This window comes from Micromonospora lupini (genome assembly GCF_026342015.1).
GTDB classification, from domain to species: Bacteria; Actinomycetota; Actinomycetes; order Mycobacteriales; family Micromonosporaceae; genus Micromonospora; species Micromonospora lupini_B.
In genome coordinates this window covers 1,249,348-1,305,089 of the sequence record NZ_JAPENL010000002.1, presented here as the reverse complement: position 1 = coordinate 1,305,089, position 55,742 = coordinate 1,249,348, and the positions used below count along the sequence as shown (strand labels likewise).

Annotated in this window: 57 protein-coding genes and 1 pseudogene (2 of these 58 only partly in view); 15 read left to right on the top strand and 43 right to left on the bottom strand. The window is 71.8% G+C overall.

What is annotated here, in order from left to right:
- Window positions 1-569: the 3' portion of an NADP-dependent oxidoreductase gene (locus OOJ91_RS20935; RefSeq protein ID WP_266247357.1), read on the top strand. 382 nt of this gene lie to the left of the window's left edge; only the last 569 of its 951 coding nucleotides appear in the window; its start codon lies beyond the left edge, outside the window; the stop codon is at window positions 567-569.
- A gap of 75 nt (window positions 570-644) precedes the next feature.
- Here OOJ91_RS20935 and fdhD read toward each other — a convergent pair whose 3' ends face one another.
- Window positions 645-1,499, bottom strand: coding sequence for a formate dehydrogenase accessory sulfurtransferase FdhD (gene fdhD / locus OOJ91_RS20930; protein ID WP_266247356.1), 855 nt, complete (start codon window positions 1,497-1,499; stop codon window positions 645-647).
- A 265-nt stretch (window positions 1,500-1,764) separates the two neighbouring features.
- Between fdhD and OOJ91_RS20925 the strand changes: the two genes are divergently transcribed.
- From OOJ91_RS20925 to OOJ91_RS20915, 3 genes are all read left to right on the top strand, one after another.
- The gene (locus OOJ91_RS20925) at window positions 1,765-2,562 is read left to right on the top strand and encodes a molybdenum cofactor guanylyltransferase (protein ID WP_266247353.1); all 798 of its coding nucleotides are present in this window, start codon (window positions 1,765-1,767) and stop codon (window positions 2,560-2,562) included.
- Window positions 2,559-2,843: a DUF6457 domain-containing protein gene (locus OOJ91_RS20920; protein ID WP_007453777.1), complete on the top strand. Its 285-nt coding sequence runs from the start codon at window positions 2,559-2,561 to the stop codon at window positions 2,841-2,843. The genes OOJ91_RS20925 and OOJ91_RS20920 overlap by 4 nt, the downstream gene beginning before the upstream one ends.
- 155 nt (window positions 2,844-2,998) lie before the next feature.
- Window positions 2,999-4,102, top strand: a complete 1,104-nt coding sequence (locus tag OOJ91_RS20915) for a T3SS (YopN, CesT) and YbjN peptide-binding chaperone 1 (protein ID WP_266247349.1) — start codon at window positions 2,999-3,001, stop codon at window positions 4,100-4,102.
- Between the two features lie 5 nt (window positions 4,103-4,107).
- Here the strand turns inward: OOJ91_RS20915 and OOJ91_RS20910 are convergent, their stop codons facing one another.
- Window positions 4,108-5,064: a zinc-binding dehydrogenase gene (locus OOJ91_RS20910; RefSeq protein WP_266247347.1), complete on the bottom strand. Its 957-nt coding sequence runs from the start codon at window positions 5,062-5,064 to the stop codon at window positions 4,108-4,110.
- 60 nt (window positions 5,065-5,124) lie between these two features.
- Window positions 5,125-5,586 carry an Lrp/AsnC family transcriptional regulator gene (locus OOJ91_RS20905; protein ID WP_266247345.1) on the bottom strand — a complete coding sequence of 154 codons (462 nt, stop codon included), beginning with the start codon at window positions 5,584-5,586 and terminating at the stop codon, window positions 5,125-5,127.
- Between the two features lie 59 nt (window positions 5,587-5,645).
- On the opposite strand from OOJ91_RS20905, the gene ddaH reads away from it, so the two are divergent.
- Window positions 5,646-6,479, top strand: coding sequence for a dimethylargininase (ddaH, locus tag OOJ91_RS20900; protein ID WP_266247343.1), 834 nt, complete (start codon window positions 5,646-5,648; stop codon window positions 6,477-6,479).
- Between the two features lie 76 nt (window positions 6,480-6,555).
- Here ddaH and OOJ91_RS20895 read toward each other — a convergent pair whose 3' ends face one another.
- Window positions 6,556-7,743, bottom strand: coding sequence for an ABC transporter substrate-binding protein (locus OOJ91_RS20895; protein WP_266247342.1), 1,188 nt, complete (start codon window positions 7,741-7,743; stop codon window positions 6,556-6,558).
- A gap of 80 nt (window positions 7,744-7,823) precedes the next feature.
- Window positions 7,824-8,621: an alpha/beta hydrolase family protein gene (locus tag OOJ91_RS20890; protein WP_266247340.1), complete on the bottom strand. Its 798-nt coding sequence runs from the start codon at window positions 8,619-8,621 to the stop codon at window positions 7,824-7,826.
- Window positions 8,622-8,705: 84 nt separating this feature from the next.
- On the opposite strand from OOJ91_RS20890, the gene OOJ91_RS20885 reads away from it, so the two are divergent.
- Window positions 8,706-9,308: a bacterial proteasome activator family protein gene (locus OOJ91_RS20885; RefSeq protein ID WP_266247338.1), complete on the top strand. Its 603-nt coding sequence runs from the start codon at window positions 8,706-8,708 to the stop codon at window positions 9,306-9,308.
- Window positions 9,309-9,316: 8 nt separating this feature from the next.
- Here OOJ91_RS20885 and OOJ91_RS20880 read toward each other — a convergent pair whose 3' ends face one another.
- From OOJ91_RS20880 to OOJ91_RS20870, 3 genes are all read right to left on the bottom strand, one after another.
- The gene (locus OOJ91_RS20880) at window positions 9,317-10,129 is read right to left on the bottom strand and encodes an HAD family hydrolase (protein ID WP_266247335.1); all 813 of its coding nucleotides are present in this window, start codon (window positions 10,127-10,129) and stop codon (window positions 9,317-9,319) included.
- Window positions 10,129-10,950 carry an HAD family hydrolase gene (locus tag OOJ91_RS20875; protein WP_266247334.1) on the bottom strand — a complete coding sequence of 274 codons (822 nt, stop codon included), beginning with the start codon at window positions 10,948-10,950 and terminating at the stop codon, window positions 10,129-10,131. The genes OOJ91_RS20880 and OOJ91_RS20875 overlap by 1 nt, the downstream gene beginning before the upstream one ends.
- Window positions 10,951-11,194: 244 nt before the next feature.
- A complete protein-coding gene (locus OOJ91_RS20870; RefSeq protein WP_266247333.1) occupies window positions 11,195-11,914 on the bottom strand; it encodes a hypothetical protein in 720 nt (239 codons plus the stop codon).
- A gap of 174 nt (window positions 11,915-12,088) precedes the next feature.
- Between OOJ91_RS20870 and OOJ91_RS20865 the strand changes: the two genes are divergently transcribed.
- The 3 genes from OOJ91_RS20865 (at window position 12,089) to OOJ91_RS20855 (ending at window position 13,936) form a co-directional block, all read left to right on the top strand.
- On the top strand, window positions 12,089-12,520 hold the full coding sequence (locus OOJ91_RS20865; RefSeq protein ID WP_266247332.1) for an OsmC family protein: 432 nt from the start codon (window positions 12,089-12,091) through the stop codon (window positions 12,518-12,520).
- Window positions 12,521-12,748: 228 nt separating this feature from the next.
- Entirely contained in the window at window positions 12,749-13,096 is a 348-nt protein-coding gene (locus OOJ91_RS20860; protein WP_193376559.1) for a metallopeptidase family protein, read from the top strand.
- Window positions 13,097-13,213: 117 nt separating this feature from the next.
- Window positions 13,214-13,936, top strand: a complete 723-nt coding sequence (locus OOJ91_RS20855; protein WP_234582643.1) for an AIM24 family protein — start codon at window positions 13,214-13,216, stop codon at window positions 13,934-13,936.
- Between the two features lie 46 nt (window positions 13,937-13,982).
- On the opposite strand, the gene pheA is transcribed toward OOJ91_RS20855, so the two are convergent.
- The 5 genes from pheA to OOJ91_RS20830 form a co-directional block, all read right to left on the bottom strand.
- On the bottom strand, window positions 13,983-14,939 hold the full coding sequence (pheA, locus tag OOJ91_RS20850; RefSeq protein ID WP_266247328.1) for a prephenate dehydratase: 957 nt from the start codon (window positions 14,937-14,939) through the stop codon (window positions 13,983-13,985).
- 10 nt (window positions 14,940-14,949) lie between these two features.
- Window positions 14,950-15,555 carry a hypothetical protein gene (locus tag OOJ91_RS20845; RefSeq protein WP_266247326.1) on the bottom strand — a complete coding sequence of 202 codons (606 nt, stop codon included), beginning with the start codon at window positions 15,553-15,555 and terminating at the stop codon, window positions 14,950-14,952.
- Window positions 15,556-15,638: 83 nt separating this feature from the next.
- Window positions 15,639-16,028, bottom strand: a complete 390-nt coding sequence (locus OOJ91_RS20840; RefSeq protein WP_266247324.1) for an ACT domain-containing protein — start codon at window positions 16,026-16,028, stop codon at window positions 15,639-15,641.
- Window positions 16,029-16,103: 75 nt separating this feature from the next.
- On the bottom strand, window positions 16,104-16,562 hold the full coding sequence (locus tag OOJ91_RS20835) for a hypothetical protein (RefSeq protein ID WP_266247323.1): 459 nt from the start codon (window positions 16,560-16,562) through the stop codon (window positions 16,104-16,106).
- A gap of 168 nt (window positions 16,563-16,730) precedes the next feature.
- Complete coding sequence (locus OOJ91_RS20830; protein ID WP_266247322.1) at window positions 16,731-17,471, bottom strand: hypothetical protein; 741 nt, start codon at window positions 17,469-17,471, stop codon at window positions 16,731-16,733.
- Window positions 17,472-17,638: 167 nt separating this feature from the next.
- On the opposite strand from OOJ91_RS20830, the gene OOJ91_RS20825 reads away from it, so the two are divergent.
- On the top strand, window positions 17,639-18,856 hold the full coding sequence (locus tag OOJ91_RS20825; RefSeq protein ID WP_266247320.1) for an arginine deiminase: 1,218 nt from the start codon (window positions 17,639-17,641) through the stop codon (window positions 18,854-18,856).
- Between the two features lie 18 nt (window positions 18,857-18,874).
- On the opposite strand, the gene OOJ91_RS20820 is transcribed toward OOJ91_RS20825, so the two are convergent.
- The 6 genes from OOJ91_RS20820 to OOJ91_RS20795 all read right to left on the bottom strand — a co-directional run bounded on the left by OOJ91_RS20820 (window position 18,875) and on the right by OOJ91_RS20795 (window position 23,937).
- The gene (locus OOJ91_RS20820; protein ID WP_266247319.1) at window positions 18,875-19,759 is read right to left on the bottom strand and encodes a DUF5926 family protein; all 885 of its coding nucleotides are present in this window, start codon (window positions 19,757-19,759) and stop codon (window positions 18,875-18,877) included.
- A gap of 127 nt (window positions 19,760-19,886) precedes the next feature.
- Window positions 19,887-20,297: an ATP-binding protein gene (locus OOJ91_RS20815; protein ID WP_266249784.1), complete on the bottom strand. Its 411-nt coding sequence runs from the start codon at window positions 20,295-20,297 to the stop codon at window positions 19,887-19,889.
- 61 nt (window positions 20,298-20,358) lie between these two features.
- Entirely contained in the window at window positions 20,359-21,813 is a 1,455-nt protein-coding gene (locus OOJ91_RS20810) for a PAS domain-containing sensor histidine kinase (RefSeq protein WP_266247318.1), read from the bottom strand.
- A 55-nt stretch (window positions 21,814-21,868) separates the two neighbouring features.
- A complete protein-coding gene (locus OOJ91_RS20805; RefSeq protein ID WP_266247317.1) occupies window positions 21,869-22,657 on the bottom strand; it encodes a glycerophosphodiester phosphodiesterase in 789 nt (262 codons plus the stop codon).
- Window positions 22,658-22,667: 10 nt separating this feature from the next.
- Window positions 22,668-23,003, bottom strand: coding sequence for a rhodanese-like domain-containing protein (locus OOJ91_RS20800; RefSeq protein ID WP_039905019.1), 336 nt, complete (start codon window positions 23,001-23,003; stop codon window positions 22,668-22,670).
- Between the two features lie 58 nt (window positions 23,004-23,061).
- Window positions 23,062-23,937 (bottom strand): LCP family protein, encoded by an 876-nt coding sequence (locus tag OOJ91_RS20795; protein WP_439117087.1) that lies wholly within the window; start codon window positions 23,935-23,937, stop codon window positions 23,062-23,064.
- Between the two features lie 15 nt (window positions 23,938-23,952).
- Here OOJ91_RS20795 and OOJ91_RS20790 point away from each other — a divergent pair, with 15 nt between their 5' ends.
- Complete coding sequence (locus tag OOJ91_RS20790) at window positions 23,953-24,126, top strand: hypothetical protein (RefSeq protein WP_266247314.1); 174 nt, start codon at window positions 23,953-23,955, stop codon at window positions 24,124-24,126.
- Window positions 24,127-24,234: 108 nt separating this feature from the next.
- On the opposite strand, the gene OOJ91_RS20785 is transcribed toward OOJ91_RS20790, so the two are convergent.
- The 11 genes and pseudogenes from OOJ91_RS20785 to OOJ91_RS20735 all read right to left on the bottom strand — a co-directional run.
- Complete coding sequence (locus tag OOJ91_RS20785; RefSeq protein ID WP_266247312.1) at window positions 24,235-25,494, bottom strand: LCP family protein; 1,260 nt, start codon at window positions 25,492-25,494, stop codon at window positions 24,235-24,237.
- Window positions 25,495-25,676: 182 nt separating this feature from the next.
- Window positions 25,677-26,900, bottom strand: a complete 1,224-nt coding sequence (locus tag OOJ91_RS20780; RefSeq protein ID WP_266247310.1) for an LCP family protein — start codon at window positions 26,898-26,900, stop codon at window positions 25,677-25,679.
- Between the two features lie 75 nt (window positions 26,901-26,975).
- Complete coding sequence (locus OOJ91_RS20775; RefSeq protein ID WP_266247308.1) at window positions 26,976-27,953, bottom strand: NAD-dependent epimerase/dehydratase family protein; 978 nt, start codon at window positions 27,951-27,953, stop codon at window positions 26,976-26,978.
- Window positions 27,954-28,032: 79 nt separating this feature from the next.
- On the bottom strand, window positions 28,033-29,706 hold the full coding sequence (locus OOJ91_RS20770) for a solute symporter family protein (RefSeq protein WP_266247306.1): 1,674 nt from the start codon (window positions 29,704-29,706) through the stop codon (window positions 28,033-28,035).
- Window positions 29,684-30,049 (bottom strand): DUF485 domain-containing protein, encoded by a 366-nt coding sequence (locus OOJ91_RS20765; protein WP_266247304.1) that lies wholly within the window; start codon window positions 30,047-30,049, stop codon window positions 29,684-29,686. Before OOJ91_RS20765 ends, OOJ91_RS20770 begins: the two co-directional genes overlap by 23 nt.
- A 194-nt stretch (window positions 30,050-30,243) precedes the next feature.
- Window positions 30,244-30,885, bottom strand: a complete 642-nt coding sequence (locus tag OOJ91_RS20760) for a flavin reductase family protein (RefSeq protein ID WP_439117086.1) — start codon at window positions 30,883-30,885, stop codon at window positions 30,244-30,246.
- A 419-nt stretch (window positions 30,886-31,304) separates the two neighbouring features.
- Entirely contained in the window at window positions 31,305-33,005 is a 1,701-nt protein-coding gene (locus tag OOJ91_RS20755) for an ABC transporter permease (protein ID WP_266247302.1), read from the bottom strand.
- Window positions 32,990-33,754, bottom strand: a complete 765-nt coding sequence (locus OOJ91_RS20750) for an ABC transporter ATP-binding protein (RefSeq protein ID WP_266247300.1) — start codon at window positions 33,752-33,754, stop codon at window positions 32,990-32,992. Before OOJ91_RS20750 ends, OOJ91_RS20755 begins: the two co-directional genes overlap by 16 nt.
- A 160-nt stretch (window positions 33,755-33,914) precedes the next feature.
- Window positions 33,915-35,555: a sodium/solute symporter gene (locus OOJ91_RS20745; RefSeq protein ID WP_266247299.1), complete on the bottom strand. Its 1,641-nt coding sequence runs from the start codon at window positions 35,553-35,555 to the stop codon at window positions 33,915-33,917.
- 1 nt (window position 35,556) lies between these two features.
- Window positions 35,557-35,970, bottom strand: a complete 414-nt coding sequence (locus OOJ91_RS20740) for a hypothetical protein (RefSeq protein ID WP_266247297.1) — start codon at window positions 35,968-35,970, stop codon at window positions 35,557-35,559.
- A 44-nt stretch (window positions 35,971-36,014) separates the two neighbouring features.
- Window positions 36,015-37,241, bottom strand: a pseudogene (locus tag OOJ91_RS20735) (DUF4153 domain-containing protein); the annotation flags it as partial.
- 52 nt (window positions 37,242-37,293) lie between these two features.
- Between OOJ91_RS20735 and OOJ91_RS20730 the strand changes: the two are divergent.
- Window positions 37,294-38,061 (top strand): hypothetical protein, encoded by a 768-nt coding sequence (locus OOJ91_RS20730; RefSeq protein ID WP_266247293.1) that lies wholly within the window; start codon window positions 37,294-37,296, stop codon window positions 38,059-38,061.
- A gap of 175 nt (window positions 38,062-38,236) precedes the next feature.
- Here the strand turns inward: OOJ91_RS20730 and OOJ91_RS20725 are convergent, their stop codons facing one another.
- From OOJ91_RS20725 to OOJ91_RS20690, 8 genes are all read right to left on the bottom strand, one after another.
- Entirely contained in the window at window positions 38,237-39,313 is a 1,077-nt protein-coding gene (locus tag OOJ91_RS20725; RefSeq protein ID WP_266247292.1) for a HAMP domain-containing sensor histidine kinase, read from the bottom strand.
- Window positions 39,310-39,987 carry a response regulator transcription factor gene (locus OOJ91_RS20720; protein ID WP_266247291.1) on the bottom strand — a complete coding sequence of 226 codons (678 nt, stop codon included), beginning with the start codon at window positions 39,985-39,987 and terminating at the stop codon, window positions 39,310-39,312. The genes OOJ91_RS20725 and OOJ91_RS20720 overlap by 4 nt, the downstream gene beginning before the upstream one ends.
- A 182-nt stretch (window positions 39,988-40,169) precedes the next feature.
- Window positions 40,170-42,242: a carboxypeptidase regulatory-like domain-containing protein gene (locus OOJ91_RS20715; protein WP_266247290.1), complete on the bottom strand. Its 2,073-nt coding sequence runs from the start codon at window positions 42,240-42,242 to the stop codon at window positions 40,170-40,172.
- 154 nt (window positions 42,243-42,396) lie between these two features.
- A complete protein-coding gene (locus tag OOJ91_RS20710) occupies window positions 42,397-43,059 on the bottom strand; it encodes a DUF5701 family protein (protein WP_266247288.1) in 663 nt (220 codons plus the stop codon).
- A 65-nt stretch (window positions 43,060-43,124) separates the two neighbouring features.
- On the bottom strand, window positions 43,125-43,883 hold the full coding sequence (locus OOJ91_RS20705) for a LytR/AlgR family response regulator transcription factor (RefSeq protein WP_266247287.1): 759 nt from the start codon (window positions 43,881-43,883) through the stop codon (window positions 43,125-43,127).
- The gene (locus OOJ91_RS20700; protein ID WP_266247286.1) at window positions 43,880-45,106 is read right to left on the bottom strand and encodes a sensor histidine kinase; all 1,227 of its coding nucleotides are present in this window, start codon (window positions 45,104-45,106) and stop codon (window positions 43,880-43,882) included. The genes OOJ91_RS20705 and OOJ91_RS20700 overlap by 4 nt, the downstream gene beginning before the upstream one ends.
- A 33-nt stretch (window positions 45,107-45,139) precedes the next feature.
- A complete protein-coding gene (locus OOJ91_RS20695; RefSeq protein WP_266249781.1) occupies window positions 45,140-46,711 on the bottom strand; it encodes a sugar transferase in 1,572 nt (523 codons plus the stop codon).
- Window positions 46,712-46,975: 264 nt separating this feature from the next.
- The gene (locus OOJ91_RS20690) at window positions 46,976-47,836 is read right to left on the bottom strand and encodes an Fpg/Nei family DNA glycosylase (protein ID WP_266247285.1); all 861 of its coding nucleotides are present in this window, start codon (window positions 47,834-47,836) and stop codon (window positions 46,976-46,978) included.
- Between the two features lie 24 nt (window positions 47,837-47,860).
- Here OOJ91_RS20690 and OOJ91_RS20685 point away from each other — a divergent pair, with 24 nt between their 5' ends.
- On the top strand, window positions 47,861-49,168 hold the full coding sequence (locus OOJ91_RS20685; RefSeq protein WP_266247284.1) for a glycosyltransferase: 1,308 nt from the start codon (window positions 47,861-47,863) through the stop codon (window positions 49,166-49,168).
- A gap of 205 nt (window positions 49,169-49,373) precedes the next feature.
- Here the strand turns inward: OOJ91_RS20685 and OOJ91_RS20680 are convergent, their stop codons facing one another.
- The 5 genes from OOJ91_RS20680 to OOJ91_RS20660 all read right to left on the bottom strand — a co-directional run bounded on the left by OOJ91_RS20680 (window position 49,374) and on the right by OOJ91_RS20660 (window position 53,159).
- Window positions 49,374-50,096 (bottom strand): CDP-alcohol phosphatidyltransferase family protein, encoded by a 723-nt coding sequence (locus tag OOJ91_RS20680; RefSeq protein WP_266247283.1) that lies wholly within the window; start codon window positions 50,094-50,096, stop codon window positions 49,374-49,376.
- On the bottom strand, window positions 50,071-51,138 hold the full coding sequence (locus OOJ91_RS20675; RefSeq protein ID WP_266247282.1) for an iron-containing alcohol dehydrogenase family protein: 1,068 nt from the start codon (window positions 51,136-51,138) through the stop codon (window positions 50,071-50,073). Before OOJ91_RS20675 ends, OOJ91_RS20680 begins: the two co-directional genes overlap by 26 nt.
- Complete coding sequence (locus OOJ91_RS20670) at window positions 51,126-51,857, bottom strand: phosphocholine cytidylyltransferase family protein (RefSeq protein WP_266247281.1); 732 nt, start codon at window positions 51,855-51,857, stop codon at window positions 51,126-51,128. Before OOJ91_RS20670 ends, OOJ91_RS20675 begins: the two co-directional genes overlap by 13 nt.
- A gap of 88 nt (window positions 51,858-51,945) precedes the next feature.
- Window positions 51,946-52,713: a hypothetical protein gene (locus tag OOJ91_RS20665; RefSeq protein ID WP_266247280.1), complete on the bottom strand. Its 768-nt coding sequence runs from the start codon at window positions 52,711-52,713 to the stop codon at window positions 51,946-51,948.
- Window positions 52,710-53,159 (bottom strand): NUDIX domain-containing protein, encoded by a 450-nt coding sequence (locus tag OOJ91_RS20660; protein ID WP_266247279.1) that lies wholly within the window; start codon window positions 53,157-53,159, stop codon window positions 52,710-52,712. Before OOJ91_RS20660 ends, OOJ91_RS20665 begins: the two co-directional genes overlap by 4 nt.
- Before the next feature lie 114 nt (window positions 53,160-53,273).
- Between OOJ91_RS20660 and OOJ91_RS20655 the strand changes: the two genes are divergently transcribed.
- A complete protein-coding gene (locus OOJ91_RS20655; RefSeq protein WP_266247278.1) occupies window positions 53,274-53,666 on the top strand; it encodes a CBS domain-containing protein in 393 nt (130 codons plus the stop codon).
- Window positions 53,667-53,763: 97 nt separating this feature from the next.
- Window positions 53,764-55,742 carry the 5' portion of an NACHT N-terminal Helical domain 1-containing protein gene (locus tag OOJ91_RS20650; RefSeq protein WP_266247276.1) on the top strand. It continues 1,564 nt past the right edge of the window, so 1,979 of the gene's 3,543 nt are visible here — the first part of the coding sequence; its start codon is at window positions 53,764-53,766; the stop codon falls past the right edge of the window.

Sequence of the window (55,742 nt, the reverse complement as noted above, 5' to 3'; positions counted from 1 at the left end):
AGACGGCCACTCGCGTTCTCGACCGGCTCGGGGTCGCGGCGGGGCACGCTGTGCTGGTGCACGGCGCGGCTGGCGCGGTCGGCAGCGTCGCAGTTCAGGTCGCAGCCGCCCGTGGCGCAGTTGTCATCGGCACGGCAAGTGAGCGCAATCATGATTTCCTGCGCTCTCTCGGCGCGGTGCCGACGACGTACGGCCCCGGGTTGCCCGCCCGCATCCGAGGGTTGGCGCCGGACGGGGTCGACGCGGTGTTCGACTGCGCCGGAGGAGCGCTGCCCGACTTGATCGCCATCGCCGGAGACGCGGCACGCGTGGTGACGATCGCCGACTTCGCGGCTGCCGCCCACGGCGTCCACCTGTCGCATGGCGCACCCGCCGACCGGACCGGCAAGGCAGTGGGGTCCGGTGCCGACCCGCTCGCGGTACACGGCCTCGACATCGCGGTGGGCCTCGCCGAATCCGGTCGGTTGCACATTCCCGTCGCCGCCACGTTCCCGCTGACCGAGGCTGCGGCGGCACACGAGTTGAGCGAGGCACGCCATGCGCCAGGAAGGATCGTTCTGGTCAACTGACGCTGTCGCGCGCTGCGGAGATCGCCGCCTGCGCCACGCACCGCCGGCGACCATCGGATCCGTCGGTGACGGAGATCAGGTGGTGACCCGTTCGGGGCGGGTGTAGACATTCATGGTTCGGCCGCGCAGGAAGCCGACAAGCGTCATGCCCGCCTCCTCGGCCAACTCGACGGCGAGGGTGCTCGGCGCGGACACCGCGGCCAGCAGCGGCAGGCCGGCCATCCACGCCTTCTGGGTCAGCTCGAAGCTGGCCCGACCGGACACCAGCAGCACGTGCCCGGTCAGCGGCAGACGGCGTTCCCGCACCGCCCAGCCGATCACCTTGTCCACGGCGTTGTGCCGGCCCACGTCCTCCCGGAGCACCACCAGCTCTCCGGCCGGGCTGAACAGGCCCGCCGCGTGCAGCCCGCCGGTGCGGTCGAAGGCGCGCTGGGCGGCGCGCAACCGGTCGGGCAGCTCGGCGAGGAGGGCGGCCGCCACGGTGAGCGGGTCCGTCCTGACGTCGAACAGCGACCGCGTCCGGATCGCGTCGATGCTCGCCTTGCCGCACACCCCACAGGAACTGGTCGTGTAGAAGTTCCGGGACGGGTCGGTGGTGGGTTCCGGCGCCCCGGGGGCGAGCACCACGTCCACCACGTTGTACGTGTTCGGAGTCTCCGCGCCCGCGCAGAGCTGGGCGGTCAGCACGTCGTCGGTCGACCGGATCAGTCCCTCGGTCAGCAGGAACCCGATCGCCAGGTCCAGATCGTCACCGGGGGTGCGCATGGTGACCGCGAGGGGCTTGCGGCGGCCGGGGCCGGCCGCGCCGACCCGGATCTCCAGCGGCTCCTCCACCGCCAGGGTGTCCGGCCGTCGGACGGCTACGCGTCCGTCGGCCGCCGCGTCCAGGTCGATCCGCAGTACGCCCCGTCGGTCAGTCGCCCGTCCCATCCCGCCATCCTGCACCCCACCCCGGCCCACCCGCACGGCCGCCGGTCATCCGGCACCCGCCAGCGCAGGCCGCCAAGGCATTCGTCGGCGCAGGCCGACCCGGGGTCTCCGGCAGGGCAGGCCGACGCCGGGGCTTTCGGCAGCCAGGCCACCGCCGGGTTCTCCGGCAGCGCAAGCCGGCGCCGCAGGCATCGGGCAGCGTAGGCCGTCGTCGGGCACCCGGCGGCGCGCGCCGCACGGCCGCCGGGACGGCTACCGTGACCGGGTGGGGACGTACGCGGCAGTGGTGCTCGCGGGTGGGGCCGCCCGACGGATGGGCGGGGTGGACAAGCCCGCGCGTCCGGTCGGTGGCCTGTCGATGCGTGACCGGGTGCTGGCCGCCGTGGGCGATGCTGCCCCGCGCGTGCTGGTCGGCCCGGGTGACGGTGTCGCGGACGGTGTGCGGGTCACCCGCGAGGATCCTCCCGGCGGCGGGCCGGTCGCCGCGATGGCGGCCGGGCTGGCACTGCTCGATCCCGACACGACGCTTGTCGCGGTGCTCGCCGCCGACCTCCCACTGCTCACCCGCGCCGCGATCGGCGACCTGCTGACCCACCTCGCCCCGGCCGGCAGCTCGTCACCCGTCACAACGGGAGGCGGCCCTTCGCAGGCCGGCACCGGCCCTTCGCAGGCCGGCACTGGCCCTTCGCAGGCCGGCACTGGCCCTTCGCAGGCCGGCACTGGCCCTTCGCAGGCCGGCACTGGCCCTTCGCAGGCCGGCACTGGCCCTTCGCAGGCCGGCACCGGCCCTGTCGGCCTGGAGCGGCGAATCGACGGGGTGTGCTTCGTCGACGCGGACGGCCGGCGGCAGTCGCTGTGCGGGGTGTGGCGGGTCGCCGCGCTGCGGACCGGGCTGGCCCGGCTGGCCGCCGAGCGGGGCGGCAGCCTGGCCGGTGCTCCGGTACGGGGGCTGTGGGCCGGTCTCGCCGTCCGGGAGGTGCCGTGGGTCGGTGACGGTCCGCCGCCCTGGTTCGACTGCGACACTGACGAGGACGTACGCCGGGCGGAGGAGTGGGTGCGATGACGGTGCTTGACGACTGGGTCACGGCAGCCTGCGCCGAGGTGGGTCTGGATCCGACCGAGGTGCCCGTGTCGGCGGTGCTGGACCTGGCTCGCGATGTCGCCCACCAGGTGCTGCGGCCCGGGGCGCCGGTCACCGCGTACCTCCTCGGGCTGGCCGTCGGCAGGGGTGCCGACCCGGCGGACGCCGCGGCCCGGCTGAGCGCTCTCGCCGCCGACTGGCCGGTCCGGCTGGGCGCTGACCCCGACGATCCCACCGCCCCGTCCGACGATCCCACCGCCTGACCTGCCCCGCCGCGGTCCCCGTGACCCAGCCGTCCCCATCCAGCCGTCCCCACAGCGAGGGGACGGCTGCCGGCCGGCCGGTGTCCGATCCCGGTCCGGGCTGATTCGACGCCCGGACGGCGTGAGTAGGGTGATCGTGACGGACGGAGGCGATCATGACGGCTGACCACCCCTCGGCGCCGGACGGTGAGCCCGACGGCACATCCGAGCCGGCGGAGTCGATCCTGCTCGACGAGCCCAGCACCACCGACCTGCGCGCCAAGGTGACGGAGGCGTGGCGGGAGTTCGCCCGGATGCTCGCCCTGCGGCTGCGAGAGCTGCCCGCCGGCGCGCACCTCGAACTGACCCTCGACCCCACCGCCTCCGGTACGGGGGATGCCGTCTACTCGATAAGCGTCGACGTGACAGGCGACGGCGGGCTCTCCGCTCGGGCCGTCGGCAACGCCGCCCTGCCGCAGGGCTACCGGTTGGACCGTGCCGCGGTGGCGGACATGGTGGCGCTGGGCTGGTCCCCGCCCGGTGTGGTGGCCGGCTCCGGCGGCTCGTTCGGGCTTGACGGTACGACGGCGGAGGCCGCCCGGATCGCCCCGCTGCTGTCCCGCACGCTGCGCGACGTGTACGGCGCCCCGCACCCGGCCTTCCTCGTGTACGTGGTCAACGACGCCGAGGGCGAGCCGTTGACTGTGGAGCCGTTGGGCACCGCGCGCAGCGAGTTCGGGCCGGACTCCGACGTCGAGGGCGACCTGGAGGAGGCGCTGGCCGAGGCGGCCGCCGCGCAGACCGAGCGGGATGACGTGCTTGATCTGGCGGACCGCGTCCGCACTGTGGTGTCCACGATGTTGAAGTCCGACGCCGAGCGGTTGCAGATCGACTCGGACGGGGACATCACCATCCGGGCCGGTTCGGCGATGGTCTTCGTGCGGGTGCGCGACAATCCGCCACTGGTGGACGTCTTCTCCCCGGTGCTCACCGAGGTCGAGCCGACCGAACGGCTCTACGTCAAGCTGTCGGAGCTGACCAACCGGATGCCGATCGGTCGCCTCTACTGCGCCGACGACACGGTCTGGGCGTCCATCCCGGTCTTCGGCCGCAACTTCCAGGCCACCCACCTCATGCTGGCGGTGCAGGTGATGACCGGCCTCGCCGACGAGCTGGACGACCGGCTGCACGGCGAGTTCGGCGGCAAGCGGTTCTTCGGTGAGGGTGACAAGCCGGCCCGGAGCGACGAGTCGGAGCACCGCACCGGCATGTACCTGTAGGGCCGCTAGTCAACGTCCAGCAGGGTCTTGCCGACGGTCGCGCGCGCCTCGATGGCGGCGTGCGCGTCGGCGGCGTGTTCCAGTGGGAAGCGCTGGCCGATCAGCGGCCGGAGTTGGCCGGCCGCCGCGTCCGCCAGCGCCTGGATGGTGTACGCCCGCAGCCGCGCGGGTGGCACGTCCGGCCGGACCAGCGTGACCTGCCGTTCGGCGGCGGCTTCCGGTGCCACCGGGGACCACTCGCCGCTGGCCAGACCGAAGCTGACCATGCGGCCGCCCGGGTCCAGCAGTTCGAACGCCGTCCGGGCGATCGACCCGCCGACGCCGTCGAGGACGACGTCGACCCCACCCGGCGTGTCCCGGATCCGGTCGGCCCAGCCGGGCAGCAGGTAGTCGACAGCCACCTCGGCGCCCAGGTCGGGCAGCAGGTCCACCTTCCGCGGCCCGCCTGCCGCGCCGATCACCCGTGCGCCGGCCCGCGCCGCGAGCTGGACGAGCAGGCTGCCCACGCCACCCGCCGCGGCTTCGACGAGCACGCGGTCACCGGGGCGGACGCCTACCGCGTCGACGAGCATCGCGGCGGTACGTCCGTCGGCCATCATGGCCACTGCCGCGTCAAGGGCCAGCCCGGCCGGCACCTCGATCGGCGCGGACGCGTCCACCACGGCGCGTTCGGCGTACCCGCCGGAGCCGCCGGTGGCGCTGACCACCCGTTGCCCGATGCCGGCGGGGTCGACGTCCGGCCCGACGGCGGCGATCACCCCGCCGACGCCGTTGCCGGGGATCAGCGGTGGAGTGACCCGGAACGGCCCGGGACGCCCGGAGCGCTGCTGCGTCTCGATGAAGGTGATGTTGGCGTGCGCCACGTCGATGAGCACCTGGCCCGGGCCGGGCGTCGGGTCGGGCGCCGGGCCGGGCACCAGCGCCTCGGGACCGCCGAACTCACGTAACCAGATCGCCCGCATGGAGTCCCCCTCGTGTCGTTCCAGGCCGCCATGAGTCCAACACCTGAACCGTGCTTGAGGTCAAGCCCTGGTGGACGGCCCGACGCCGGGCGACTCGACAAGCCGGGACAGCACGATTGTGCTGCGGGTGGACGTCACGAAGGACTCGGCGCGCAGCCGTTCCAGCGCCGCCTCCAGGTGGGCGATGTCGGCGGCCCGCAGATGCACGAGCGCGTCCGCCTCGCCGGAGACGGTGTACGCGCCGACCACCTCGGGGTGCCGGCGGGCGGCCACGCCGATCTGCGCCGGGGTGGTGCGGCCGGCGCAGAACAGCTCGACGAACGCCTCAGTGGTCCAGCCGACGGCCGCCGGGTCCACGACGGCGGTGAATCCCCTGATCACGCCTGTGGAGCGCAATCGGTCCACCCGGCGCTTCACCGCCGGGGCGGAGAGTGACACCCGGGTGCCGATGTCGGCGTACGACGCGCGGGCGTCAGCGACGAGCAACGCAATGATCCGCTGGTCAACGGCGTCTATCTGCAACGTTCCGCCTCTGGGAAGCAATGGTTGTGGCTGTTACCAAAGTTCAACGGTACCTACTGTTGGTGACCGTGAACCAGCAGCGAGTCTCGCGAAAGCGGACATATCTCTTGTGCTCGCCCGAGCACTTCGCGGTCGAGTACGCGATCAATCCGTGGATGGACGTGACCACTCCCGTGGACCGGGAACTGGCCGTCAAGCAGTGGGACCGCCTGCGCGAGACGCTTGTCGGCCTCGGCCACGAGGTGCACCTGCTCACGCCGGAGCCCGGCCTTCCCGACATGGTGTACGCCGCGAACGGTGCCTTCGTGGTCGACGGCAGCGTCTACGGCGCACGCTTCAAGCACGAGCAGCGGGCCGGCGAGGCCGCCGCGCACCACGCGTTCTACGCGGAGCAGGGCTGGCGGTTCGTCGCGCCGAGCGAGACCAACGAGGGTGAGGGTGACTTCGCGTACGTGCCGGAGGCGCACGGCGGGCTCATCCTGGCCGGGCACGGCTTCCGTACCGAGATCGCGGCGCACGCCGAGGCGCAGGAGGTGCTGGGCCGGCCAGTGGTGTCGCTGCGGCTGATCGACCCCCGCTTCTACCACCTGGACGTGGCGCTCGCCGCGCTCGACGACGCGAACGTCGTCTACTTTCCTGGCGCGTTCTCGGCGGCCAGCCAGCGGGTGCTCACCCAACTCTTCCCGGACGCGGTGATCGCCGACGACGAGGATGCGATGGCCTTCGGGCTGAACCTGGTCAGTGACGGCGCGAACGTGGTGCTCAACAGCGAGGCCACCCGACTGGCCGGCAAGCTCAAGGCCGCCGGCTACAACCCGGTGCCGGTCGAGCTGGCCGAGTTGAAGAAGGGCGGCGGCAGCGTGAAGTGCTGCATCGCCGAACTGCGGCACTGACCCGAACACTGCCGCGTACGGCAGGGGCCGGCCTCCCGCGGGAAACCGGCCCCTGCTGCTGCTTCTGGTCGGCGGTTCAGCCGAGCGTGGCCAGCTCGTTGATCAGCACGTTCGACATGACCTGACCGTCGCGTTGGACCTCACGCAGGTACCACTTCTGCTGGGGCGTACGCGGCTGGTTGAACTGCCAGATGCCGCGCGGGCTGTCGATCTGGCCGATCCGGCCGAGCGCCAGGTTGACATCCTGCGGCTTGGGCGACCCACCGCTGAGCTGGATCGCCTGGTCGAGCACCTGCGCCGCGTCGTACGACGCCATGGCGTAGGTCGTCGGCGTGGTCTGGTGCTTCTTGCGGTAGGCGGAGGCGAACACCCGGTTCGACGTGTTGTTGAGGTCTGCCGAGTAGTTCAGCGCGGTCTGGATGCCCAGCGCGTCCCGGTCCAGGCTCTCCAGCACGGTGCCCTCGGTGAGGAAGCCGGGCGCGTAGACGGGGCCGGTGAACTGGTCACGCAGTTGCTTGATGAACTCCACGGCGGCCGAGCCGGCGAAGAAGCAGAAGACGGCTGTCGGCTTCTTGCGCAGCGCCTTCTCGATGTCCGCCACGTAGGTGGCCTTACCCGGGGTCGTGGTCGGGTTGGTGTTGGTCACCGGGTCGGCGATGCGCGGGTCGGAGGTGCCGAACTCCTGTCGGAAGCCCCGCACCACGTCCGGGCTGCCCACGTTCTCCGGCACGATGATCGCGATCCGGCCGTTCGCCGGTAGCTGGTCGCGCAGGTAGCGGCCCAGCGCCCGACCGGCCTCGTCCAGCACGTACGACGTACGCCAGATGTAGACGACGCTCTGCAGGCTGCTCGGCGAGGCGTTCGAGCCGATGAGCGGGACCCGGGCCTCCTCCACGGTGTCGCGGATGCCGACCATCACCGCCGAGTTGACGACGCCGGTGAGCGCCAGCACGTTCTGCTTGAGCAGTTGGTCGACGGCGGCCTTGCCGGTCTTGGCGGTGTCACCCTCGTCGGCGGTCAGCAGCTCGACCGGATGCCCGCCCAGTTGCTGGCCGTGCAGGTCGAGGAAGAGCTGGAAGCCGTTGGTGATGTCGTCACCGATGGACTTGAAGCCGCCGGACTTCGGCGCGATCAGACCGATCTTGATCGGGCTCTTGGGGGCGGCCGGCTTGTCCTCGCTGTCGGAGCCGCACCCGGCGGCGAACCCGGTCGTTCCGAGCGCGGCCAACAGTTGGAGCGCCCGCCTGCGATTCATCTGCGACACCGAGTTCCTTCCAGGAGCGTTGCAGGGCAGGAACACCGCCCCTCCGGCGTTCTACCTGCTTCGCGACGCTGCGTCAATGGCTAGTGATCATCGTGCAGGGACCGCAACACACCGAGGACCCGGGGCCACGTCGAAGACTCCGGGTCGATCAGCCCGAAATGCTCACATCCGGGCAGCTCGACAAGGGAAATATCGGATCCTGCGGCACGAGCCGCCCCGACGAATTCCCGGCTCATCGCCACCGGCACCTGCTGATCCATAGAGCCGTGCACGACTACTGTCCGTGTTCGCATCGGTACCAACGATCGTGGATCGGTCGCCGCGTACCGGTCCGGGAAGTCCAGTGGGCCACCGCCGAGCAGCGCGGCCACCGCACCCGAGTCCAGATCCAGCCGGTACGCCGCCGCGAGATCGGCCACCGGGGCCAGGGCCAGCACCCCGCCCACAGTCGACGGCGCGGTGGCCGCCGCGTACAGCGCCAGATGGCCGCCGGCGGAGTGACCGACGAGGATCGGCGGGGCCCCGCTCACCCGACCGGGCAGCGCCTCGGCGGCCAGCTTGGGCAGCGCCGCGATCCCGGCCAGCGCGTCGGTAAGTGTGCCCGGCCAGCCACCGCCCGGCTGCCCCGTACGCCGGTACTCCACCTGCGCCACCGGGTAGCCCTCGGCGGCGAGCGCGGCGGCCAGCGGCCCCGTGTGCCGGCGGTCGTACTCGGCCCGCCAGAAACCGCCGTGCACCACGACGACGAGCGGCCTGGCCGGGCCGACACCGGCCGGGCGGCGCAGGTCGGCAACCTGTTCCGGGTCGACGCCGTAGGCCACGGTCAGGTCCGGCGCCGGCGCGGGCCGGGTCAGCACGGCACGTGGGTCGGCAGGCATGGCGCGACGGTAGCGCGCCCCGCCCGGGTGGTTCGGCCCAGGGAGTCGGTCCCGGGCAGCATGTGTCGCGCCCACTGGGTAAAGATGGACCCCATGACCGAAGCGCGCTCCGCTGAGCAGAACGACCAGCCCGGCCCCGACGACTCCGGCCACTCCGGCACCGTGGTGGTGGTCGGTCCGGACGGCCGGCCGATGGGCACCATGCAGACCGATGAGGGGCAGGGTGAGGACCCGACCCGCCTGGTCGAGCAGCCGGCCAAGGTGATGCGGATCGGCAGCATGATCAAGCAGTTACTGGAGGAGGTCAAGGCCGCCCCGCTGGACGACGCCAGCCGCAACCGGATGCGCGAGATCCACGAGCGCTCGATCGTCGAGCTCAAGGAGGGCCTCGCCCCTGAGCTGCGCGACGAACTGGAGCGGATCTCGTTGCCCTTCGCGGAGGACAAGGCCCCGAGCGAAGGCGAGCTACGCATCGCGCACGCCCAGCTCGTCGGCTGGCTGGAGGGCCTGTTCCACGGCATCCAGGCGGCCCTGGTCGCCCAGCAGATGGCCGCGCGGGTCCAGTTGGAGCAGATGCGCGGCGGCCGGCAGGCGCTGCCCAGCGGCCCCGGCGGGGTCGTGCCCGGCATGCCGGGTGTCGGCCAGCCGGGCGGCGGTGAGGGCCACAACACCGGTCAGTATCTGTAACCGGCCGGTCAGTCGACCCCGAAGACCTTTTCCAGGTACGCCGCCACGCCGTCCTCGGAGTTCGCCCCGGTCACCTCGTCGGCGACCGCGAGGACGGCGGGGTGCGCGTTTGCCACCGCCACGCCGCGCCCGGCCCAACTCAGCATCGGCACGTCGTTGGGCATGTCGCCGAAGGCCAGCACGTCCGCGGCGGCCACACCGACCCGATCGCAGTACCAGTCGAGCCCGGCCGCCTTGGTCACCCCGGCCGCGGAGATCTCTACCAGCCCCGAGGACGACGAGTGCGTCGCCTCGGCCAACCCCGCCACCGCCGCGCCGATCAGCGCGACGAACGCGTCCGGGTCCTGCTCGCCGGCGCGGGCGAGCAACTTCACCGCGGGAAGCGAGAGCAGCTCCTCCGGCGTCTCGACCGGGCGGATGAGGTCGTGGTCGGCGTCCCAGCGCAGCGGGTAGTGCGCCTCGTGCCGCATCTCCCGGCTGTCCAGGATCTCCACCGCGAAGCTGATCCCGGGCACCTCGGCCCGCAGCCGCTCGGCCACCTCGGCCAGGTGCTGCGGGGCGAGCGGATCGGCCCGCAGCACCTCGTCCCGCACCGGGTCGTAGACCACTGCCCCGTTCGCGCAGACCGCCGGCAGTGGCTCGGCGAGCTGGTCGTACACCATCTGCAGCCAGCGGACCGGACGGCCGGTGACCAGGACGACAGGCGTGCCTCGCGCGGTCAACCGCGCGAGCACGTCTGCGGTGCGTGGGCTGAGCGTGCGGTCGTCGCGGATCAGGGTGCCGTCGATGTCGGTGGCGACCAGCCGAGGGGTGTCTCCCATCACCGGGACAGTAGCCGGTCCAGGTACACCGCCACCCCGTCGTCGTCGTTGCGCAGGGTCACCTCGTCAGCGGCGGCCCGGACGTCGGGGTGCGCGTTGGCCACCGCGACCCGGGACCAGCCGGCCCACTCGAACATCGGAAGGTCGTTGGGCATGTCGCCGAAGACCAGGACGTCGGCGGGGTCGACACCCAGGCTCTGCGCCACCACGGCCAGCCCGGTCGCCTTGTCCACTCCGGGCGGGCAGATCTCGATGAACCCGAGCCCGGCCTGGGTCAGCGTCGCGACCTGCGGCGAGACGATCCGACGGGCCACCGCCAGCAACTCGTCGACGTGGTGGTCGGCGGTCCGGGCGAACGCCTTGATCACGTCGCAGGCGAGGCACTCGGCGCGGCTGCGCGCCTCGAACCGGTCCTGGTAGGGCCAGCTCTCGTGGTAGTCACCCCAGAGCGGGGCGTCGTGCTCGTCGGACGCCTCGACCATCACGGTCAGGGGGCCTACCTCGGCCTCCAGGTCGGCGAGCAGCCGGGCCAGCACCTCGGCGGGCAGCCGCTCGTCGCGGAGCACCACCGGGCCGGTCGGGTCACTCTGGTCGACCACGCGCCCACCGCCGGCCATCACCAGGAAGTCGGCGGCCCGGATGTCGTTGCGGGTCAGCTCGGTCAGTCGGGGGCCCCGGCCGGTCGCGCCGACCACCGGAATTCCGGCGGCCCGCACTCGGTCGAGCACCCCATGGGTGTACGCGGAGACGGTGTCATCGCTGCGGACCAGCGTTCCGTCGAGGTCGGTCGCGATCAGTTTGGGCAGTCCCGGGCGGGTCATCGTTCCTCCTTCGCCCGCCGCCGTCGCACCTGCCAGGTCCCGGCGTGACGGCGGGCAGCAACCGTACCTCGGGAAACAGCCCCCCACCATGGCTTCCAGGCGAATCGAACACCAACTCGCGGGGCGTTCCCCCACCCCCGCGGTCGTGCATTTTCCGGCACCGAGGTGCGGCGGAATGCACCCTTTGTTGGTGCAGAAGGTGCAAGATCGACGCGGTCGACGGGTCGGGGCGGGTCTGCCTGGCTCAGGCGGGGTGCTCGGGGCGGGCGAACGGGGCCGCCGACGTCACGGTCAGGTCAGCCGGCGCGGGCGGCGCGTCCTTCTCGACCGGGTCGAGGTGCCGACGGCGCCAGCCCTGCCCCGTCGCGGCCTCGGGCGGGTCGTCCCTCGTCGGCGTGTTCGGGGCCAGCCGCAGGGCCGCGGCGAACAGCACGCAGGCCACGTACGCCATCACCAGGCCGCGACCGTACTCGACCCGGAGGTTGTCCTCCGACCCGTAGAAGTAGTTGCGCTGACCGGCGTCGTCGAGCGTCGCCGTCGCCGCCACCAGCAGTGCCAGCAGCGCCCCGCTCAGGGTGAACCCGACCAGCCGGGCGTTCGGCCGGACGGCCGGCGTGCCCCGCAGCGCCAGTGCCACGATGCAGACCAGTCCGAGCAGGCCGACCAGCCAGCCGACGCCGAAGCCGCCGGTGTCGGACACTCCGGCGGGCACGTCGACCGAGGTGGAACCGGCCGGGCCGCCGTTCGGCAGGGTCATCACCAGCCACTCGCCGAGCAGCGAGGCCACCCCCGCCACCGCGCCGAGACCGGCGAGCAGCACGGGCAGGCGGGGGTCCCTGGTGATGCCGGCCAGGGACCAGCCGAGGCGGCGGCGTCCAGTGGCGGGCTCGTCGGCGCCCCACTCGATCACGGTCGGCCCGTCGGACGGGTCGCCCTGCCGTGGGATGGGCAGCTCCTCGGACATCGGCCATCCTTCCGCCGGTCACGGGCCTGCGTCGAATCATGGCACAGGGGGTCGCGCTGGTGTCGCTGCCGAAGCCGCCCGCGTCGCGCCTCCACGAGGGGTGACGGGAATCGCACGGCAGGCGTCGGTGCCGGTCGGTCGCTCGGGAGACACGTTTCCGCTAGCGTTCTCCTCATGCCTATCCGTACCGCTTCCGCACAATGGCAGGGCAATCTCACCGAGGGTTCCGGCTCCGTCCGCACCGGTAAGGGCGGCCTGTCCGGCAACTACTCATTCAAGTCGCGCTTCGAGGAGGGTGAGGGCACCAACCCCGAGGAGCTGATCGCCGCCGCACACGCCGGCTGCTTCTCGATGGCGTTCTCGAAGGCCCTCGCCGACGCCGGCTCGACGCCCACCTCGGTCGAGACCACCGCCAAGGTCCACCTGGACAAGACCGACGCCGGAATGAGCGTGACCCGGATCGACCTGGAGACCGTCGGCCAGGTGCCCGGGGTCGACGAGGCGGAGTTCCAGAAGCTCGCCGAGGCCGCCAAGGCCAACTGCCCGATCTCCCGCCTGCTCTCGCCGGGCGCCGAGATCACCCTCACCGCTCGCCTGGCTTCCTGACCCGACGATCCGCACGCCGCACGTTCACGGAAGGAGCCTCCGCCCGGTCCCGGGCGGCCGCTGCCTTTCGTGAACGCGCGGACAGCGGCGCCGGTCGCCGCTCCCGCCGCTGAGCGCGCGGACCCGGCCGGGGGTGGTCGCTCTCCTCGATCAGCGCACGGATCCGGCCCGGTGGCCGAGCACGAGCCGGCCGATCGGTCAGGTGTCGGGCAGAATGGACGCGTGCCGGTGGAGATGACTCGCGAGCGCTTCGAGGAGCTGGTTGCTGACGCCCTCGACGAGGTGCCCGAGGAACTGCTCGGCCTCATGAGCAACGTGGTGATCCTGGTCGAGGACGACCCACCGCACACCGAACCCGACCTGCTCGGCCTCTACGAGGGGCATGCGCTCACCAGCCGCGGTTGGGACTACTCGGGCGTGCTGCCGGACCGGATCTTCATCTACCGTCGTCCGATCCTGCGGATCTGCGACAGCGACGAGGACGTCGTCGACGAGGTCGCGGTGACTGTCGTGCACGAGATCGCCCACCACTTCGGCATCGACGACGCGCGGCTGCACGCACTGGGCTGGGGCTGAAGCCCGGCCGCTCACCGCGACGCCCGGCCGCGGCACGCCGCTCGGCCGATGGCCCCCGGTTGCCGTGGTCGCCTACGGTCGGAGCAGCGACCGCGACCGTTTCAGGAGGCACCTTTCATGCGCAGCGAGCTGTTCTCGGCGGAAAATCTGGAGAAGGAGTCCGCGCAGGCCGGCATGCGGCTACAGAACTCCAAGATGTTGAAGATCGAGCTCAACGGCGAGGCGATGGCCCGGGTCGGGTCGATGGTCGCCTACCAGGGCAATGTGCAGTTCCAGGCGCTGGGCTCGGGTGGGCTCGGCAAGTTCCTCAAGCAGAAGCTCACCGGCGAGGGCGTCCCGCTGATGAAGGTCACCGGCCAGGGTGACGTCTTCCTCGCCGAGCTGGCCAAGGACGTGCACATCATCGACCTGGAGCCGGGCGACGCGCTCTCCATAAACGGTTCCAGCGTGCTCGCCTTCGACTCGACCCTCCAGTACGACATCAGGATGGTCGGCGGCGCCGGGATGGCCTCCTCGTCCGGCCTGTTCAACTGCGTGTTCAGCGGGTACGGCCGGATCGCCATCACGACCAAGGGCACCCCTGTGGTGCTCAACGTGGACGCCCCGACGTACGTCGACCCGCAGGCCGCCGTCTGCTGGTCGGCAAACCTCCAGACCGGCTACCACCGCGCCGAACAGCTCGGCCTCGGCACGCTGCTGGGCCGCCGCACCGGCGAGTCGTTCACCATGAGCTTCGCAGGTCAGGGCTTTGTGGTGGTCCAGCCGTCCGAGGAGCCGCCGGTCATGGGCAGCGGTCAGCAGCAGCAGGAGGGTGGTCTGCTCGGCGGTCTGCTGAGCTGACCACGCCGGTGCGGGGCGCTCCCTGATCCGGGAGAGCCCCGCCCGGTCAGCTCAACTCGCCAGTGCGCAGCCGGGCCAGCCAGGCCGCCGCGTCGGCGTAGTCGACGTCGGAGAGGCCGGCCGGCGCGGGAACGGGCCGTTCGCCCGCCGCCTCGACCCAGCGGTGCCGGGGGTACGACCCCAGGAAGTGGACGTCCGCGCACACCCGGCGCAGCCCCTGCAACGCCTCGCCCAGCCGCACGTCGGCCACGTGCCCCGTGCAGTCGAGGAAGAAGACGTACCGGCCCAGCGCCTCACCGGTCGGGCGGGACTCGATCCGGGTCAGGTTGACGCCGCGGACGGCCAACTCCATGAGCACCGACAGCAGCGCGCCGACCCGGTCGTGGGCGATGTAGACGGCAAGCGAGGTGAGGTCGTCGCCGGTCGGCGGTGGGGGTGGCCCGGGGCGGGAGACCAGGACGAACCGGGTCACCGCGTCGGGATGGTCGGCGATCTTGTCAGCGAGCAGGGCGAGCCGGTGTCGGGCCGCCCCGATCGGCGCGCAGATCGCGGCGTCGTACTCACCGGAACCGGCGCCGGCGGCTGCCGCGCCGTTGGAGAGCACGTCGACCACCACCGCGTCGGGAACGTGGTCGCGCAGCCAGCCCCGGCACTGGGTGGACGCCTGCGGATGCGCCGCGACCGTGCGGACCGCCGGCAGCGCGGTGCCCGCGCGTGCGGCGAGCACGAAGTCGACGGGCAGGATCACCTCTCGGGTGATCACCAACGGCTCGCCCTCGGCCATCTCGTCGAGGGTGACGCCGACCGCCCCACCGATCGAGTTTTCCAGCGGCACCAACGCCGCGTCGGCATCCCCGGCGCGGACGCTGTCCAGTGCCTCCCCGACGCTGCGGGCCGGCGTCCTGGTGCCGTGCTCGGCGGCGGGGATGGTGCGCAGGGCCTGCTCGGCGAAGGTGCCCTCCGGGCCGAGGTAGACGAAGCGCGTAGGCGGTGTTCCGGGCATGTCGACCAGACTACGCACCCGGCCGGACCGCCGGACCGGCATCGCAGGCGAGCGTACGGATCCCGGCGGGGCCGGTGGCCCGGACCTCGATGGTGCACACGTCGGTGCCGGCGGTGACCAGTTCCGGGGCGGTGGGTCGACCCCGGGTGACGACCTGAAGCTCCTCGTGCCCGGTCACCTCCAGCACTGTGTACTGCCAGTCGGCGGCGCACAGCGGCCCGGTGCGGACCCGGACCCGCACGTTGTCCGGGAGCACGGAGGCCCGACCGCGCAGCAGTTGCACCACTCGCTGGCCGCTGGGGCCGTTCCGGCAGGCCGTGGCGACGAGGCCGGGGTCTCCGGTGGCCGACTGAGTGGCGACCGGCGGAGTGCTCGGCACGGTGGACGGCGTGCTCGTCGGGACGCCCGTCGGGCCGGGCGCGGTCGGAGTGCTGGCACCGCTTGGCACACCTGCCGGGTCGCGCAGCTCGGGAGGGGCGCCACAGCCGGTCAGCGCCCCGACGGTGAGGAGCGCCAGCAGGGCCCCGGCCACGGGCAGCGCACGAACCGCCACGTGTGTGATGGCGGTCGTCACCCGGGGCGGGGGCATCGGGTGGCGGGGCGTGGTGAACGGCACGGGCCGATCCTCGGGACAGGGGAAACGTCGTGTTGGCCGGGTGGCCGAGCCCATCGTAGGGCGAGCGGTCGGCCGGGTGAAGCTCAGCCGAGGACGCGGTGCCCGGCGCGCTCCAGGGCGGCCGTGCCCTCGGTCAACCGGACGGTCGGCACCAGCACGTAGTCGGTGTCGAAGGTGGAGAACGTGACCACGCTGACCCGGGCCGTGGCGAGCGGGTCGACGAGCGCCGCAAGTGTTCCGGTGCCGTCCACTCCCGTCGGGCCGACGACGCGCAGGCAGCGCCAGGTGGTCTCCACCACCGCCTGGGTGGGCACCCGGTCGGTCGGGCAGATCACCGAGATCCCGTCGGCGGTCCAGCTCACCGTGACCACATCGGCGCTGCCCAGCCCACTCGACAGCGCGTCCGGCAGGGCGGTGCCGGCACGTAACCGGCACACGGCGTACTCCCCCGGGAGCAGAGCGATATCGAGCATGAGGGCACCTTACGGCGTGGGTGTGGGCCCACCCCGTCATCGCCGCGTGCGGCGAACGACACATTGCGCCGCAGGTCAGACCTCGGAGAAGAAGGTGAGTGAGCCAGCCACCGCACCGTCGGTGAGCACCGGGGTGGAGATCGCGTCGACAGTCGCGTCGGAGCTGTCCGCCGAGGCGGCCTGCACCCGCAGCAGCCCACGGGCGAGCCGGCCTGAGGAGAGCGCCAGCAGCGGCGGGATCTTGTCGATCTCGGCCTCGGTCAGCTCGCCCCGGTTGGCGGTGAAGTCCAGCAGGCGCAGCCCGCCGTCGAGCAGCGGTCGCCCGATCAGGCCCGCCGGGTCGCCCAGGCAGAGCAGCTCGCAGCCGGCGGTGGAGATGGCCACCACCCGGGTGTCGGCGTCGATCAGCAGGCAGGGCTCGTCGGCCCGGTCGACAGTCGAGGACCACTGGCCGACGTTGTCGGACTCCAGCTCTGTCGAGGCCCGCGCCGACGGCACGAACACTTCCGAGAGCGAGAGTTCGACGTGGGCCACCGCGCCTCCTATGTCCACCGACGGACTGTCCACGCTAGCCGGTCGCCGACGGAATCACCGAGCGCACCAGGTCACCGGACCGCACAGCTCGAACCGGGGCGGCCGGCGACGGCGCGGGAGCCGGTGGGGTAGGTGGGGGACCGGGGCCGCGTGGCGTCGCCGGTGACGTTACCGGCGGTGGGCCGGCTTGTCAGCGGCCGTTCGGCCCTCCTCGTACCACCGGTAGTCGGCCGATGGACGGTACGTGCCGTTCAGCCAGGTGTTGGGGTGCTGTGCCACCCGGGACAGCTTCTCGGCCGTGGCCGGGCTGATCCGGCTGCCACCGGCCACGAGAAGCCGATCCAACTCCCGGTGGGTGGCCATCAGGCAGTCCTTCGGAAGGCCGTAGACGCTGATCACGCCGGAGCCCACGAAGGTCAGCACCGGCGTCACGGGAATGGTCAGCCCCACCGCGTCGGAGAGGGCCTTGCTGGCCCGCTTGGCGTCCCGACGGGCCTCGGTGACGTACGGCGGCCGCTTGCCGTTGATCTGCACGACGTCCCCGGCGACGAGCACCCGGGCCCGGCCGTGGTCGGCGATGGTCACCGCGAACAGGCCGCTCGGCCCGATGGCGAGGAACCCGGCGCGGTCGTCCTGGGTGCGGTCGAGAAGGACGTCCGACGCGTCGGTGCGGGGCCACTCGATGACGTGCCAGGCCGGCCCGAGATGGTCGAGCTGGCCGAGCGCCCGCGCTCCGGCCGCCTCCAGTCGACGGGCTCCCCGCTCGGCACGGCGGCGGCGGGCCCATTCGAGCGGTGTCGGACGGACCGGCTCCAGAGCCCCGGGTGACTCGACCCGGGGGTGGGGCACCGCGATGGGCGGCAGTGCCCGGGCGGTCGGTACGGCTCGTCGTGCGGGAAAGACAGTCATCGTCGTCGACCTCCGGCAAAAGGTCCCTCGAAGTTATGTCCTCACTACCCTACGTTGCCACTCCCGGTGTTCGGCAAGCCGGAGCGCCGGAGTGACTGTGGATGAATGCCATATTCATCCACAGTTCTTTTCTCGGATGCCGCCAAACCCTGCCCTACGCTGCGGGGGTGACCCACTACGTCGACAGTGAAGTCGGTCGGCTCGGCACCGTGCTGCTGCACCGGCCCGGCCCGGAACTGGCCCGGCTCACCCCTCGCAACAACGACTCACTCCTTTTCGACGCGATCCCCTGGGTCGGCCGCGCCCAGGAGGAGCACGACGCGTTCGCCGCCGCCCTGCGCGAGCGCGGCGTCGAGGTGCTCTACCTGGCCACCCTGCTGGCCGAGACGCTTGCCGTCGAGGAGGCCCGCGCCGAGTTGACCGAGGAGGTGCTGCGTTCCCGTCGACTCGGCGACACGCTCCGCGCCCGGGTCGCCGACCACCTCGCCTATCTGGACCCGGTCGCGCTTGCCGACGTGCTCACCGCCGGGCTCGCCCACGAGGAGCTGCGGATCAGCTCGGAGCGGCCGGGCGGCCTTGTCTACACCCTGATGGACCGGCACGACTTCGTCATCGACCCGCTGCCGAACCTGTTGTTCACCCGGGACTCGTCGCTGTGGATCGGTGACCGGGTGGGTGTCACCAGCCTGGCCATGCCGGCCCGCCGCCGGGAGACGACCCTGACCGACGCCATCTACCGCCACCATCCGCGCTTCGCCGGCACCGAGTTCGTCTACCGCCCGAACCTGGAGCACCTGGAGGGCGGGGACGTCCTGCTGCTCGCACCGGGCGTCCTCGCGGTCGGGGTGGGCGAGCGGACCACCCCCGCCGGCGCCGAACGCCTCGGTCGGCAGGTCTTCGCCGCCGGGCTGGCCCACACCATCCTGGTGGTGCCGATCGCCCAGAAGCGCGCCACCATGCACCTGGACACCGTGTGCACGATGGTCGACGCCGACGCCGTGCTGATGTACCCGAACATCGCCAGCACGCTCTCGGCGTACACAGTGATCGCCGGCGCGGACGGTGAGGATCCGCGCGTGGACGGCCCGGCGCCCTTCCTGCGGGCCGCCGCCGACGCGATGGACCTGGACCAGCTCCGGGTCATCGACACCGGCCTGGACCCGGTCACCGCGGAACGCGAGCAGTGGGACGACGGCAACAACACCCTCGCCCTGGCGCCCCGGCTCTGCGTCGGCTACGAGCGCAACACCGAGACCAACGCGCAGTTGGAGCGGGCCGGCATCGAGGTCATCCCGATCGCCGGTTCGGAGCTGGGCTCCGGCCGGGGAGGCCCGCGCTGCATGTCCTGCCCGATCGTCCGCGACCCGCTGCCCGTGCACGGGTGAGCGGGCCGCGTGCCCGGGTCAGCGCAGGGTGAGCTGGCGGCCGAGCAGCCCCTGGCGGGCCCGCCTGCCGGCGGCGTCAAGCGGTTCGGTGGTGGCGAGCGCCTCCGCGTACCGCTTGGCGAACTGCGCGACCGGGTCCTCCCAGTCGGCTGCCGGCGTCTCCTCCGGCAGGTCCCACACCGGCACCAGCCGGCCGTGCGCGCGGAACATCCCGGCGAACTTGGTCTGTTCGCCGAGCGTCAGCGTGCCGGCCGCGCCGAGGCGGGCCAACGCGTCCAGGGCGGCGTCCTCGTCGTCCGGCAGCACCCAGCGCACGTGCGCCTTCTCCGGGACCCGGCACCAGTACGCGGCCTTCGCGGCGGTCATCCGCACGGTCGGGTAGATGGCGGCGTTCGCCCGCTCCAGCGACGCCTGGACGCTCGGGTCGTCTGTCGCGCCGGGGTCGAGCCAGAACTCGAACCCGTCGTGCATGCTGATCTCCAGCGGGCCGTCCACCAGGACGTCCTGCAGTCGCGGCCCGGGACCGGGCAGCGGTGGCACGGACACCTGGCCGCCCGGCTCGGCCCGCAGCGCGCAGAGCAGCGCCTCGGCCAGGTCCCGGGAGACGTCGCCGGACTGCTGGTGGCGTTGCAGACCGATGAGCACGCGGCCGTCCGCCTTGCTGATCGCCGGCGCGGCCATCGGCAGCACCGTGGCCAGCGTGGCCGACCGGTCCCCGAATTCCTCGACGAGGGCGGGCGCCAGCCGCAGCGGCGCGGACGCGGCGGGCACCAGCTCGCGCAGCGCGATCCACTCGGACTCGTCGGCCAGCCCCTCGAACGGTCGCGGCACGAAGACGTCGCGCACCTTGTCCTTCCGGGGCGCGGTGTCGGCGGCTCGCTGGCTCTTTCGACGCTTGCTCACGGCGTCACAGCCTAGAGCCCCAACGGTCGGCCCGTAGCCCGGACCCACCCACCCCATCGCCGGTCGATCATGAAGTTGTTGTCACCACGTCCGGCGTGTCGCCGCAACAACTTCACGATCGACGATGTCAGCCGGTGGGGACCAGGTCGGGGTGGGAGGTCGGGTCGAACTCCGCCCAGACGCGCTGACCCATGCCGTCGCGTTCGACGCCCCAGCGGGTCGCCAGGCCGGCCACGATCTGCAGGCCCCGCCCGTCCGCGGCGTCCGGGCTGGCCGTGCGGATCCGCGGGCTGGTGTTCGCGCCGCCGTCGGTCACCCGCAACTGGATCCGGGGGCCCTCGGCGGAGGGCCGCAGCCGCCACGCCACCCGGACCACGCCGCCGGGCAGCGGCCGGGCGTGCCGGACCGAGTTGCCCACCAGCTCGGCGAGCACCGCGATCAGATCCGCGAGGAGCGTCGGTGCCACGACGTCAGCCAGATCCTCGGCGAGCCGGTGTCGCGCCAGTCGTGCTCCGGCGGGGTGGTGGGGAACCACCACGCACCACGCCCGATCCCTCGCTGCCGCTGCCACCGTCGCCTCCACGTCGCGCCACCGTCGGTCAACCGCGCGGTAGCCGCACCTCTGCGACCGTACCGCCGTCGGTCCTCGGACGTAGGGATACCCATCCATTCTGTTGTTCAACGATCCGGCGGACGAGATAGAGGCCGAGCCCCGCTCCCGGGTAGCCGCGCCGGTCGCCGGACTCGCCCTGCCAGAACCTGTCGAACGCCCGCTCCACGTGCTCCGGCCGGATGCCGATTCCCCGGTCACTGACCCGGAACGCGACCAACTGGCCGTCCACACCGGCGGTGATCTCGATGGGGGAGCCCGGCGGCGAGTACTTGCCGGCGTTGGTGGCCAACTCGGTCAGCACGGTGGCCAGGCTGGGCCGGTGGCCGAGCGCCTTGGGCAGGTCGGCCGGGAGGCGCACCGTCAGCCGGTGCCGCAACTCCGCAGGCAGGTCCACGATGGCGGCGCGCAGCGCCTCACCGAGGTCGAACGGTGTCGGTGGGTCGTCCCCCGGCCCCGCCTCGGCCGCCGAGGAGAGCAGCCTGTCGACCAGCCGGGCCAGCTCGTTGGCGCGCTGCCCGATGACCCGGGCGGCCTGTCGACGGTCGACCTCGGTCAGCGACTCCCAGTGGTCGGTGAGGGTGTCCGCGTACCCCTTGATGACGGTGACCGGCGTGCGCAGCTCGTGGCTGGTCACCGCGACGAACAGCTCCCGGTCGTGATCGCGGCGCTGCTGGTCGGTGATGTCGCGGAAGGTGACCACGCGCAGCGCGCCCGGGCCGGGCAGGTCGCCGGAGGTGATGCGCAGCCAGCGGCCGTCCGGCAGCCGGTGGTCGCGGACCTGACCGGAGGGCGGCAGGGGGAACGGCAGCGGGCCGTTCAACGCCTGCTCCGCGGTCCGGCCGGTGACCTGGGCGGCGGCCGGGTTCCACAGCCGGACGTGGCCGTCCCGGTCGACCACCGCCAGCCCGTCGGCGAGTGCCGCCACCACCGGCCCGTCGCCGTGCACAGGCAACCCGCTCTGGTCGCCGTACATGTGCGCGATGCACGAGGCGAGGTAGGCGATCACCCCCTGCTGCTCGTCGCCCGGCTCGTCGTCGCCCGGGTAGAGGGCGTGCAGGCTGCCGACGGTGTGGCCGCCGATCTCGGCCCGGGACACCACCATCCGGCGCAACCCGCTGCCGGCCAGCTCGGCGGAGAGCTTGCCGTTGAGCTCGGCCACCCGGACCTGGCTCACCCGTGGCCCGGAGAGCAGGCAGACGGTGTCCGGGTCGTCCGCCGCGAGCGGCCGGCCGAGCGCCCACTCCGCCGCGCCGGTGGCCGCGATCACCCGGCCGCCGGTCGGGCCGAACTCGACGAACGCCATTCCGGTCGCGCCGAGCGCCGGTTGGGTCACCCTCAGGAGCTGCGTGAGGACCGGCAGGCCCGCGTCCCCAGAGTTGATCATCTCGATCACGGCGGCCTGGCCGGCGAGGAGAGCGGGGAAATCGATTCGCTCCGGCATGTGCCGAGTCTGCCCCGCCGGTCCGGCTTTCGGCACCCCCCGGGTCGAGGCCCGTTCAGCGGTCCCGCCGGGCCAGGACGTGCGCGGGCCGGTCGGTGATGATCCCGTCCACCTCCTCGGCGAGCACAAGCTCCAGGTCGGCCGGCTCGTTGACAGTCCAGACGTACACCTGGTTGCCGGCGGCGCGCAGCGCGGGCAGCAGGCGCGGCCGGGCCCGGACCAGGCCGATGCCCGGCCCGGCGATGCGGGTGCCGAACGGCAGCCGGCCCAGCCCCAGCCACGGCGGCAGCACCTCAAGCAACAGCACCGTGGGCAGCGCCGGGGCCAGCTCCCGGACCCGGCGCACCGCCAGCGGGGAGAACGACATGACTGTGACCTGGACCGGATCGTCCGGCGCCGGATCGTCGAGCCCGTACCGCCGCAGCAGCTCGACAAGCCGCCGCTCCACGTTCGAGCCGTAGCGCGACGGGTGTTTCGTCTCCACCAGCAGCCGGACCGGCCGCCCCGCGGCGAGCACCGCGTCGAGCAGCCGGGCCAGCGTCAGCAGCCGGGTGTGCGACTCGTCCGGCGGCAGGTCACCGCTCGGCGCGCTGCCCGGATGCCAGGACCCGAAGTCGAGCGCGTCCAGCTCGGCGAGGGTACGGGCGCTGACCAGACCCCGGCCGTTGCTGGTGCGGTCCAGTCGTCGGTCGTGTACGCAGACCAGATGCCCGTCCCGGGTCAGCCGGACGTCGCACTCCAGCCCGTCCGCGCCCTCGTCGAGGGCCCGCAGGTACGCGGCGAGTGTGTGCTCCGGAAGGTCGTACGAGGCGCCGCGGTGCGCGAAGACCAGAGGCCCGCCCATCCCGGCCGCCTCAGATGACCTGGCCGGGCTGCCCGTTCGCGTCGACCACCGGACGGCCGACCGCTGCCCACTGGCGCATCCCGCCGTCGGCGTTGCGCACCTGCTCCCAGCCGTTGTTGACCAGGTAGGCGACGACCTGGGCGGAACGTCCACCGGAGCGGCAGATGACTGCCACGTCCCGGTCGGTGGGCACCTCGGCCAGCCGCGCCGGCAGCTCCATCATCGGCAGGTGGTGGGCGGTGGGGGCGTGGCCGGCCGCCCATTCGTCGGCCTCCCGCACGTCGAGCAGGTAGGTGTCGTCGGCGATCTCGGTCACGGGCACGGTGGGAACCTGGGGTCCGAACACAGGAAGCAACACTAGATCCTCGCGGGCCGGATCGGCACCGACCCGGCCGTCGGCACTGTCACAACCGGGTCACCCAGCGCGGGTTGGCCTGCGCCCAGGCCGGTACGCGGGTACCCCGGACGGCCTGGAAGAGCCCGTTGCCGCCGTTGTCGAGCACCACGTACGAGACCTGGTCGATGGTCTGCGGGGACGAGGGCACCTGGACGCCGTGCATCCCGTCGGGCGGCAGCGCGCGGAGCGCGAGGAGCAGGTCCTCCAGGGGTACGCCGTTGGTGTCGACTGTCAACGAGCCGCCGACCGCCCGGAGCACCTGGTCCAGTTTGACCGGGTTGCTGCGCAGGTCGGCGTGGCCGGCGCTGTCCAGCATCGCCCGCAGGAGTTGCTGCTGGTGGTGCTGCCGGTCGAAGTCCCCGTTGGGAAGGTCGTAGCGCTGGCGTACGTAGTCCAGCGCCCGCGCTCCGTCCATCCGCTGGCAGCCGGTGGGGAAGACCCGGTTGGTGTGGATCGAGCGGACCTCGGTGTCCACGCACATCTGCACCCCGCCGAGGAGGTCGATCACCTTCCGGAAGCCGGAGAAGTCGATAAGCGCGGCGCCGTCGAAGCGGATGCCTGTGAGCCGGTTCAGGGTGACGGAGAGCAGTCGGGTGCCGGCCTGCCCGCCGCCGCCGTGCTCGTACGCCGCATTGATCTTGTCTTGACCTCCGCCGAAGCCGTTCGCGGGCGGGATGGCGACCAGCAGGTCACGCGGGATGGAGACCAGGTACGCCTCCCGCCGCCCGGCGGGCACGTGCACGATGAGGATGGTGTCCGAGCGCTGGTCCGGCTCGCTGCTGCCGGCGCGTCGGTCGGTGCCGATCAGCAGGTAGTTGAGCGGCCCGTCCAGGTCGGTCCGGTCGGTGCGGGCGTCCGCGTCGAGCAGTTGCTCCTTGGTCACCGTACGGTCGTACCGGTGGGTAAGCGTCTTGAGGCCGACCAGGGCGAGCCCGGCCAGCAGGACGAGGGCCAGGCCGACGCCGAGCAGGAGGCGCGGCCAGAGGGCGCGGCGTGGCGCGGCCGGGCGTGCCCGGTCCGCTGCGGTCCGTCCCCACCTGGTCGTGACCGCCTCCCCGCAGCCGATACGTGAAACCTGCTCACGTCAGGCTACGGGCGGTGACGGACCGGTCGCCGGGCTTTCCCCGACTTCAACTAGCGACTTCGAGAGCCGCGGCCCGCTGAGGCGCCGCGGCGGCCGTCACTTGCGGCCGGAGATCACCTCGGGGTGGCTGAAGACGAACTCGGCGAGCTTGTCCCTCTTGACCGCCTCGAACATCTGCATCGTTTCCTCGTTCAACGCCTCACGGTTGTTGCCGTTGCCGTTGAAGCTGCCGTTGTTGGTCTTGAGCATGGTCAGCTCGTTCGCGGTGACCCCACGCATGGTGAAGATGAAGTCCTCGATCGGCACACCGCCGGTGTCCAGCACGAACGCCTTGCCGGCCGCCTTGATGAGCTGATTCATCTTGGCCGGGTTGGTCAACATGCCGCCGTCGGTGGCCTTGCGGGCCATCGCCTTGATCAGCTGCTGCTGGTTCTGCTGCCGGTCGTAGTCGCCGCCGGGGAGCCCGTAGCGCTGCCGGGCGTAGTCGAGGGCCGCCCAGCCCTCCATCTCCCGGCAGCCCTTCTTGTGCACCACAGGGGTCATCTGCTTGCCGGTCTTCTTGGCGTCGGCGTTCCACATCGGCTTGCCGTCGACGAACGACATGTGGTGCGACTTGACCTCGTGGCTCACGCAGATCCGCACGGTGCCCAGGGTGTCGATGACGTTCTTGAAGCCACCGAAGTTGATGATCGCCGCGCCGTCGAAGCTGATCCCGGTGAGCCGCTTGATCGTCTGCGCCATCAACTGGGCGCCACCCTCCCAGCCGCCACCGTTACGGGCACCGGCCTGGAACGCGGCATTGATCTTGTCGGTGTCGCCGGTGAAGCCGCTCTTCTTGAACGGCGGGATCTGCGCCTCGGTGTCGCGGGGGATCGAGATCAGGTACGCCTGGTCGTGCGAGGCCGGGATGTGCAGGATGATGATGCTGTCCGACCGGACGTCGTCGGCGGCCCACCGCTCTCGTGCGTCCACGCCGAGCAGCAGCATGTCGATCGGGCCGTCCAGGCTCGCGCCGCCCTCGGCGTCGGACTTGCCGGCGTCACCGAGCAGGTTGCGCTGGGCGATGTCCCCGGTCGCCTGGCCGATGAGCACCTTGGTGCCGACGATGGCCGCGCCGCTGCTGAGCATCAGCACCGCACCGAAGATCACGGTCAGGCGGGCCCAGAGCGGATCCTTGCGGCGCGGGCGCTTCTTCGCCGGCCCCTTCCCACCCGTTCGGCCGTCACCCTTGCCCGGCGGGCGACCACCCGGCCCACCGCCTGACGGGCTTGGCTGCACTGGAATGGACGCGCCGATCCGGCCGCTCGGCGCGGCGGATCCGGGGGGCGAAGGGCGACGGCTGGCCTGAACCGGCATGCGTGCTCCAGCTCGTGATCAGGAGGGGGCGGCCCCACTGTACGTACATCAATTCGACTTTGCGAGTTCATCCGGGCTCAATCGAGACGACAGATCCCGTCAACCGGGCGATCGGCCCCACTCGATCACCGAAACGGTGAGTCCGTGTCACGTTCGCCCGCCAGCCCGCGCCGCCCCAACGCTCAGCCGCCGTCGTTGTTCTTCGGCGGGTTGGCCTTGACCCAGTCGGCCATGGTGTCGGCCGACATGGCCTGGTACATCGCCAGCGCCTTCTCCCGGTCGGAGACCACCACCGACTCGCCGTTGATGGTGTCGCTGCCCGAGTTCGGGCTGGTCAGGAAGGTGAGGTTCTGCCCGCGCAGGTTGCGGAACTGCACCGCCATGTCCGTCACCGAGAAGCCCTGGTCCACGGTCACGGCAGCGGTCACCGACTTGAGGAAGTCGTTGAGCTTCTTCGGGTTGGCGAGGGTGCCGCTGCTCGCCGCCTTGTCCATCAGCGCCCGGAGGAACTCCTGCTGGTGCCGCATCCGGGCGAAGTCGCCCTCCGGGAACTGCTTGCGCTGCCGGATCCAGTCCAGCGCCTCCGTGCCGTCCATGTGGTTGGTGCCCTTGGTGAAGGTCCGGTACGGCTTGTGGATCGAGGTGATCGTCCGCTCGACCTTCAGATCCACGCCGCCGAGGGCGTCGGTGACCTCCTTGAAACCGCCGAAGTCGATCGCCATCACGTGGTCGATCCGGACGTCGGTGAAGCACTCCACCGTGCGCACTGCCAGCGGCAGCCCACCGAACGCGAACGCCGCGTTGATCTTCGCGCGCTTGCCGGAGCCGCAGTCCGCTCCGGCGCTTTCTGGAATCGGCACGTACAGGTCACGCGGGATGGAGACCAGGTAGGCCGACTGATGGTCGGCCGGGATGTGCATCACGATGACCGTGTCGGCCCGCCACTGGCTCTTGCTGTCGACAGGCGCGTCCGGGTCCCGGGAGTCGCTGCCGACCAGCAGGATGTTCAGCGCGCCGTCGACGGTCTTCGCCGGCCGACCCCCGGTGATCTCCGCGAACGGGTCGGTGCGGGCCAGGTCGTTGTTGAGGTTGCGCGCGTACAGCCAGGCGCCCAGGCCGCCGAGCAGCGCCAACACCAGCACCGCGATCCCGGCCACCAGGCCGATCCGCCCCCAGCGCGGCCGTGGGCCACGGCGTCCCGGCCCGCCGGCGCCACCCGGCCCGCCCGGTCCCGCCGGCCCTCCCGGCCCGCCCGGGGCGGGCTGCTGCTCGTCGTACGACGGGTAGAAGCGCGCCTCGGCGGGACGCGCGCGTCCGGAGGCGCCCCGGTCGGGGCCGGGCACCGAGGCACGCCCGGTGCTGCGGTGCAGATGCGGGTGAGGAACGCCGGCAGAGGTCGCTGACATGTAACTCAGGGTACGTAGCGCGAGCCACTACCGCCCTCAGGCGACACTCAGCGATCGGAGGTCGGTGGCGAGCGGTTACCCTAGCCGCGCCCGGAAGTACTCGATCGTGCGTCGCAGGCCGTCTTCGGGCGCCACGGTCGGCTCATATCCGAGCAGTTCACGGGCGAGGGTCAGGTCCGGGCGGCGCATCTCCGGGTCGTCGGCGCTGCGGGTGATGTACGTCACCTGGGAGCTGCTGTCGGAGAGTGACACGATCAACTCGGCGAGTTGACGCATGGACATCTCGTGCTCGGTGCCGCAGTTGACCGGGCCGGTCTCGGTCGAGTCGAGCAGCAGCAGGATGCCGCGCACCAGGTCCTCGACGAAGCAGATCGACCGGGTCTGATTGCCGGTGCCGTGCACGGTGATCGGCTCGCCGCGCAGCGCCTGGGAGATGAAGGTCGGGATGGCCCGGCCGTCGTCCGGGCGCATCCGCGGGCCGTACGTGTTGAAGATCCGGACGATCGCCCCGTCCAGCCCGCGGTAGCGGTGGTACGCCATCGTGGCGGCCTCGGAGAAGCGCTTCGCCTCGTCGTAGACGCTGCGCACGCCGATGGGGTTGACGTTGCCCCAGTAGGTCTCGCGCTGCGGATGCTCCTTCGGGTCCCCGTACGCCTCGGAGGTCGAGGCCATCAGGAACCGGGCGCCGTCGGCGACCGCGCGCTCCAGCAGGTGCAGGGTGCCCACCGAGCCGACCCGGAGGATCTCCACAGGCAGTTGCGCGAAGTCGGTGGGGCTGGCCGGCGAGGCCATGTGCAGGATCGCGTCGAACCGCTCGGCAAGCGCCGGGTGGTGGGTCGGCAGGCCGTCGGAGAGGTCCGCCTCGACAAGCGTGAAGGTCGGCCGGTCCAGGAGGTGGGCGACGTTCTCCTTGGAACCGGTGACGAAGTTGTCAAGCGCCACCACCGTGCAGCCCCGGGCGATCAGGGAGTCGACCAGGTGCGACGGGACGAAACCGGCGCCGCCGGTGACGAGAACGCGGTGACCGGAACCGAAGCGCTCAGCAACCTTCATGCCGGTCAGCCTACCGATCCTCGGATACGGGAACGGACCCCCGCTGACGCGTGGCGTCGGCGGGGGCCCGTCCGGAGTGTCAGTGGGCGCCCGAACCGGTGAGGGCGCGCACCTCCAGCTCCGCGTACTTCGCCTCGTCGTTCTCCTTGGAGATGAGGGTGCCGATCCATCCGCAGAGGAAGCCGAACGGGATGGACAGGATGCCCGGGTTGGACAGCGGGAACCACTGCCAGTCGTGCTTCGGGAACATCGAGGTCGCCGCGCCCGAGACCACCGGCGAGAAGAACACCAGCAGTACGGCCGAGAGCAGACCGCCGTAGATGGCCCACACCGCGCCGGAGGTGTTGAACCGCCGCCAGAACAGGCTGTAGAGGATCGCCGGCAGGTTGCCCGAGGCGGCGACCGCGAAGGCCAACGCCACGAGGAACGCCACGTTGAGGTTCTGCGCGTAGATCGACAACAGGATGGAGATCGCGCCGATCACCAGGGCGGAGATCCGGGCGACCCGCACCTCCTGGCGCTCCGACGTCTCGCCCTTCTTCAGGACGTTCGCGTAGAAGTCGTGCGCCAGGCTTGACGAGGAGGCCAGGGTCAACCCGGCGACCACCGCCAGAATGGTGGCGAAGGCGACCGCCGCGATGACCGCCAGCAGGGCCGCGCCTCCGAGGTCACCGCCGAAGAAGCTGATGCCGAGCGCCTCGGCGAGCTGCGGCGCGGCGGTGTTGCCTGCCTTGTCCTGAGCGGTGATGGCCTCGCTGCCCACCAGCGCCGCGGCACCGAAGCCGAGGGCCAGGGTGAGCAGGTAGAAGGTGCCGATGATGCCGATCGCCCAGAGCACGCTCTTGCGGGCCGCCTTGGCGGTCGGCACGGTGTAGAAGCGGATCAGGATGTGCGGCAGACCGGCGGTGCCGAGCACCAGGGCGATGCCGAGCGAGAGTAGATCCATCTTGTTGTAGAACGTCTGCGTGGCGTTCCCGGCGACCTCCACGCCGTACCGCAGGCCCGGTTCCAGCAGTTTGTCGCCCTTGCCGGAGGAGGCGGCCGCGGCGCCGAGCAGCTCCGACAGGTTGAAGTGGAACTTCGCCAGCACCAGCACGGTCATCAGCAGTGCGCCGGTCATCAGCAGGAACGCCTTGACGATCTGCACGTACGTGGTGCCCTTCATGCCACCTACGGTCACGTAGATGATCATCAGGGCGCCGACCATGATGATGGTCGCCACCTTGGCGGTGGCCGCGTCCATGCCCAGGAAGGTCGTCCCCGGCTTGATGCCGAGCAGCAGCGCGACAAGCGCGCCGGCGCCCACCATCTGCGCGAGCAGGTAGAAGATCGACACCGTGATGGTGGAGACCGCCGCCGCCGTCCGCACCGGCCGCTGACGCATCCGGAAGGCCAGCACGTCGGCCATCGTGTACCGGCCGGAGTTGCGCAGCAGTTCCGCGACGAGCAGCAGCGCCACCAGCCAGGCGACCAGGAAGCCGATCGAGTAGAGGAAGCCGTCGTAGCCGTAGAGCGCGATGATGCCGGCGATGCCGAGGAACGAGGCGGCCGACATGTAGTCGCCACCGATCGCCATGCCGTTCTGGAATCCGGAGAAGGACCGACCGCCCGCGTAGAAGTCGGTGGCCGTCTTGGTCTGCCGGCTGGCCCAGATGGTGATGGCCAGCGTCACCGCCACGAAGACCAGGAACAGCGTGATGGTCAGGTTGCGGGCGGTGTGGTTGCCGGCTTCAGCCGCGAGGACCGTGTTCATGGGTCACCTCCCCGATCTCGGCGCGGATCCGGTCGGCGACCGGGTCGATCTTCCGGTCCGCGTACCGGGCGTAGAGCCACGCGATCAGGAACGTGGAGACGAACTGGAGCAGGCCGAAGACCAGCGCGACATTGATGTTGCTGCCGAACAGCTTCGTGCCCATGAAGTCCCGGGCGTACGCGCAGAGAATGACGTAGAGCGCGTACCACAGGAAGAACGCGACGGTCATCGGGAAGACGAAGCCGCGCAGCGCACGCCGCAGCCCGGCGAACTCGTCCGACCGTTGCACGGCCAGGTACTTGTCCGGCTGGGAAGCGGTAGGCGCGGGTGTGTCCGTGGACATCTGTGGATCACCACCTTCACAGGCGTCGGGGGTAGTTCCGCGCACCGTAGAGAGCGCGCTCCCCGACGGGGAAGGCCGAGATCGACGCCGGTCGTCGAGTGCGCCGAGCGGTTGACTGGCTGCGCCGAGTGACCCAGGTCACCCCGGTGACCGGTCGGCCCGGTCGCGCCGGTCGGGTCCGTCGGACTGCCGGGTCAGCCTGGTAGCTCGTGGTAGCGCCCCCGGTAGTGCAGCAGCGGCGTGGCCTCCTCGGCCAGGTCGACAACCTCGATGGTGGCCTCCACCAGCAGGCCCCAGCCGTACTCCCGGGCGGTGTCCAGCCGGCAGCCCACCCAGCCGCCGGCGTCGGTCGGCACCGGCCCGTAGGGCGTCTCGGTCCACGTGCCGCTGGCGAACAGCCCGCCCGGGGCGGGAAAGAGGCCGGCGAACCGGTCGGCGAGCTGGCGGTGCGGCGGGCCGAGCGGCGCGACAGCGAACCGGCCCGCCTCCTCGACGGCGGCCCAGAGATCGGACTCCGCGTCGATCAGCCCGAGCAGCCGATCCGGCTCTCCCTCGGCGACCAGGGTGGACGAGACGGTCAGGCCCGCCGGGCCGGGCGCCGTCCAGAGGGTCACCGGCGCGGCCAGCCTCCCCCGCAGTCGGCGAACCGGCGACCGCTGCCCGGTCGGCACCGCGAACGGGTCGGTGTGGTGGATCTCGGCACCCGGCTCATGATTCACGTGAAACATTGTGCCGCCCCGACCCCGCGCCCAACCCACGAAGCGCTCGTGCAGGTCGGCGGGTCGCCCGTTGAGCCGGGCAAGCTGGTCGCCCGCCTCCGCCGCGCCGGCCGGCACTCGCGCGGTCCGGCCGGAAGGCAATGCGCCAATGAGCCGTATGACTCCGAGTCATGTTTATGCCTCTGAGTCATACCGCTCGCTGTGCTGTCCGGCTTCCGGGCGCGACACGCCGCGTTTCGGCCCGCGCGAGTCAGGCGGCCGGCCGCATGGTGGCGCGGCCACCGCCGGCCGTCTCGCCCACGGCGGTGGCCCGACCGGCACGGTCGTCGGCACCACGGCCTTCCTCCTGCGGTACGACCACCGCGCCCTCCATCGTGGTAAGGCGGAATTGGCCTGCCCGCTCCCCGAAGATTGGCTGATGGTCCCGGACGAGGAGGCAGACGAGGAATTCGACGAATGAGCTCCGCTCCGGCCGCCTGGCGTGACTCCGTCGCCCAGGCCGCTCAGACCGCCCCGGGTACCGGCCGAAACGCCGGTTAGCGACGCGGGGTGACAGTGGCCAGCAGTTCCGGCTGACGACGGTCCAGCACGTCGCCGGCCAGGTACGCGCCCAGCAACGCGGTGCCCAGCCCGTACGCGACGCCGACCGGCAGTGCCAGCCACAGCCAGGCGTCACCGAGCAGCGCGGCGGCCACCACCATCGGCACCGCAACTACCGCCGTGGTGACCATGGACAGCACGGTCAGCAGACCCTTCGCCATGCCCGCGCCGCCGTTCATGGCGAACGGGTTGCTCGTCTCCGGCAGCGAGTACGCCCCGAGCACCGAGACGAAGCTGTTCACCGCCAACCCGACGCCGTAAGTGGCGGCCAGGCTGCCGGCTGTCAACCCGAGCCAGCCCGGCCGACCGAGCAGCACCGACAGCAGCACCGCGACGAACGCCAGCATCGGCAGGACGTACAGCGAAAATGCTGTCATCCGCGCGCGCAGCTCGACCCGCCCGGGAACCCCGGCCACGACGTTCGCGGCGTAGGCGCTGCCGTCGAAGCCGAACTGGTTGGCCAGCGTGACCGAGGCGAGCACGCCGACGAAGACCATGGAGAGGGTGACCACCACAGGCGAGCCGTCGCCGGCACCCATGCTGAAGCCCTGCTCGTCCCCGGACGTGAAGCTCAGGCCGCCGTTGAACAGCACCGGAATGAAGATGCCGACCACCGCGATCGTGATCAGGTTGGCGCGACGGCGGGCGTCCCGCCACCAGTAGCGGGCCTGCAGGGCGACAAGCGCGCCGAACCGGTCCCGCCGGGCCCAGTTGGCGGCGCGGGGGAACAGTTGGGCGACCGCCCCGCCGGTGACGCCGCGCTGCGTGGGGGCCTTTCCGGTGCTCGCCGTGCCCACCATCGCCGACTCCAGCGACCGGGACCACCAGGCCAGCAGGGCGACGATCGCCGCCACGGTGATCAGCAGCTTCAGCGGAGCGGCCCACACCCGTCCCTGCGCCACGTCGATGCCGGCGGTCCACGGCGCCCCGAACGGCGTCCACCCGATCACCGTCGCGGCCCCGGTCAGCCGGGTCCAGTCCGTCTCGCGCAGCGCCGCCAGGCCGAAGACCTGCAACGGCCCGAGCAGCGCGGCGACAACCGCCAGCAGCACGGCCGCCAGATCCCGCACCCGGCGTGACCGCAGCATGCTGGCGAACGCGCTTGTCACCGCCCGGCTGGCGGCCACACAGAGCAACAACCCGGCGAGTACGCCGACCACGGCCACCAGACCGGCGGACCAACCGCCCAACGCCCAGGCGGTCAACACCAGGCCCAGCACGGCGACCGACACCGCCAGCACCGGCACGCTGACAAGCGCGGCGGCGAGCAGGCCGATGACAAGCGTGCGGCGCGGCAGCGGCAGCAGCGCGAACCGGGCCGGGTCCAGGGTCTCGTCCACGCCGAAGAAGACCAGGGGCAGCAGCAGCCAACCGAGCACCAGCAGGCCACCGCCGGCCGCCGCGACAAGCACCGCGTACCGACCGTTGCCCGTCAGGCCCGGCGCGGCGAAGAGGAAGAAGCCGCTGGCCGCGAACCAGAGGCCGACAAGCGCGCCGCCGATGAACAGCGCGATCCGCCAGCTCTGACCCCGGAAATTGTTTCCCATCACCCGCAGCTTGAGGCGTACGAAGTGTCGGGCGGAGACCGTCCGCGCCGGACCCGCGGGCGCGGCGGCGACGGTCACCGGGACAGCCATGACAGCTCGTCACCCGTCGCGGTGCGCCCGCCGACCACCTCGACGAAGACCTGCTCCAGCGAGCGGCCGCCACGGACGTCCGCGATCGTGCCGACACGCTTGATGGCGCCCTGGGCGAGGATCGCCACGTGCGAGCACAGCCGCTCGACGACCTCCATCACGTGGCTGGAGAAGATCACCGTGCCGCCGCCAGCCGCGTACCTGGTGAGAATGTCGCGGATCAGCGCCGCCGACACCGGGTCGACCGCCTCGAACGGCTCGTCCAGCACCAGCACCCGGGGGCCGTGCAGCAACGCGCAGGCCAGGCCGATCTTCTTCTTCATGCCCGCCGAGTAGTCCACCACGAGCGTCCGGCCGGCGTCGCCGAGCGCCAGCACGTCGAGCAGCTCCGCGGCGCGCTGGTCGACCACCGCCGGGTCCATCCCCCGCAACAATCCGTGGTACGCGAGCAGCTCCGCGCCGGTCAGCCTGTCGAACAGGCGTACCCCGTCGGGCATCACGCCCAGCAGTCGCTTGGCCGCGACCGGATCGCGCCACACGTCCTGACCGAGCACCCACGCCGAACCGGCGTCCGGCCGCAACAGCCCGACCGCCATCGACAGGGTGGTGGTCTTGCCGGCGCCGTTCGGGCCGAGCAGACCGTAGAAGGATCCGGCCGGTACGTCCAGATCGACGCCTGCCACCGCGATCGTGCCGTCGAACCGCTTCGCCAGGCCACGTAGCGCGAGCGCGGGGTGCTCACCAGTCATGGACCGAACGTTATCCGCCGACCGCCAGTTCCGCCCTCCGGCAACGGACGGATCCGCGATTCCAGCGGTTGGCACACGCCAGATCGGCGATCTGGGGGTGTTCGGGCGTCGGGATGCCGCTAGATCGGCGATCTGGTGTGGATCATCCACGCGCGTTGACTCACAGGCGCAGGGCTTCGGGGGTGTGCAGGCGCAGCATGGTGGCGGCGACGTCGGCCGGCGCACGTCGGCGGGTCGCCATGGACACCGCGACCATCACTGTGAACGCCAGCGGCACCGTCCAGGCGGCGGGCTGCGCGGTGAGCGTGGCGGGCCAGCCCGACAGCGGCGGGCCGAGCACGGTGACCAGCACCGCGCCGATCGCCGCCCCGCCGCCGGCCAGGACACCGGCGGCGGCGCCCAGGTCGGTCAGCCCTCGCCACCAGATGCCGAGCACCAGCAGCGGGCAGAAGCTCGACGCGGCGACCGCGAAGGCCAACCCGACCACCTGTGACACGTCCAGCCCGGAGACGTGCAGGGCCAGCGCCGTCGGCACAGCGCCGGCGATGAGGGTGGCCAGCCGGAAGCCGCGTACCGAGCCTCGGCCGAGCACATCCGTCGAGATCACCCCGGCGACGCTCGTGAGCAGTCCCGACGACGTGGAAAGGAAGGCCGCGAACGCTCCCGCCGCGACAAGCGCGGCGAGCAGCCGCCCGACCAACCCGTGACCGAGGGCCGCGCCGGGCAGCAGCACCACCACCGCGTCGGTCTGCCCGCTGACGAGCAGTTGCGGTGTGTAGATCCGGCCCAGCACCCCGTACAGGGTGGGCAGCAGGTAGAAGGCGCCGACCAGGGCCAGCACCACGAGCGTCGTCCTGCGCGCCGCCGCGCCGTCGGGGTTGGTGTAGAAACGGACCAGCACGTGCGGCAGGCCCATCGTGCCGAGGAACGTGGCCAGGATCAGCGAGTACGTCCCGAACAGACCCCGGTCGTCGTCGCCGGCCGCGCTGGGCAGCAACCAGTCCCCCGCGTCGGTGGCCACGCCGGACACCTCCGGCACCGGGTCACCGGCGGCGAAGGACAGCTCGTCGCCGGGGCGTACCTCTCGGATGTCGCCGTCGGCAAGGGTGAGGGTCGCGCGGTGCTCGACCACGACTGTGGTCGCGGCCCGGAACGTCGGCCCGTCGGGCGGCGTCACCGCCGGGCGGCCGTCGGCCTGCCACTGCAACGCCAGGAAGATCACCGGTACGGCGAGAGCTGTCAACTTGAGCCAGTACTGGAACGCCTGGACGAAGGTGATCGCCCGCATCCCGCCGAGCGCCACGTTCGCGGTGACCACGGCGGCCACCAGGAGGGCGCCCACGGGGTACGGGGAGCCGGCCACCGTGGCCAGGGTGAGCCCGGCGCCCTGCAACTGCGGCACCAGATAGAGCCAGCCGATGAAGATCACGAAGGCCGTGGCGAGGATGCGCAGGCGGCGGGACCCCAGCCGCAGCTCGCAGAAGTCGGGAAGCGTGAACGCGCCGGAGCGGCGCAGCGGCGCGGCCACGAACAGCAGCAGGGCCAGGTAGCCGGCGGCGAACCCGACCGGATACCAGAGGACGTCCACGCCGTACTTGAGGACCAGGCCGGCGATGCCGAGGAAACTCGCGGCCGACAGGTATTCCCCGCCGATGGCGGCGGCGTTCCAGGTCGGGCTGATCGCCCGGGATGCCACCAGAAAGTCGGACGTGGTCCGCGCCAGCCGCAGCCCGTAGAAGCCGATCCCGACGGTGACCAGTGTGACCGCGACGATGGCCGGAACCACGTAGTCGTTGCCCACGTCAGCGCTCCGGCCGCTGCACCAGGTCGGTGAAGTCCTGCTCGTTGCGTTCGGCCAGCCGCACGTACGCCCAGCCCACCGCGATCAGGAACGGAAACGAGACCAGCCCGAGCAGCAGCCAGGGCAGGTTGACGCCCGCCACCGTGGTCCGGCCGAGCGACGGTGCGATGGCGAACAACCAGGGCAGCCCGCCCAGCCCGATGGCGACCACGAGCGACAACCGCAACGCCAGCGCGAGCTGCGCCCGTACCAGGCCGCGGACCAGCGCCTCGCCGACCTGGGTCTGCTGGGCCAACTCGGCGCGGGTCCGCTCGGAGCGGGTGTCCCGCCTGGTGATGTCGGCCAACACGATCCGGGCCCGCCGGGGCGGCGGTACCGCACCGCCCGACCCCACGTCAGACAGTTGCTCGGCCACCCCGGCAGTCTGGCCCGCCCAGCGCGATTGTCAAGCGTTCGCGCTCACCAGCGCACCTGCGCGACACAGACCGTCGTGCTGCTGCTCACCTGGCCCGCGTCAAGGATCGACCGGGCCCGTTCCCGGCCGAGGTTCGCCGCCCAGAAGCCGTCCTCGGGCAGCTCGAAGGCGATCTCCCGGAGCGCGCACGTGCGCATCGGCTCGGGCAGCCGGTCCAGGGCCGGTACGGCGTCGGCCGACAGCCCGGAGAGGTAGGTGATGTCGAGGCGGCCCGTGTCCAGGTACCTGTCGACGTTCCGGTCCGCGATCAGGCGGTCCGGGTTGACCACTGCCAGCCCCAGCAGCGCCAGCACCGCGGTGCCGATCACCAGTCGAGGCAGCCACTCGGCTCGCAGCCGCACCACGGCCACGCCGACCAGGACGAAGAGCAGCCCCAGCGACAGCTCGACGGTCGCCACGAAGAGCCGCAGACGGGTCGCGCCGTACGCGTCGGCGTAGACCTGCATGCGGTAGAGCGACGAGGCGACGACGACCAGGCTGAGTGCCGTGAGCACACCGAGCAGCGCCCGGACCAGCAGCCGATCGGCACGGGTGGCCTTCGGCGCCCGGCGGGCGGCGACGGCGATCACCAGCAGGGTGAGCGCGGTGACGGCGAGCAGTTGCCAGAACCCGCCCCTGGCGTACTCGGCGTAGGTGAGGCCGGCCGTGCGCAACACGTGCCCCGCGCCGCCGAAGAACACAGTCAACTGCACCAGTACGAAGGCGGCGAACAGGGCGTCGAGCAGCACCAGCGGCAGGGCCCACTCCAGCCGGTGCACCGGCCGACCCGGCTTCGCCCGCAGGCTGTCCAGGTCGGGCGGCCGGCTGACCAGGTACGCGCCGCCGAGCAGGCCCAGGCCGATCAGTCCGAGGCGTAGCAACCAGCCGACCACACCGGGCGGCGATACGTCGGGCAGGAGGCCCGCCAGCAGGTCGGCGAAGACCGCGTCGGCGGAGGAGAACAGCAGGCCGAACAGCGTCAGCAGACCGACCGAGATCGCCAGGCTGGTCAGGATCCGCCCGATCCCGGGGCCGGACGAGCGGGTGCCGTGCAGCCCGCGTACCGCCCAGGGGAGCGCTCGGACCGTCGCGGCCGGCGGCAACGTCACGGCCAGCAGCATCCCGAACGGGGTCCGTCCACCGGTCACCGCGAGCGTCGCGGTCACCGCGGCGGCGAGCAGGCAGAGCACGAAGAGCCAACCCGCGGCCCGGACCGAGCCGACGGCGACAAGCGCGACAGTCGCGGCAGCCCAGACGACCTGCGCCGCCCGCCCCGGTGCCCCCGTGGCACCGGGACGGACGGTGGTCGCGGCCGCAGACGAAGCCGGCGCGGCGGTCGGCGTCGCTGCGGCGGGCGGAGCCGGCGCGGCGGGCGGGGTCGGCGGAGCCGTTGCGGCCGGCCGGGTCGGCGTGGCCGTCGGCGGCGGTGCGGCGCTGGTGGCGGCCGGCGGTGGTGTCGTGGACGGCGTCGCGGTGGTGTCGGACCCCGAGGGCGCGGCGGGCGCAGCGGGCGCGGCGGGCGCGGCGGCCGGGATCGACGCCGGTGGCCTGGCGGTCGTGGCCGACGCGAGGATTGCCGCTCCCTCCGTCGCGGATGGCGTGCCGGCGGGCGTCGGCCCGGAGCTGGCCAGCGACGGTGCCGGCGATGAGCCTGGCGCTGGCGGTGACCCCGGTGCGGTGGGCGGCGCTGCCGGTGGTGAGGCCGGGGCGGTGGGCGCGGTCCGTTCGGTGAGTTGCGCGGGGGACGACGTGCCGGACCGGACGACACCGGCGGTGGCGAGCGCGGCGGTGGCCGCCAGCGCGGCGACCAGCCAGCCCAGTCCGGGACGGACCACAGTCAGCGCCGAGGCGCCGACGACCGCCGCCGCCGTCAGCACGCCCAGGAGCAGCGGACGGGCGGTGCCGGTCGGCCCCGGCCAGCGCCGCGCGAGGAGCGACGGTGGCCGGGTTGGAACGGACTGGGACGGCCAGGGCTGCGGTGGCCAGGGGTGCGGCCGGCCGGCCACCGGCGGGGGCGTCGGGCCGGGACCGGACCGGGGCGGGCCGGCCTGACCGGGCTGGCCTGGCGGGCCGGCCTGACCGGGCTGGCCTGGCGGTGTGGGCTGACCGGGCTGGCCTGGCGGGGTGGGCTGACCGGTCTGGCCTGGCGGGGTGGGCTGCGGTCCGACAGGTCCGGTCGCCGGACCGGTCGGTCCCGTCGCCGGTGCGGACATGCTGCCGGGGCTGGTCATGCGGCCTCTTCTCGGTGTGGCCCGTTGCTCGGGATGGTGACCCGGATGCGACAACCGGGCTGGGAGTTTCTGGCGGCGCCGACCGGGTCGAGGACCGCGATCTGGCCGCCGTGCAGTTCGACGACCCAGCGGGCGATGGCCAGGCCCAGGCCGGTCCCACCGCCGGCCGCCCGGTCGCCGCGGGTGAACCGTTCGAACACCAGGGAACGCTCGGCCGTCGGGATGCCCTGCCCCTCGTCGCTCACCTCGAAGTGGAGTTGGCCGGCGTGTTCCTCGGCGCTCACCCGCACGGTGCCGCCGGGCGGGCTGTGCCGCGCCGCGTTGTCCAACAGGTTCGCGAACACCTGGTGCAGCCGCCACGGGTCCGCGCGTACGGTCAGCGGCGCCGCCAGGTCGCGGAGCTGAAAGTCCACGTCGAGCCCCGCTCCGGCGGCGCTGGCGGTGGCGTGCTCGACCGCCTCGTCCAGGAAGTCCCCGACGTCGATGCGGACCCGGCGCAGCGGCACCACCCCGGCGTCGAGGCGGGACAGGTCGAGCAGGTCGGCGACGAGATGCCCGAGCCGTTCGGTCTGGGACAGCGCCGTGCGGAGGGCCGCGGGCTCCGGCTCGGCCACCCCGTCCACCATGTTCTCCAGTACGCCCTGCAACGCGGTGATCGGCGTCCGCAGCTCGTGGGAGACGTTGGCGATCAGCTCGCGTCGGCGCTGGTCCGCCGCGTGCAGGTCCTCGGCCATCTTGTTGAACGCCTGGGCCAGCTCACCCACCTCGTCGCGGGAGGTGGCGCGTACCCGGCGCGTGTAGTCGCCGCGGGCCATCGCCCCGGCGGCCGCCGTCATCTCGCGCAGCGGCGAGGTCATCCCGTGGGCGAGCACCTGCGAGGTGACGAGCGCGATGCAGATGACGGTGATCGCGGTGCCCGGCGGGAGCCAACCGATGCCGTACCAGAAGTAGCCGATGGCCACGGCCCAGGAGGCGACCAGCAGGACGCCGAGCTTCATCTTGATCGAGCGGACCGGGTCCAGCGGGCGGGGCAGCGCGCGGTCCAGCCAGTCCACCAGTCGGTGGTTGGTCACGCGGGTACCTCCAGGGCGTACCCGACGCCGTGCACGGTCCGGATGAGATCGGCGCCGAGCTTGCGGCGCAGAGCCTTGACGTGGCTGTCCACGGTGCGGGTGCCGGTGCCTTCGGCCCAGCCCCACACGTCGGCGAGAAGCCGCTCTCGCGGCAGCACCGTGCGGGGCCGCCCGGCGAGGTGGATCAGGAGGTCGAACTCGGTCGGAGTGAGGTGCACGTCCGCGCCGGAGCGGCGAACCCGCCGTTCGGCCTCGTTGATCTCGATGTCGCCGAGGCGGATGGCGGGTGGGGCGGGGGTCGCGGCCCGTTCCATCCGGCGCAGCAGCACGTGGACGCGGGCGGCCAGTTCCCGCATCGAGAACGGCTTGGTGAGATAGTCGTCCGCGCCGACCGCGAGCCCGACCAGCAGATCGGTCTCGTCGTCGCGGGCCGTGAGCATCAGCACCGGCACCGGCCGGACGGCCTGGATCCGCCGGCACACCTCCAGACCGTCGAAGCCGGGGAGCATCACGTCGAGGACGACGAGGTCCGGTTGGCCGGTCCGGAACCGCTCGACCGCGCTGGGGCCGTCCGTGGCGATCTCCACGGCGAAACCCTCGGCGCGGAGTCGGGCGGCAACCGACTCGGCGATGGTGCGTTCGTCCTCGACGACCAGGACGCGGCGTTCCTTCATGGGGTCTGACTGTAGGGAGCCGCCGTGGAGATCAGTGGCTGGCATTGTGAATAACCTGTGGAGAACGGTTCACGCCTGTGGATAACCGAGGGCCCACGACGGCTGGCCTCGGCGAATGACCGGTGCTGGCGGGCATGGCACGGGGCCGGTGGCAGCGCCACCGGCCCCGCTGTGTCGCACCGTCAGCTGGTCGGCACGACCAGGTCCACGGACATGCTGCCGCTGGCCGGTACGGAGAACTGCGCCAGCTTGCGGGTGCCGTCCGGCTGCGTCACCAGGTAGCGACCGTCGAAGTACTTGTCGCCGAGCGAGACGTTGTAGGTGAAGAAGACCTTCTGCGGCCCCTTCAGACGGATGGTGAACTGTCCGTTCTCCATCCAACCGTTGCCGGCGATGTCGCCGGTGTCGGCACTGCGGGCGATGACGTGCCCGCCGGTGAAGGGGGTGCCGTCCGGCGCACGGAAGGTGCCGGTCAGCTCGACGCCCTGGTCCAGTTGGGCATTGTGTGTGGCGGTCGTCCCGGCCGTCACCTGAATCGGAGTGGCGGTGAACCGGCTGGGCTTGTCGCCGGACCACTCGTAGGCGTACGGGTGGCCGCCGAACACCAGCGGCCAGGCGTACGGGCCGAGGCGCTTGATGGTGTAGACGCCGCGTTCGTCGGCGACGGCGTCTTCGGTGCCGACGCCGGGGTGACCGGTCAGCACCGACACGCTGGCGTTCGGCACCGGCGCGCCGGTGGCGTCGGTGACCGTTCCGGTGACCTTTCCGGCCCGGTCGAGCTTCACCTGCGGCCCGGTGACGACCTGGCCGGCGGTCGCCGGAACGACTGCTGCCTTCCGCTCGTCGCCGGTGCCGCCGTCGGCACCCACCCACTGACGACCGTAGGCGTCGCTGCGCGGCACCGCGAAGAGCTTGTAGTTGCCGGCGGCGAGAGGCCCCACCTGGATTCTGCCGTTGGAGTCGCTGCAGTCGCCGTAGCCGTCGGCGAGGGACGCCTGCTTGGGCAGGTACGCGTCCAGGCAGATGTTCGACACGGGCGCGCCGCTCTGCCGGTCGACGATCGTGGTGCTGATGACCGCGCCCGGCCGCATCTTCACCGTCAGCTTGGTGTCCTCGTTCGCCTTCACCCGCACTCCGGTCACCTCGCGGTAGAAGTGCAGGTTGTCCGGTGCGTCCAGGTAGAGGGTGTGTCGGCCCTGCGGGAGACCTGTGACCGTCACCGTGCCGGTGCCGTTGCTGCAGATCGACTGCGCGCAGAAGTTGGCGATCGGGGCTCCGGTGACCGAGTCGACGGCGGACAGCGTGACCGAGCCGGTGCCGAGCAGGCTGTCCGTGATGCGCGTCTGCTGCCCGCCCCGTACCTCGACCACGTTGGCCTCCTCCGGGGTCAGCTTGCCGCGGTAGTACTGCTGCCGCTCACCGGCGATCACGCTGACCTGGTAGGAGCCCTGGAGTAGCTGCACGCTGAACTCACCGTTCGCGTCGGTCTGCGTCCACGCCCCGCCGTACGAGTGGGCGGTGTTGACGTTGACTTCGGCGTTGGGCAGCGCGGCACCGGTCGCGGTGGTGAACCGGCCGGTGAGGCCACCCACCGGCAGCACCGTCTCGTTGACCTCGGTCGCCGCGTTGACCCGGACCTCGAAGACGCTGGCGCCCTCCTCGTCGAGCCTCCCCGGGACGTACTGGGTCTGGTACGAGCCCTCGATCGGGTTGAAGCTCACCCGGTAGCGGCCGGGCAGCGCGTTGATGGTGAAGCGGCCGTCCTCGTCGGTGAGACCGCCGGCCCAGCCGTACGTGTCGACCTCGTTGGCGCTGATGCTCACGCTCGGGGCGGGTCGACCGGAGGCGTCGACGAGCCGACCGGTGATGGTGCCGGTGCCGAAGAGCTGCTCGTCGACAGTGGTGGTCGTGCCGGCCGTGACGGTCACCGGGTCGGCGTCCGACATCTGTGACTTCTGGTGGTGGTACTGCTCGGGCTGCAGCCAGGGGAAGTAGCCCACCCGGTACGACCCGGCAGGTAGACCGGCGACCGTGTAGTTGCCGTCGGCGTCGGTGTTTGTGTAGCCGACGCTCTCGTAGTCGTCGGCCGGGTAGACCTGGACCAGAACCTCGGCGGCGGCGGTGCCGTCGCTGGTGGTCAGTCGTCCGCTGACCGCGCCCGTCGCCGCAGCCTGGGCCGGGGTGGCGCCGGGCAGCACGAGCGCTGCCACGACGGCACCGGCCAGCAGGGCGCGGCGGGCTGGGAATAGCTGCATCGATGTCCCAACGTGAGGATGGTGGGGCTGCCTGAGCAGGCTCCGCCCGCACCGTCCCTGCGCCCCGTACGAGGTCGGCACACGGAGGATAGGTCACCGACGATGGCTGCGGAACTGCCCGACCGGACGACTGTCCTCGGTGGACCGGCGGTGGTCAGCCCAGGCCGACGCGTACCGGATGGGCCGAGGCGGAGCCGAGCCAGGTGTGCGGATTGCCGTACCAGCACCAGCCCAGCTTCGGAGCGCCCTGGCTGATCCACAGGGCCGGTACCCGCTTGTCACCGCATCGGGAGCCGACAAGCGAGAAGCACCTGTTGCTGGCCAGCGCGGCCGGATGGAGCGTGATGAGGGCGAGCCCCTCGTCGATGGTGAGCGGCAGCCGATCCTGGGCGGTCATGTCCTCCATCGCCACGGCCGGGGCGAGGTTGCGGAACTCCTCACCGCGGTCGACGTCGAAGAGGAGGTACGCAGGCCCGGCGGGCACCTCCAGTTCCTTGATCGGGTCGAAGCGCGGCAGGTCGTCCTCGGCGTAGTGCCTGTCGAGAAAGCCGGGCTTGCGCTTGCCGGCCAGGGTGGTGAGTGCGAGCCGGGACTCCACCCCGATCAGGTCCCGCGTGATCACAAGCAGGAACGGCACCCGGGCGGCGGTCGGCGCGGGCAGGCCGGCGGCGCCGTCGACCGCGCGGGCTCGCAGCGGGGCGACCAGGTCGCGGAAGGCATTCTCGGGCATCCCGGCCAGGGCCGGGTAGTCCAGTCGGACCAGTTGGTCGAGTTGGCTGTCGAATTCGGTCTCGGCGTCGAACGGAGCGTCGTGCACGGCGGCCTCCCGATAGTCGTATGGACTATCGTACAACGTACGGGAAGGTCGGAGGCATTCCCTCGTCAGCGACTCCAGTCCTGTTTCGCCGCCCTGACCAGCTTGTCCTTCAACTCCCGGGTGTGCCGCCGGCTCACCGGCAGCTCGGTGGAGTCGACCACCACCACATACCCGGAGTTCACCAGGCGCAGCTCCGCGATCAACTTCAACTGCACCAGGTACGACCGGTGCACCCGCACGAAGCCGGCATCGGCCCACCGCTCGGCGAGCGTGGCAAGCGAGACCCGCACCAGGTGCGACCCCTCGGCGGTGTGCAGCCGGGCGTAGTCCCCCTGCGCCTCCACCCAGCGCACCGCCGAGCGCGGCAGCATCCGGGTCGTGCCGGCCAGCTCGATCGGGATGGTCGGGTCCTCCTCGGTGCGGGCCAGCGCCGCCGGATGCGACGGCACCACCCGCGAGCCGATCACCCGCCGCAGCGACTCGGCCAGCCGTTCGGCGCGTACCGGTTTGCGCACGTAGTCCGTGGCGCCCAGGTCGAACGCGTCCACCGCGCCGTCGTCGTACGCGGTGACGAACACGATCGCCGGCGGCCGGGCGAACCGGCGCAGCACCCGAGCCAGCTCCATGCCGTCCAGGCCGGGCATCCGGATGTCCAGGAAGACCACGTCCACGTCGCCGTCGCGCAGCAACCGCAGCGCCTCGGTGGCGTCCCCGGCGGTGTGCAGGCGGGCCACCCGGGGGTCGGCCCGCAGGTGGTACGCCAACTCGTCGAGGGCGGGCGGCTCGTCGTCCACCGCCAGCACCCGCAGGAAACCTGTCGTCACGAGCCGGCCCGTACGCCCGGGTGGAACTTCGGCACCCGCACGCTCACCCGGGTCCCCGAGCCCAGCCCGGTCTCGACGACCAGACCGAAGCGGTCCCCGAAGACCGACCGCAGTCGCTCGTCGACGTTGGAGAGGCCGACGTGCTGGCCCTGGTCGTCCCCCGGATCGCCGGTGCTGCCGGCCAGCTCGGCGATGCCGGCGGTCAGCGTGGTCGGATCCATTCCCACCCCGTCGTCCTCCACCGTGATGTGGCATTCGGCGCCCGCGTCCCGGGCCTCGATGCTCACCATGCCCGTGCCCGGCTTGCGGGACAACCCGTGCCGGACGGCGTTCTCCACAAGCGGCTGGAGGCAGAGGAACGGGAGCGTCACAGGCAGCACCTCCGGGGCGATCTGCAACCGCACCTGCAACCGGTCGCCGAACCGGGCCCGCTCGATGGTCAGGTACCTGTCGATCGACCGCAGCTCCTCCGCGAGCGTGGTGAACTCCCCGTGCGCCCGGAAGGAGTACCTGGTGAACTCCGCGAACTCCAGGATCAACTCCCGGGCCCGCTCCGGGTCGGTGCGGACGAACGAGCCGATCGCGGTCAGCGCGTTGTAGATGAAGTGCGGGCTGATCTGCGCCCGCAGCGCCCGGACCTCGGCCCGCGCCAGCCGCTCCCGGGACGAGTCCAGCTCGGCCAGGGCGAGCTGGTTGCCCGCCCAGTGCGCCGTCTCCAGGGTGGCCTGGACCAGCCCCGGCGCGGGCGCGCTGTCGGCGATCGCCACCAGCGCGCCGACCACCCGCGCGTCCGCCCCGTGCAGTGGCGCGACCACCGCACCGCGGATCGGGCAGTCCACCCGGTCGCAGTGCAGGTCGGACTCCCCGAGCACAGTCGAGCGCCCGGTGACCACCGCCCGCTGGGCCGCCGCGAGCAGTTGCTCGCCGTGATGTGTTCCGCGCCCGTCGAGGGCGAGCACCTCGTCGGCGTCGGTGAGCGCCAGCCCGACCGCGCCCACCAGGGCCCGCAGATGGCGTACGGCCTTCGTCGCGCCGGCCGCGCTCAGCCCCGCCCGCAGCGGTTCGGCGGCCAGCCCGGCGGTGTGCAGCACCTCGTAGGTGGCCCGTTGGGTGGCGGTGGCGATGCCGCGTCGGGCGCGCAGCCGCAGCACCGCCAGCAGGGCCCCGGTCAGCGCGGTGACAAGCGAGACGACGCCGACGACGGCGGAGAGGTTGCCACCCACGAGAGCGATCCTGACGGCTCGTGGCCCTCGGCGCTAGTACGCGCCCTTGCGGGCGAGCACGACGCCGACGGTGCGCCACAGGATGCTCAGGTCGTACGCCAGCGACCAGTTGTCGACGTAGTAGAGGTCCAGCCGGACGGCCTCGTCCCAGGACAGGTCGGAGCGGCCGGAGACCTGCCAGAGACCTGTCATGCCGGGGCGGACCAGCAGGCGGCGGCGTACGTCACCGAGGAAGTCACCGTCGTCGGCCGGCAGCGGGCGGGGCCCGACCAGCGACATCTCACCCCAGAGCACGTTGATCAACTGTGGCAGCTCGTCCAGCGACGAGGCCCGCAGGAAGCGACCCACCGGGAAGACCCGTGGATCCTGCTTCATCTTGAACAACATGCCGTCGGTCTCGTTCTGGTCGGTGAGGCTGGCCAGCCGGTCCTCGGCGTCGACGTACATGGTCCGGAACTTCCAGACCCGGAAGGTGCGCCCCTCGTGGCCCACCCGGGGCTGGCGGAAGAAGACCGGCCCGTTGTCGGAGATCCGGATCGCCACGGCGATGGAGAGGAAGAGCGGGACCAGCAGAAACAGGCCGAGGCCGGCGGCGACCCGGTCCATCAGGTTCTTGGCGAGCAGCGCCGGCCCGGAGAGGGTGGGCTCCTCGACGTGCAGCAGCGGCAGGCCCTCGATCGGCCGGATGTGCACCCGTGGGCCGGCGATGTCGGTCAACTGCGGGGCGACGACCAGATCCACGCCGGAGCCTTCGAGCTGCCAGGCCAGCCGGCGCAGCTCGCCCGGCTCGGCGCTGGCCGATCCGCAGACCGCAATGGTGTCCCCACCGACCTCGCGGACCAGGGCCAGGACGTCACGGCCGGCGTGCACCGGCACCGGGGTCGGCACCCCGCGGGCCGCCGCGTACCCGTCGGTGACGTGGATCGCCACCGGGACCAGCCCGGCGTTCGGGCTGCGGGTCACCGCCGCGTAGACCTCCAGGCACTCCGGCAGGGTCCCGACCAGCACCATCCGGTGCGCGGCCTGGCCGGCCCGTCGACGGATGTAGTGCAGCGCCCACCGGGCCACGAACCGGCCCCAGAGGATCAACAGCGTGGCGCCGACCAACGCGGTGCCGACGGAGTACCGGGAGAGTTCGGTTTTGGTGTAGAAGGCGAGGAAGGAGACGCTCGCGGCCACCGTCACCGAGCCCCGGATCACCCGCTTGAACTCGTCCGGGCCGAGCCCCAGGTAGCGCCTGTCGTAGGCCCGGTTGCTCCAGAGGATCAGCACCCAGCCCAGCGGAAGAAGCAGGTAGGAGACGGTGTGGAACCAGGTCGGGTCCTGCTTCGTGCCGGAGAACCCGGAGGCCGCCTGGTCGAAGAGCTGGATCGCGATCCAACTGGCGAAGGCCGCCGCACCGAAGTCGAGCAGCAGCAGAATGGCGATGTAGGGACGGTGCCAGCGGGAGACGCGGCGTCGCGCCCTGGCCCACGCCGACCGAGGGACGCCGTTGTGCGACGGCGGCGTCGGCGGCTGGATCTCGAAGCTGTCCACGTGCCGCACGAGTCTGCTCCGGCCTTCGTCGGTTACCGGGCGCTGGAGGCTTGCCGTCACCTCACCCATGTCCTCCCGCATGACACGGGCCGCTCACTCGGCGTGAGGGCCCGGGTCGCCCACCGTCCCAGTCTCCCACGCGGGCTCCGACCGGTCGTCGCCCCGAAGGAGATTGGCGACCGATGGTGCCGGCGGGATCTGGCCGGCTCCGCACCATTTCAGAAGCCGGGGACCGGGCCACTATACCGATGGATGCGCGTGTGGCGAGAACGGTGGACGGGAGCTTCGGCTCACTCTGGCCGATTCCGCTCCGTAGTCGCCGAGTGCAATTACTCACCGTACAAGGCGTGAGAGCCGTCGGTCAGCGAGCGGCTTGCCGCCCGTCTGGCACGTCGCGCAGTACTGGAGGCTCGAATCGGCGAACGACACCTCCCGCACGGTGTCGCCGCAGACCGGGCAGGGCAGACCGGTGCGGGCGTGCACCTTCAACCCGGACCGCTTCTCGCCCTTCAGCTCGGCGGCACGCTGGCCGAGGGACCGCTCGACCGCGTCGCCGAGCACCTGCCGGGTCGCCGAATACAGGGTGGCGAGCTGGGCGTCCGTGAGCCGGTCGGTGATCGCGAACGGGGACAGCTTCGCGGCATGCAGGATCTCGTCCGAGTACGCGTTGCCCACCCCGGACAGCACCGACTGGTCGGTCAACACCCCCTTGACCTGCCCGCGCCGACTGCGCAGCCGCTCGGCGAAGGTGGGCAGGTCGGCGGCGAGCGCGTCCGGGCCCAGCTTGGCCACCCCGGGCACCGCCGCCGGGTCGGTGACCAGGTACGCGGCCAGCTTCTTCTGGGTGCCGGCCTCGGTGAGGTCGAAGCCGGAACCGTCGTCGAGTCGGACGCGCACCGCGATCGGGCCCTTGCCGGGCCGCAGCGGCGTCGTGGATCCGAAACCCTCCCGGTAGTGCAGCCAGCCCGCCCGGGCCAGGTGCACCACGAGATGCAGGTCACCCTCGATGACCACGTCGAGGAACTTGCCGTGCCGGCGAGCGTCGACCACCGCCCGGCCGGCGACCGCGGACGGTGCCGGGTCGTACGTCTTCAGGGCGCTGATCGCGGCGATCTCCAGCCGGTCGACACGCCGCCCCACCGCGCGCTGCCGCAGATAACCCGCGAGCGCCTCAACCTCCGGTAGTTCGGGCACCAGCCAACGGTAGCCTTCTTTCCCGTGAGAATCGTGGTGGCGCACAACCGGTACCGGGAAGCTCAGCCCTCGGGTGAGAACACGATTGTCGACTCGGAGATCGCTCAGCTCACCGCTGCCGGCGTCGAGGTGCTGCCCTTCATCCGCAGCTCGGACGAGATCCCGTCGATGTCGAAGGCGGCCAAGGCGCTGCTGCCGATCTCGCCGATCTGGGCGCCGCGCGCTCAGCAGGACCTGGGCCGGCTACTCACCGAGCACCGACCCGACGTCCTGCACCTGCACAATCCGTACCCCCTGCTGTCGCCCTGGGTGGTGCGGACGGCGCACCGGCACGGCGTGCCTGTGGTGCAGACGGTGCACAACTACCGGCAGGTCTGCTCGTCGGGGATCTACTTCCGCGACGGGGTGATCTGCCAGGACTGCAAGGGTCGGGCGCTTGGCGTGCCGGCGATCAGGCACCGCTGCTACCGCGACTCGACGGCGCAGAGCGCGCTGATGGCGACCACCCTGGCCGTGCACCGGGGCACCTGGCGCTCGGTGGACAGGTACATCGCGCTGACCACTGCCATCGCCGACCACCTCCGCGACTACGGCATTCCGGACGACCGGATCGTCGTGAAGCCGAATGCCGTACCCGACCCGGGCCGGCCGGCGCCGCTGGGTGACGGCTTCCTCTACATGGCCCGGCTCTCCCCCGAGAAGGGTGTCGACCTGCTGCTGGACGCCTGGCGTCGACACCCGGTGGGCACCCTTGGCACGCTGCGGGTGGCAGGTGACGGCGAGCTGCGCCCGCTTGTGGAGGCCGCCGCCGCCGAGCGACCCGACGTGGTCTACCTCGGCCAACTCGACCGCGCCGGGGTGCGCGCCGCCGTCGAGGCGAGCGCCGTGGTGATCGCGGCCTCGATGTGGCACGACGTGCTGCCGACCGTGATCATCGAGGCGCTGGCCAGCGGTCGGCCGGTGCTCGGCACCGCGCTGGGCGGCATTCCGTACCTCGTCGGAGCGGACGCCCCGCACGAGCCCGCCGGCACCGGCCCGGCCGAGACCGCCTCGGCGGTCGCCGGGCGGGGCGGGCCGGCCATGCCGGCGGGGATGTCCGCCTCGGCGGTCGCCGGCGGTGGCGGGCCGGTCGTGCCGGTCGGGATCGGCCTCGGCGAGGCCGGCTGGGTGGTGGCTCCGGAGCCGGCCGCGCTGGCGGCGGCCCTGCCGGTGGCCCGGGCCGGCGCGTCCGGGCTGGCCCTGGCCGCCCGCGCCCGCTACGAGCGGACCTTCCACCCGGACGTGGTCACCAAGCAACTCATCGACATCTACGCGGGCATGACCCACCCCTGACCCACCCCGCGCCTCGCTTCGGTCGGCAAGATCCGCGCAACATCAGGGATGTTGGGGTCTCCCGGGTGCGGGAAGCAGCAACATCAGGGAAGTTGTGCGGATCTTGCCGGCGCGCCGAGCGGGCGGCGCGCCGAGCGGGCCGGCGCGCCGAGCGGGCCGGCGGGTCGGGCGGGCCGAGCGCGCCCGGCGGACGGGCGCGGGTTCGTCAGCGCAGGGAGGCGCGGGCGGAGAAGGCGATGCTCGCCAGCAGGAAGCCGCCGTTGACGACTGTGAACGCGACAAGCACCCAGAGGACCAGCGCGGGGGCCACGGCCAGCACCAGGGCGGCCACGAACACCACCGCGCCGTAGTCGCGGACCAGCTTCGCGAGGCGTACCGGCAGCGAGGTCGAGGTGACCATGCTTGCCGCGTTCGGGCCGGCCTGCATCACCGACGTCACCAGGTTGACCATCCAGGTGCCCGCGAAGGTCGCCACCAGCCAGGTCGGCGTGGACGGCTCCTGCGCCACGGCGGTGGCGGCCAGGGCGGCCACCAGGGCGATCTGCGCGGCCACGTCGCAGAGCACGTCGACCCGGGCCCCGGCCGCGCTGCCCTGGCCGGTCACCCGGGCGAGCTGCCCGTCGGCGCAGTCCAGGGAGTACGCGACCTGCCAGCCGACCAGGGCGAGCAGGCCGACCACCCAGGCCGGTACGTCCCCATCCGCGACCGGCTCGGCGAGCGCCACCACGGTGACCGAGGTGGCCAGCCCGAGCACCAGGTTGGTGATCGTCAGCGCGGTCGGGCGCAGTCCGAGGCGTTGCGCGACGAGCGCGAAGACGGCGCCCAGCCACTGGCTGATCGACTCGCTGAACAGGCCGCCGCCCCGGTTCACCCGGTGGAAGTCGGCAACTGTGGGACGGGGCTCAGCCAAGCTGGTCGCGGATTGCACCGGCGTAGTCTGCCAGCCGCTCCCGCGTCTCGGTAGGCGACAGGGCCAGGTGCTCGAGGATCGTGTACCGGTCCGGTCGGGTACGCGGGGCGAACTGCACCGCCTCGACGAACTGGTCGTCGGTGAGCCCCACCTCGGCGGGGAGTCGGGGCAGACCGTGGCGGGCCAGGCAGGCCGACATCTCCCCGAAGCGGCGCAGGTCGCCGCGCAGCCAGGTGCAGAACAGCGCCCCGAGCCCGGCCAGTTCGCCGTGCGAGGCGGTGCCGGGGAAGAGCGAGTCGACGGCGTGCATGATCTCGTGGCAGCCACCGCTGGACGGACGGCTGGTGCCGCAGACCGCCATCGCCAGGCCGCTGGAGATCAACGCCTCGGCGAGGACGATCACGAAGGCGTCGTCGCTCATGTCACCCGGGTGGTTGAGCACCGCCTCGGCACCCGCCCGGGAGAGCGAGGCGGCCAGGCCGTCCACCGGCTCACCGCGTACCCGGCGGGCCAGTTCCCAGTCGGCCAGCGCGCTGATGTTGCTGATCACGTCACCGATGCCGGCCCGGTTGTGCCGGTCCGGGCCGCTCTCCACGAAGTCCAGGTCCACGATCACCGCGATGGGGATGTGCACCCCGTAGGAACCCTTGATCCCGTCGGTGATGAGGCTGGCCACCGGGGAGCCGATCCCGTCGTTGGCGAGGCTTGTCGCCACCGACACCATCGGGAGACCTCGGCGGGTCGCCGCGTACTTGGCCACGTCGATGGTCTTGCCGCCGCCGATCCCGACCACCGCGTCGTACGAGCGGGCGCGGAGCTTGCCGCCGAGGTCGTCGGCGGCGTCCAGGGTCGCCCCGGCGACGGTGAACACGTCGGCCGAGCGCAGAGACGGTCGGATCAACTCCGCGATCTGGGCGCCCTGACCCGGTCCGACGACCACCGCGACGTCGCCCCCGGAGGAGATCCGCCCGTCGGCGAGGATCGCGCCCAGGTCGGCGACCGCTCCACGCCGTACGTCGATGTGCAGCGGGGTGAGGACGCTTCGGGCTAGTAGAGGCACGCGATCTCCCGTGCGCGGGCGAGGTCGGCGTGGTTGTCGACCTCCACCCAGGGGACGTCGCCGATCGGCGCTGCCCGCACCTCGCCACCGCGGTCGGCGAACTCCTGGTAGCCGTCCTCGTAGTAGAGGTTCGGGTCCCGTCGCCAGGTGGCCTCCAGCGCGTCGGCGAGCGCGTCGGCGACCTGCGGCTCGATGAGCGTCGCGCCGATGTACTCCCCGTACGCCTCGCCCGGGTCCATGATCTTGGTGATGCGGGTGAGCTGGCCGGCGGCGTCGAAGGTGGTCTTCATCTCCTCCTCGGCCAGCGGCTTGAGGGTGTCCACCGCGAGGAGGATGCCCGGCCCGCGCTCGGCCAGCAGGGTCTTCTCGATGCTCACCGGGTGCACGGTGTCCCCGTTGACAAGCAGCACCCCGCGCGCGAAGTACTCCCGGGCCAGCCAGAGGGAGTACGCGTTGTTCCACTCCTCGGCCTTGTCGTTGTGCACCAGGGTGAGCGTGACCCCGTACTTCTTCTCCAGGTCGGCCTGCCGCTCGCGGACCGCGTCCGCCGCGTAGCCGACCACGATCACGATGTCGGTGAGCCCGACCTCGGCCAGGTTGCCCAGTGCGATGTCCAGGATCGTCGTCTCGCCGTCCACGGGCACCAACGCCTTGGGCAGGGTGTCGGTGTACGGGCGCAGCCGTCGTCCCGCTCCGGCCGCGAGCACCATTCCGATCATCGCGACATCCTCCCTCGTCCTGCTCCCCGTCACCGGTGGAGGATAGCGCCGGCCGGCCGTGCGGCTCCGGCCAACCGGGTCAGCCGGGTCAACCGGGCAGCGCCGCCAGGTCGGCGAGCATCGTCAGCCGCTCCTCCGCGTCGAGAGCGGCGTACGGGCCGGCGGCCCGGCGGTCGGTCTCCAGCTCGATGGCCAGTCGCTCGGGGCCGGCGGGCAGGGCGGCGACGCTTGACGCGGTGTGTCCGGCGGCCGTCCAGGCGGCGGCGTGCGCGTCGGCCCGGTGGTAGCGCAGCGTGCCGAGCCTGTTGAGCAGCAGCACCCCGGGCGGGGTGCCGTCCGGCTCGTGCGGGGGCGCCAGCGCCGCGAACGCCGACCCCTCCCGGTCGCCGTCGGCGTCGGCAAGCACCAGGGCGTACGTCAGCAGTCGGCCGAGCGCCGCCACGAGCCGCGTGACCCGCTCGTCGTGCCCGGCCCACAGCTCCTCGGTGACCTCGGCGTGCACCTGGTACAGCTCGGTGAGGAAGGCGGCGCCCCGCTCGGTGGCGGAGAGCGCTCCGTCCCGGCGGCGGTGGAGCATGCCGTACGCCACCTGCTTGTCCACGGCCCGGCGGACCGTGACCGGGTCGGCGTAGCGGGTGACCGCCGCGAAGGCCGGCCCGTCGACGGTGCCGCCCGGCGCGGCGAGCCGGGTGCGCAGGTCCACCAGGAAGCCGTTCGCTGTGGGCCCGCCGTACCGCTGGCTCAGCTCGGCGCCGCCACCGTCGCGGCCGGCGAGCATGCCGGCGCGGAACGTCCGGTCCACGGCCGGGGCGAGCAGGCCGGCGATCCGGTGCGGCGCCAGCTCGACGGTGTTCACCTACCGATCGACCGCAGGACGGCGAAGCCCTCCTCCGCGATCCGCCGGATCAGACCGTCGTTGACGTCGCGGTTCTCGTCCAGCACGGTCACCTCGTGCTCGGCCAGCCAGCGGTACTCGGTGTGCTTGCCGGCCTCCAGCCTTGGGTGGTCGAGGTCGCCGTCCACCCGGACCAGGAAGTCGTACTCGATGCGGGCCAGGCCGTCGTCGCCGACGTAGTGGTACTCGCCCACCTGGCCCAGGACGTGCGAGAGAAGCCAGCCGGTCTCCTCGGTGACCTCCCGGCGCAGCGCCTCGTCGATGTCCTCGCCGGGTTCCAGGTGGCCACCGACGATGTCCCAACAGTTGGGAAACAGGCGTCGGTGTGGTGAGCGGCGCTGGAAGAAGAGTCGGCCGTCGCCGTCGACGATCAACGCGCCGGCGCAGCGCAGGGGCTCGGTGGACACGCTTCGACAGTAGCGAGCGCCCCGGCATCGCGACGATGCCCGGTCTTGTCCCGGAAACATCCACGGACGACCATGTCCGTACCGAGTGCCACCGTCCCAAAGGAGTGATGTGTGATGCAGGTACGGGAAGCGATGTCCAGCCAGGTCCTCGTCGTCGGTCCGGAGCACACGCTCCGTCAGGCGGCCCGGATGATGTCGGCCCGCGGTGTCGGGTCGGCGGTCGTGATCGACCCCGAGTCCGAGGGGGTCGGGATCATGACCGAACGCGACGTCTTGAAGGCCATCGGCGCGGGCCTCGACTGCGACACCGAACGCACCGGCGCCCACCTGACCTGGGACGTGGTCTACGCGGGCCCGGAGTGGACGGTTGCCGAGGCTGCCGCCGCCATGGCCCGGGGAGGTTTCCGGCACCTGGTGGTGCTCGACGGCCGGGAGGTGGCCGGGGTGATCTCGGTCCGGGACATCATGCGGGTCTGGGCGGAGAGCCAGGTGGCCGCTGCGGGGTGAGCCCACCGGCTGACAGTGTCGACTAATTGATCTAACCGAATGGAGCTGGTCGCCCGGAAATACAATGGACGGTCCGTCGAAGCTGAGGAGTCGGTCGATGACGTCACCTGTTCAGCGCGAGGGTGTGGCCAGGAAGATAATCGCCGCCGGCTTCAAGATTCTGTTCCCAGGCGCGGAGGCGAGGATCCAGGGCATCGAGGACGTCGTCGGCGCAATCGGCAAGTTGGACGCGGACAGCCTTGAGGGCAAGGCGCTGCCCAGGCGTCTCGCCGACGCCGCCGACCGCATCGCCGACCGACTCGGGCGCATTGAATCGATCGAGTATGCGGGCCTGGACGACGCCGAGCGTCGCCGCGCGGTGCGAGGTGTGGAGGAGGCGCTTACCAAGTTCAGGCCGAGTAAGAGTCGGATCGTCCAGGAGGCCATCACCACGGAGCAGCTCCGTGCCGCGCTGGCACCGGCCGCCGAGCGCCGCTGGCGGGCCGATCATCTGGGGGAGAAGGCGGTCTCCTACGGCAGGTTGTACCTCATCGAAGCGGCCGCGTACGTTTCCGCGCTGGTCCGCGACCTGCCTGGTTTCGACAGCGATGTCGCCTGGGAGACGTACGTGGCGACGCGGAGAATCGACGCGATGCTGGAGCGCGGGATCACCAGCGTGGTGCTGCCGAAGTTCCGGCCAGGGCTGGCCGAGGAAATGAGCCGGTTCGAGGCCGGCTACCGCTCCGACGTGGCGAGCACCTACCGGTACGCCGATCTGTTTGGCCTGAACCTGCCGATCGAGTTGCGCCGCCATCCGGTCGACGTGTCGTACATCCGGCTCCGGGCATCGAGGGTGCCGGGCGCCGGGGGGCAGGCATCAGTCGACGGGAGCCCGGCCGTCGATGCCGCGCTGGGTCGCATTGCCACCGCCCGTGAACCGAGGCGAGGGGCGCGGGTGCTGCTCACTGGTTCGGCCGGGTCGGGCAAGACCACGATCAGCCAGTGGTTGGCAATCAGCACGGCCCAGCGCCGGCTCCCGGAGTCCATGGCGAGCTGGTCAGGGTGCGTACCATTCGTCGCCCAGCTGCGCTACGCGTTCGTTCCCGGTCGCGAGCCGAACTACGACGACCTGATTCGAGCCGCCGCCTGGCGCGGGTCGGACGTGCCGGGGTCGTGGGTCCGCGATTGCCTTGACCGCGGGGAGGCGCTCGTACTCTTCGACGGTTTCGACGAGCTGTCGCACCATGACAAGTTGCGGGCGTATGTATGGCTCGACAAGCTGCTCAAGGCCCATCCGGGTGCGAACTTCATCGTCACGTCCCGGCCCGACAGCCTCGACTACGGGTGGTTTGCCCGGCGGTACTTCGACGGCCTGCAGTTGATGCCGATGTCGGAAGGTGAGGCGCGCGACTGCATCAACCGATGGTTTCATGTCCTGATCAGCGGTACCGCTGTGGCGAGCAAGGTAAACGAATACCGGGAGCAGCACCAGCAGCTCATTTTCGACTTCCAGAATCGCCCGACTGTGCGCGACCTGAGCGAGACCCCGCTGCTCTGCGCCATGCTCTGCGCCTTCTATGCGCACAAGCTCTCGGACTCCGCTCCGGAGAGCCGTGCTGATCTCTACCAGCGCGTCGTGGAGGCTTTGATCCACTTTCGGGACGACGCGCGGAAGGTCGATCGGAGCGACGAGGGCGGTCTCACCTACCGGCAGAAGCTCGTTCTGTTGGAGGCGATCGCCATGCACATGACCGCGACCTCCACCACCACGATCCGAGTGGAGCCGTTGAGCCGGCTGCGCGATGAGGAACTCGTGCAGCGCGGCGATGCAGTCGACCTGGACCTGCGGGCCAAGACCGCCCAGGAGATCGTCGCCGAGCAGCTCAACGGCATGGTGTCAGTGCGGGTCAGAGCTGAGGACGCCCTCACCCACCTGCTGTCCCGCAGCATTGTGCTCCAGCGGGTCGCCGACGATCAGGCGCAGTTCGCGCACCGCTCGATCCAGGAGTTCCTGACCGGTTGGGCGTACGCCGACGGGCCTATCGAGGACCTCGTGGCGCATGTGCTGGAGCCCGAGTGGCGGCGGGTGATCGTCTT

Bases quoted from the DNA above. Each gene is read 5' to 3' on its own strand.
- pheA (WP_266247328.1), bottom strand. From the start codon at position 14,939: ATGCCCGGAACACCGCCTACGCGCTTCGTCTACCTCGGCCCGGAGGGC.
- OOJ91_RS20655 (WP_266247278.1), top strand. From the start codon at position 53,274: ATGCAGGTACGGGAAGCGATGTCCAGCCAGGTCCTCGTCGTCGGTCCG.
- OOJ91_RS20810 (WP_266247318.1), bottom strand. From the start codon at position 21,813: ATGCCGGAGCGAATCGATTTCCCCGCTCTCCTCGCCGGCCAGGCCGCC.
- OOJ91_RS20770 (WP_266247306.1), bottom strand. From the start codon at position 29,706: ATGAACACGGTCCTCGCGGCTGAAGCCGGCAACCACACCGCCCGCAAC.
- OOJ91_RS20695 (WP_266249781.1), bottom strand. From the start codon at position 46,711: ATGGGTGAGGTGACGGCAAGCCTCCAGCGCCCGGTAACCGACGAAGGC.
- fdhD (WP_266247356.1), bottom strand. From the start codon at position 1,499: ATGGGACGGGCGACTGACCGACGGGGCGTACTGCGGATCGACCTGGAC.
- OOJ91_RS20875 (WP_266247334.1), bottom strand. From the start codon at position 10,950: ATGACCCGCCCGGGACTGCCCAAACTGATCGCGACCGACCTCGACGGA.
- OOJ91_RS20920 (WP_007453777.1), top strand. From the start codon at position 2,559: ATGACGGTGCTTGACGACTGGGTCACGGCAGCCTGCGCCGAGGTGGGT.
- OOJ91_RS20910 (WP_266247347.1), bottom strand. From the start codon at position 5,064: ATGCGGGCGATCTGGTTACGTGAGTTCGGCGGTCCCGAGGCGCTGGTG.
- OOJ91_RS20715 (WP_266247290.1), bottom strand. From the start codon at position 42,242: ATGCAGCTATTCCCAGCCCGCCGCGCCCTGCTGGCCGGTGCCGTCGTG.
- OOJ91_RS20765 (WP_266247304.1), bottom strand. From the start codon at position 30,049: ATGTCCACGGACACACCCGCGCCTACCGCTTCCCAGCCGGACAAGTAC.
- OOJ91_RS20890 (WP_266247340.1), bottom strand. From the start codon at position 8,621: ATGCCTGCCGACCCACGTGCCGTGCTGACCCGGCCCGCGCCGGCGCCG.
- OOJ91_RS20865 (WP_266247332.1), top strand. From the start codon at position 12,089: ATGCCTATCCGTACCGCTTCCGCACAATGGCAGGGCAATCTCACCGAG.
- OOJ91_RS20720 (WP_266247291.1), bottom strand. From the start codon at position 39,987: ATGAAGGAACGCCGCGTCCTGGTCGTCGAGGACGAACGCACCATCGCC.
- OOJ91_RS20670 (WP_266247281.1), bottom strand. From the start codon at position 51,857: ATGATCGGAATGGTGCTCGCGGCCGGAGCGGGACGACGGCTGCGCCCG.
- OOJ91_RS20780 (WP_266247310.1), bottom strand. From the start codon at position 26,900: ATGTCAGCGACCTCTGCCGGCGTTCCTCACCCGCATCTGCACCGCAGC.
- OOJ91_RS20885 (WP_266247338.1), top strand. From the start codon at position 8,706: ATGGACCCCATGACCGAAGCGCGCTCCGCTGAGCAGAACGACCAGCCC.
- OOJ91_RS20805 (WP_266247317.1), bottom strand. From the start codon at position 22,657: ATGGGCGGGCCTCTGGTCTTCGCGCACCGCGGCGCCTCGTACGACCTT.
- OOJ91_RS20785 (WP_266247312.1), bottom strand. From the start codon at position 25,494: ATGCCGGTTCAGGCCAGCCGTCGCCCTTCGCCCCCCGGATCCGCCGCG.
- OOJ91_RS20775 (WP_266247308.1), bottom strand. From the start codon at position 27,953: ATGAAGGTTGCTGAGCGCTTCGGTTCCGGTCACCGCGTTCTCGTCACC.
- OOJ91_RS20880 (WP_266247335.1), bottom strand. From the start codon at position 10,129: ATGGGAGACACCCCTCGGCTGGTCGCCACCGACATCGACGGCACCCTG.
- OOJ91_RS20915 (WP_266247349.1), top strand. From the start codon at position 2,999: ATGACGGCTGACCACCCCTCGGCGCCGGACGGTGAGCCCGACGGCACA.
- OOJ91_RS20840 (WP_266247324.1), bottom strand. From the start codon at position 16,028: ATGCTCGATATCGCTCTGCTCCCGGGGGAGTACGCCGTGTGCCGGTTA.
- OOJ91_RS20755 (WP_266247302.1), bottom strand. From the start codon at position 33,005: ATGGCTGTCCCGGTGACCGTCGCCGCCGCGCCCGCGGGTCCGGCGCGG.
- OOJ91_RS20855 (WP_234582643.1), top strand. From the start codon at position 13,214: ATGCGCAGCGAGCTGTTCTCGGCGGAAAATCTGGAGAAGGAGTCCGCG.
- OOJ91_RS20830 (WP_266247322.1), bottom strand. From the start codon at position 17,471: ATGACTGTCTTTCCCGCACGACGAGCCGTACCGACCGCCCGGGCACTG.
- OOJ91_RS20870 (WP_266247333.1), bottom strand. From the start codon at position 11,914: ATGTCCGAGGAGCTGCCCATCCCACGGCAGGGCGACCCGTCCGACGGG.
- OOJ91_RS20750 (WP_266247300.1), bottom strand. From the start codon at position 33,754: ATGACTGGTGAGCACCCCGCGCTCGCGCTACGTGGCCTGGCGAAGCGG.